The 56,601-nt window shown below is 57.5% G+C and carries 57 protein-coding genes and 2 pseudogenes (2 of these 59 running past the window's edge); 18 read left to right on the top strand and 41 right to left on the bottom strand.

The genetic code is table 11. The features are described 5' to 3' along the window. The 10 genes from AAEZ10_RS21515 to AAEZ10_RS21470 form a co-directional block, all read right to left on the bottom strand. Positions 1–349, bottom strand: partial view of an anthranilate synthase component II gene (locus AAEZ10_RS21515; protein WP_071173003.1) — the 5' portion only. It extends 257 nt beyond the left edge of the window; the window shows 349 of its 606 coding nt (coding positions 1–349); its start codon is at positions 347–349; its stop codon lies off the left edge, out of view. Next, positions 330–1,853, bottom strand: a complete 1,524-nt coding sequence (locus AAEZ10_RS21510) for an anthranilate synthase component I family protein (protein WP_110646936.1) — start codon at positions 1,851–1,853, stop codon at positions 330–332. Before AAEZ10_RS21510 ends, AAEZ10_RS21515 begins: the two co-directional genes overlap by 20 nt. Before the next feature lie 156 nt (positions 1,854–2,009). Then, positions 2,010–2,621 (bottom strand): glutathione S-transferase family protein, encoded by a 612-nt coding sequence (locus AAEZ10_RS21505; protein WP_350570911.1) that lies wholly within the window; start codon positions 2,619–2,621, stop codon positions 2,010–2,012. A gap of 91 nt (positions 2,622–2,712) precedes the next feature. Beyond that, entirely contained in the window at positions 2,713–3,525 is an 813-nt protein-coding gene (gene murI, locus AAEZ10_RS21500; protein WP_073471399.1) for a glutamate racemase, read from the bottom strand. A 31-nt stretch (positions 3,526–3,556) separates the two neighbouring features. Beyond that, positions 3,557–4,159, bottom strand: a complete 603-nt coding sequence (locus AAEZ10_RS21495) for a LysE family translocator (protein ID WP_071173041.1) — start codon at positions 4,157–4,159, stop codon at positions 3,557–3,559. An 87-nt stretch (positions 4,160–4,246) separates the two neighbouring features. Continuing rightward, positions 4,247–4,960, bottom strand: coding sequence for a glutamine amidotransferase-related protein (locus tag AAEZ10_RS21490; protein WP_071173006.1), 714 nt, complete (start codon positions 4,958–4,960; stop codon positions 4,247–4,249). Positions 4,961–5,005: 45 nt separating this feature from the next. Next, a complete protein-coding gene (locus AAEZ10_RS21485) occupies positions 5,006–6,184 on the bottom strand; it encodes a 4-hydroxybenzoate 3-monooxygenase (protein ID WP_071173007.1) in 1,179 nt (392 codons plus the stop codon). 82 nt (positions 6,185–6,266) lie between these two features. Then, positions 6,267–6,644, bottom strand: coding sequence for a c-type cytochrome (locus tag AAEZ10_RS21480; RefSeq protein WP_073471400.1), 378 nt, complete (start codon positions 6,642–6,644; stop codon positions 6,267–6,269). Positions 6,645–7,246: 602 nt separating this feature from the next. Beyond that, positions 7,247–7,432: a hypothetical protein gene (locus AAEZ10_RS21475; protein ID WP_130930139.1), complete on the bottom strand. Its 186-nt coding sequence runs from the start codon at positions 7,430–7,432 to the stop codon at positions 7,247–7,249. 113 nt (positions 7,433–7,545) lie between these two features. Next, positions 7,546–7,986: a carboxymuconolactone decarboxylase family protein gene (locus AAEZ10_RS21470; protein ID WP_016775423.1), complete on the bottom strand. Its 441-nt coding sequence runs from the start codon at positions 7,984–7,986 to the stop codon at positions 7,546–7,548. A gap of 189 nt (positions 7,987–8,175) precedes the next feature. Between AAEZ10_RS21470 and AAEZ10_RS21465 the strand changes: the two genes are divergently transcribed. Beyond that, the gene (locus tag AAEZ10_RS21465; protein WP_073471403.1) at positions 8,176–8,511 is read left to right on the top strand and encodes a hypothetical protein; all 336 of its coding nucleotides are present in this window, start codon (positions 8,176–8,178) and stop codon (positions 8,509–8,511) included. A gap of 153 nt (positions 8,512–8,664) precedes the next feature. Here the strand turns inward: AAEZ10_RS21465 and AAEZ10_RS21460 are convergent, their stop codons facing one another. The 3 genes from AAEZ10_RS21460 to AAEZ10_RS21450 all read right to left on the bottom strand — a co-directional run bounded on the left by AAEZ10_RS21460 (position 8,665) and on the right by AAEZ10_RS21450 (position 11,900). Beyond that, entirely contained in the window at positions 8,665–10,233 is a 1,569-nt protein-coding gene (locus tag AAEZ10_RS21460; protein ID WP_350570906.1) for a sensor domain-containing diguanylate cyclase, read from the bottom strand. A 174-nt stretch (positions 10,234–10,407) separates the two neighbouring features. Next, a complete protein-coding gene (locus tag AAEZ10_RS21455; RefSeq protein ID WP_350570904.1) occupies positions 10,408–11,181 on the bottom strand; it encodes an aldolase in 774 nt (257 codons plus the stop codon). 11 nt (positions 11,182–11,192) lie between these two features. Then, the gene (locus AAEZ10_RS21450; protein ID WP_350570902.1) at positions 11,193–11,900 is read right to left on the bottom strand and encodes a haloacid dehalogenase type II; all 708 of its coding nucleotides are present in this window, start codon (positions 11,898–11,900) and stop codon (positions 11,193–11,195) included. 109 nt (positions 11,901–12,009) lie between these two features. Here AAEZ10_RS21450 and AAEZ10_RS21445 point away from each other — a divergent pair, with 109 nt between their 5' ends. Continuing rightward, the gene (locus AAEZ10_RS21445; RefSeq protein WP_073471406.1) at positions 12,010–12,867 is read left to right on the top strand and encodes a LysR substrate-binding domain-containing protein; all 858 of its coding nucleotides are present in this window, start codon (positions 12,010–12,012) and stop codon (positions 12,865–12,867) included. A 15-nt stretch (positions 12,868–12,882) separates the two neighbouring features. On the opposite strand, the gene AAEZ10_RS21440 is transcribed toward AAEZ10_RS21445, so the two are convergent. The 4 genes from AAEZ10_RS21440 to AAEZ10_RS21425 all read right to left on the bottom strand — a co-directional run bounded on the left by AAEZ10_RS21440 (position 12,883) and on the right by AAEZ10_RS21425 (position 15,435). Further along, on the bottom strand, positions 12,883–13,404 hold the full coding sequence (locus AAEZ10_RS21440) for a hypothetical protein (RefSeq protein WP_038861910.1): 522 nt from the start codon (positions 13,402–13,404) through the stop codon (positions 12,883–12,885). After that, positions 13,404–14,132: an alpha/beta hydrolase gene (locus AAEZ10_RS21435; RefSeq protein WP_073471407.1), complete on the bottom strand. Its 729-nt coding sequence runs from the start codon at positions 14,130–14,132 to the stop codon at positions 13,404–13,406. Before AAEZ10_RS21435 ends, AAEZ10_RS21440 begins: the two co-directional genes overlap by 1 nt. Before the next feature lie 4 nt (positions 14,133–14,136). Then, the gene (locus tag AAEZ10_RS21430) at positions 14,137–14,664 is read right to left on the bottom strand and encodes a PAAR domain-containing protein (RefSeq protein WP_350570925.1); all 528 of its coding nucleotides are present in this window, start codon (positions 14,662–14,664) and stop codon (positions 14,137–14,139) included. Between the two features lie 102 nt (positions 14,665–14,766). Further along, positions 14,767–15,435 (bottom strand): ribonuclease T2 family protein, encoded by a 669-nt coding sequence (locus AAEZ10_RS21425; protein ID WP_130929014.1) that lies wholly within the window; start codon positions 15,433–15,435, stop codon positions 14,767–14,769. A 164-nt stretch (positions 15,436–15,599) separates the two neighbouring features. On the opposite strand from AAEZ10_RS21425, the gene AAEZ10_RS21420 reads away from it, so the two are divergent. The 7 genes and pseudogenes from AAEZ10_RS21420 to AAEZ10_RS21390 form a co-directional block, all read left to right on the top strand. After that, complete coding sequence (locus AAEZ10_RS21420; protein ID WP_071173016.1) at positions 15,600–16,070, top strand: hypothetical protein; 471 nt, start codon at positions 15,600–15,602, stop codon at positions 16,068–16,070. 102 nt (positions 16,071–16,172) lie between these two features. Then, on the top strand, positions 16,173–17,870 hold the full coding sequence (locus AAEZ10_RS21415) for a copper resistance system multicopper oxidase (protein ID WP_350570898.1): 1,698 nt from the start codon (positions 16,173–16,175) through the stop codon (positions 17,868–17,870). Positions 17,871–17,881: 11 nt separating this feature from the next. Then, positions 17,882–18,751 carry a copper resistance protein B gene (locus AAEZ10_RS21410; RefSeq protein WP_122746900.1) on the top strand — a complete coding sequence of 290 codons (870 nt, stop codon included), beginning with the start codon at positions 17,882–17,884 and terminating at the stop codon, positions 18,749–18,751. Between the two features lie 32 nt (positions 18,752–18,783). Next, a complete protein-coding gene (gene copC, locus AAEZ10_RS21405) occupies positions 18,784–19,158 on the top strand; it encodes a copper homeostasis periplasmic binding protein CopC (RefSeq protein ID WP_056791417.1) in 375 nt (124 codons plus the stop codon). A gap of 3 nt (positions 19,159–19,161) precedes the next feature. After that, entirely contained in the window at positions 19,162–20,031 is an 870-nt protein-coding gene (gene copD / locus AAEZ10_RS21400) for a copper homeostasis membrane protein CopD (RefSeq protein WP_122703599.1), read from the top strand. A 58-nt stretch (positions 20,032–20,089) separates the two neighbouring features. After that, the gene (locus AAEZ10_RS21395) at positions 20,090–20,875 is read left to right on the top strand and encodes a transporter substrate-binding domain-containing protein (protein WP_122752112.1); all 786 of its coding nucleotides are present in this window, start codon (positions 20,090–20,092) and stop codon (positions 20,873–20,875) included. Positions 20,876–20,981: 106 nt separating this feature from the next. Further along, positions 20,982–21,137, top strand: a pseudogene (locus AAEZ10_RS21390) (DUF6691 family protein); the annotation flags it as partial. Between the two features lie 58 nt (positions 21,138–21,195). Here the strand turns inward: AAEZ10_RS21390 and rimA are convergent. The 6 genes and pseudogenes from rimA to AAEZ10_RS21365 all read right to left on the bottom strand — a co-directional run bounded on the left by rimA (position 21,196) and on the right by AAEZ10_RS21365 (position 27,101). Next, positions 21,196–22,005, bottom strand: a complete 810-nt coding sequence (rimA, locus tag AAEZ10_RS21385) for a S6 modification regulatory phosphodiesterase RimA (protein WP_350570895.1) — start codon at positions 22,003–22,005, stop codon at positions 21,196–21,198. A 140-nt stretch (positions 22,006–22,145) separates the two neighbouring features. Continuing rightward, complete coding sequence (locus tag AAEZ10_RS28015) at positions 22,146–22,925, bottom strand: methyl-accepting chemotaxis protein (protein ID WP_372339877.1); 780 nt, start codon at positions 22,923–22,925, stop codon at positions 22,146–22,148. Positions 22,926–23,003: 78 nt separating this feature from the next. Beyond that, a pseudogene (locus AAEZ10_RS28010) lies at positions 23,004–24,080 on the bottom strand (methyl-accepting chemotaxis protein); the annotation flags it as partial. A 453-nt stretch (positions 24,081–24,533) separates the two neighbouring features. Continuing rightward, the gene (locus AAEZ10_RS21375; protein WP_110646784.1) at positions 24,534–24,896 is read right to left on the bottom strand and encodes a DUF6124 family protein; all 363 of its coding nucleotides are present in this window, start codon (positions 24,894–24,896) and stop codon (positions 24,534–24,536) included. Positions 24,897–25,508: 612 nt separating this feature from the next. Continuing rightward, positions 25,509–26,231, bottom strand: coding sequence for a hypothetical protein (locus AAEZ10_RS21370; protein ID WP_110646783.1), 723 nt, complete (start codon positions 26,229–26,231; stop codon positions 25,509–25,511). Between the two features lie 48 nt (positions 26,232–26,279). After that, positions 26,280–27,101 (bottom strand): DUF7946 domain-containing protein, encoded by an 822-nt coding sequence (locus AAEZ10_RS21365; RefSeq protein ID WP_350570891.1) that lies wholly within the window; start codon positions 27,099–27,101, stop codon positions 26,280–26,282. A 440-nt stretch (positions 27,102–27,541) separates the two neighbouring features. On the opposite strand from AAEZ10_RS21365, the gene dusA reads away from it, so the two are divergent. Both dusA and AAEZ10_RS21355 read left to right on the top strand, forming a co-directional pair. Next, positions 27,542–28,528 carry a tRNA dihydrouridine(20/20a) synthase DusA gene (dusA, locus tag AAEZ10_RS21360; RefSeq protein ID WP_350570889.1) on the top strand — a complete coding sequence of 329 codons (987 nt, stop codon included), beginning with the start codon at positions 27,542–27,544 and terminating at the stop codon, positions 28,526–28,528. A 27-nt stretch (positions 28,529–28,555) separates the two neighbouring features. Beyond that, the gene (locus AAEZ10_RS21355; RefSeq protein ID WP_240783227.1) at positions 28,556–28,975 is read left to right on the top strand and encodes a DUF2388 domain-containing protein; all 420 of its coding nucleotides are present in this window, start codon (positions 28,556–28,558) and stop codon (positions 28,973–28,975) included. Here AAEZ10_RS21355 and AAEZ10_RS21350 read toward each other — a convergent pair whose 3' ends face one another. Further along, positions 28,976–29,809 (bottom strand): undecaprenyl-diphosphate phosphatase, encoded by an 834-nt coding sequence (locus AAEZ10_RS21350; protein ID WP_016775449.1) that lies wholly within the window; start codon positions 29,807–29,809, stop codon positions 28,976–28,978. It abuts the gene before it with no gap. A gap of 491 nt (positions 29,810–30,300) precedes the next feature. Here AAEZ10_RS21350 and AAEZ10_RS21345 point away from each other — a divergent pair, with 491 nt between their 5' ends. The 3 genes from AAEZ10_RS21345 to AAEZ10_RS21335 all read left to right on the top strand — a co-directional run bounded on the left by AAEZ10_RS21345 (position 30,301) and on the right by AAEZ10_RS21335 (position 33,761). After that, the gene (locus AAEZ10_RS21345; RefSeq protein ID WP_122703593.1) at positions 30,301–31,041 is read left to right on the top strand and encodes a winged helix-turn-helix domain-containing protein; all 741 of its coding nucleotides are present in this window, start codon (positions 30,301–30,303) and stop codon (positions 31,039–31,041) included. 277 nt (positions 31,042–31,318) lie between these two features. Further along, positions 31,319–31,978: a winged helix-turn-helix domain-containing protein gene (locus AAEZ10_RS21340; RefSeq protein ID WP_350570886.1), complete on the top strand. Its 660-nt coding sequence runs from the start codon at positions 31,319–31,321 to the stop codon at positions 31,976–31,978. Positions 31,979–32,366: 388 nt separating this feature from the next. Further along, on the top strand, positions 32,367–33,761 hold the full coding sequence (locus AAEZ10_RS21335; protein WP_350570884.1) for an undecaprenyl-phosphate glucose phosphotransferase: 1,395 nt from the start codon (positions 32,367–32,369) through the stop codon (positions 33,759–33,761). A gap of 457 nt (positions 33,762–34,218) precedes the next feature. On the opposite strand, the gene AAEZ10_RS21330 is transcribed toward AAEZ10_RS21335, so the two are convergent. From AAEZ10_RS21330 to galE, 6 genes are all read right to left on the bottom strand, one after another. Next, entirely contained in the window at positions 34,219–36,297 is a 2,079-nt protein-coding gene (locus AAEZ10_RS21330) for a YjbH domain-containing protein (RefSeq protein WP_122703589.1), read from the bottom strand. Beyond that, a complete protein-coding gene (locus AAEZ10_RS21325) occupies positions 36,294–37,055 on the bottom strand; it encodes a capsule biosynthesis GfcC family protein (RefSeq protein ID WP_339101258.1) in 762 nt (253 codons plus the stop codon). The genes AAEZ10_RS21330 and AAEZ10_RS21325 overlap by 4 nt, the downstream gene beginning before the upstream one ends. Then, on the bottom strand, positions 37,052–37,717 hold the full coding sequence (locus tag AAEZ10_RS21320) for a YjbF family lipoprotein (RefSeq protein WP_110646775.1): 666 nt from the start codon (positions 37,715–37,717) through the stop codon (positions 37,052–37,054). Before AAEZ10_RS21320 ends, AAEZ10_RS21325 begins: the two co-directional genes overlap by 4 nt. A gap of 12 nt (positions 37,718–37,729) precedes the next feature. Further along, positions 37,730–38,845 (bottom strand): polysaccharide biosynthesis/export family protein, encoded by a 1,116-nt coding sequence (locus AAEZ10_RS21315; RefSeq protein ID WP_178116950.1) that lies wholly within the window; start codon positions 38,843–38,845, stop codon positions 37,730–37,732. Between the two features lie 91 nt (positions 38,846–38,936). After that, on the bottom strand, positions 38,937–39,173 hold the full coding sequence (locus tag AAEZ10_RS21310; RefSeq protein WP_016775457.1) for a hypothetical protein: 237 nt from the start codon (positions 39,171–39,173) through the stop codon (positions 38,937–38,939). A 230-nt stretch (positions 39,174–39,403) separates the two neighbouring features. Continuing rightward, entirely contained in the window at positions 39,404–40,420 is a 1,017-nt protein-coding gene (gene galE / locus AAEZ10_RS21305; RefSeq protein WP_016775458.1) for a UDP-glucose 4-epimerase GalE, read from the bottom strand. 387 nt (positions 40,421–40,807) lie between these two features. Here galE and galU point away from each other — a divergent pair, with 387 nt between their 5' ends. Both galU and AAEZ10_RS21295 read left to right on the top strand, forming a co-directional pair. Next, positions 40,808–41,641, top strand: a complete 834-nt coding sequence (gene galU, locus AAEZ10_RS21300; protein ID WP_122508330.1) for a UTP--glucose-1-phosphate uridylyltransferase GalU — start codon at positions 40,808–40,810, stop codon at positions 41,639–41,641. A 31-nt stretch (positions 41,642–41,672) separates the two neighbouring features. Continuing rightward, entirely contained in the window at positions 41,673–42,086 is a 414-nt protein-coding gene (locus AAEZ10_RS21295) for a mannose-1-phosphate guanylyltransferase (protein WP_263219495.1), read from the top strand. A 178-nt stretch (positions 42,087–42,264) separates the two neighbouring features. On the opposite strand, the gene AAEZ10_RS21290 is transcribed toward AAEZ10_RS21295, so the two are convergent. The 8 genes from AAEZ10_RS21290 to AAEZ10_RS21255 form a co-directional block, all read right to left on the bottom strand. Continuing rightward, positions 42,265–43,395, bottom strand: coding sequence for an SGNH/GDSL hydrolase family protein (locus tag AAEZ10_RS21290; RefSeq protein ID WP_350570879.1), 1,131 nt, complete (start codon positions 43,393–43,395; stop codon positions 42,265–42,267). 110 nt (positions 43,396–43,505) lie between these two features. After that, complete coding sequence (locus AAEZ10_RS21285; protein ID WP_350570877.1) at positions 43,506–44,552, bottom strand: acyltransferase family protein; 1,047 nt, start codon at positions 44,550–44,552, stop codon at positions 43,506–43,508. A gap of 12 nt (positions 44,553–44,564) precedes the next feature. Next, positions 44,565–45,668, bottom strand: a complete 1,104-nt coding sequence (locus AAEZ10_RS21280; RefSeq protein WP_016775461.1) for a hypothetical protein — start codon at positions 45,666–45,668, stop codon at positions 44,565–44,567. Continuing rightward, complete coding sequence (locus AAEZ10_RS21275; RefSeq protein ID WP_350570875.1) at positions 45,659–46,891, bottom strand: MATE family efflux transporter; 1,233 nt, start codon at positions 46,889–46,891, stop codon at positions 45,659–45,661. Before AAEZ10_RS21275 ends, AAEZ10_RS21280 begins: the two co-directional genes overlap by 10 nt. After that, complete coding sequence (locus AAEZ10_RS21270; RefSeq protein WP_122752121.1) at positions 46,888–48,000, bottom strand: polysaccharide pyruvyl transferase family protein; 1,113 nt, start codon at positions 47,998–48,000, stop codon at positions 46,888–46,890. Before AAEZ10_RS21270 ends, AAEZ10_RS21275 begins: the two co-directional genes overlap by 4 nt. A gap of 15 nt (positions 48,001–48,015) precedes the next feature. After that, positions 48,016–49,098 carry a glycosyltransferase gene (locus AAEZ10_RS21265; RefSeq protein WP_016775464.1) on the bottom strand — a complete coding sequence of 361 codons (1,083 nt, stop codon included), beginning with the start codon at positions 49,096–49,098 and terminating at the stop codon, positions 48,016–48,018. A gap of 40 nt (positions 49,099–49,138) precedes the next feature. Then, a complete protein-coding gene (locus AAEZ10_RS21260; protein WP_350570872.1) occupies positions 49,139–51,361 on the bottom strand; it encodes a polysaccharide biosynthesis tyrosine autokinase in 2,223 nt (740 codons plus the stop codon). A 39-nt stretch (positions 51,362–51,400) separates the two neighbouring features. Further along, complete coding sequence (locus tag AAEZ10_RS21255; RefSeq protein WP_073471426.1) at positions 51,401–51,841, bottom strand: low molecular weight protein-tyrosine-phosphatase; 441 nt, start codon at positions 51,839–51,841, stop codon at positions 51,401–51,403. A 289-nt stretch (positions 51,842–52,130) separates the two neighbouring features. Here AAEZ10_RS21255 and AAEZ10_RS21250 point away from each other — a divergent pair, with 289 nt between their 5' ends. Continuing rightward, the gene (locus tag AAEZ10_RS21250) at positions 52,131–53,087 is read left to right on the top strand and encodes a glycosyl hydrolase family 5 (RefSeq protein WP_073471427.1); all 957 of its coding nucleotides are present in this window, start codon (positions 52,131–52,133) and stop codon (positions 53,085–53,087) included. A gap of 202 nt (positions 53,088–53,289) precedes the next feature. Further along, on the top strand, positions 53,290–54,216 hold the full coding sequence (tal, locus tag AAEZ10_RS21245) for a transaldolase (protein ID WP_016775468.1): 927 nt from the start codon (positions 53,290–53,292) through the stop codon (positions 54,214–54,216). A gap of 128 nt (positions 54,217–54,344) precedes the next feature. Here tal and rssC read toward each other — a convergent pair whose 3' ends face one another. From rssC to AAEZ10_RS21230, 3 genes are all read right to left on the bottom strand, one after another. Continuing rightward, the gene (gene rssC / locus AAEZ10_RS21240; RefSeq protein ID WP_073471428.1) at positions 54,345–54,827 is read right to left on the bottom strand and encodes an anti-sigma factor antagonist RssC; all 483 of its coding nucleotides are present in this window, start codon (positions 54,825–54,827) and stop codon (positions 54,345–54,347) included. Then, positions 54,827–56,008, bottom strand: a complete 1,182-nt coding sequence (gene rssB, locus AAEZ10_RS21235; protein ID WP_024013622.1) for a two-component system response regulator RssB — start codon at positions 56,006–56,008, stop codon at positions 54,827–54,829. Before rssB ends, rssC begins: the two co-directional genes overlap by 1 nt. Positions 56,009–56,352: 344 nt before the next feature. After that, positions 56,353–56,601, bottom strand: the final stretch of a protein-coding gene (locus tag AAEZ10_RS21230; RefSeq protein ID WP_016775470.1) for an MlaA family lipoprotein. It continues 441 nt past the right edge of the window; the window shows 249 of its 690 coding nt (coding positions 442–690); the start codon falls outside the window, past its right edge — the gene reads right to left on this strand; the stop codon is at positions 56,353–56,355.

Below are 56,601 nucleotides of genomic sequence, written 5' to 3'. Positions count from 1 at the left end.
CGTCGAACAGGTCACGACTGTCGTGACTGATACGGGAAACCTTGCCGTGCAGCACCTGCCTCGCCCTGCGCACCTCGCCGCCGAAAGCAGCGGTAACGCATTGATGCCCCAGACAGATGCCCAATATCGGCAAACGGCCTGCGAAATGATGGATGGCCGCAAGGGAAATGCCCGCTTCTGTTGGAGAGCACGGCCCAGGCGAGACAATCAAAGACTCTGGCGCCAGCGCTTCGATGTCAGCCAAGGTCATTTCGTCATTACGACGCACTTCAACCTCAGCCCCGAGCATGCCCAGGTACTGCACGATGTTGTAGGTGAAGGAGTCGTAGTTATCGATCATTAAGTGCATATGGCAATTCCTGGCGTTGGGCGATCGATTGACAGCGGCCGGCGGCGACCCGCAGCAACTGGCTTTTCTCCAGCGTTTCCTGCCACTCACGATCGGCTACCGAATCCTGCACCACGCCGGCGCCGGCCTGAACGTAGAGACGGGCGTCTTGCAGCAGTGCGGTTCGAATGGCGATCGCCAGGTCGGCACGGCCGCTCCAGTCGAGATAACCGATCGCGCCGCCATACACCCCGCGAGAATGCGGTTCCAGTTCGGCAATGATCTCCAGCGCCCGCACCTTCGAGGCCCCGCTCAGCGTGCCTGCGGGGAAAATGCTTTTGAGCAGGTCCAGCCCGGTCACGTGGTCCGGCACATGCCCGGTCACGGTTGAGACGATGTGCATGACATGGGAGAAATATTCCACGTTCAGCAACTGCGTCACCTGCACACTGCCGACGCGAGCCAATCGGCCGAGGTCATTGCGCGACAGGTCAACGAGCATCATATGCTCGGCAATTTCCTTCGGATCAGCGAGCAGTTCATCCCTGAGTCGGTGGTCTTCGACTGCCCCACTGCCCCGCCGGCGTGTACCAGCCATTGGCCGGGTGGCCACCGTTTGTTGCTCCTGACGAAACAACATTTCCGGAGAGGCGCCAACCACCTGGCAGTCGCCCAGGTTCAACAAGTAGCGATAAGGCGTGTGGCCCAGATCGGACAGGGATCGGTACAGCGCGACGGCGTCCTCGTCGAAAGGCAGGCTCATGCGTTGGGATAAAACCACCTGCATCACATCGCCCGCAGCGATGTAGTCCTTGATCCTTGCTACGGCCTCAATGAACGCTGACTTCGGGAAGGCCGATTCGACGACCGGCGTTGTCACCTCGACCACATGCCCGCCAGGTGCGCGCGGTACGAGCAACGGGCGCACATTTGCGATCAGTCGGTTGAGCCGATCCTGCCCACACTGGTAATCGCCCAGCGCCTTCGGGGGTTCATGCACGATGCAATAAGCCAGATGCTCGCGGTGATCCAGCACGACGAGATCCATGCTGATCAATTGCAATACATCAGGCAGCTGAAACCCAGAGGGCTTGCGCGGCACTCGACGCAGACGCGACTCGATGAGCCGAGTCGTTTCGAAACCGAAATAGCCAAAGAACCCACCGCTGAAACATGGCAGGCCCGGGCATTGCGGTATACGAAAGCCCTTCTGCAACTTGCCCAGTTCTGCCAACGGATCAATACAGTCAATCGTCACCGAAATCTGTCCGTCACGGTACAGGCGCAAGACACCCTCATCGAGTTCGACGCGCTGACTGCAAGGCAGGCCAATCACCGAGTACGCCGGCGCGAACACACCCTCGTGCCAGTGGCCGGTTTCGAACAGATAGTCTTGCCCACAGTTGGCTAGAGCCTGGTACAGCGCAACGGCTTCCACCTCTGGCGGCAATGACAGGGTTTGCCAAAGCGGCACATGGGTATACCCCGCCTCGCCGTAGGCAAAAAAATCTTCTAGGCTCAACATCCTTGTGTCTCCGGTTGATCACGCAGTAACAGATCGGCCAACAGCGTCAAAGCCCTGCGATCAGATTTGCCATTGCGATTGAGAGGGATCTTGTAGGGTGCGGTGATGCGAATCGGACGGTTGCGGCCTGCCCCGATACCGGGGCAGGCACAGCGCTTATTTCAGCGGCGTAGCAACAAACTCGGGCAGTTGCTCCACCCGGTCAGCGTAAGCGGCAAGCGCTGTGTAGTTCTGGACCTCGACCAAGTGGGAGACCCTGAACTGGGTGAAGCGCCAGGCGGCGGCCACGGTTACATCGGCCTGAGACAACTGCACCGTTGCAAGCCAAGGATTGGCACTGGCTGCAGCCTTTTCCAGAAGCGCCAACGCGGCATGCAATTGCTCGGTGACGCGCGTTTGCCAAGGCTCATAGTGAAACGCGACCGGTTTGTTGTATTCATACTCGAGCTGGACCGCTTTTTCGCATACCGCGAGGCCGAGCCCGATGAGCGACAGCACCTCTTGATGCTCCGCCGAATCCTTCGGCATCAAACTGCGGTTCGGTGCGACCTGCGCCTCCAGATAATCAAGGATCATCGATGAGTCCATGATCATTTCGCCGTTTTCGCAAATCAGCGTCGGCGCCTTGACCACCGAATTGATGGTTCGAAATTCATCCGTATCGCGAAACACCGAGATCTGCCGATGTTCATGTTCCAGCCCCATCAGCCGCATAGAAACGGCCACGCGCCGAACATAGGGTGATCCCATCATGCCAACCAGTTTCATCGCTTTCTCCTGAAATATTGACTATCCGTTTCATCGCCCCTTCCACTCCGTGTGACACTGGTGAACAAAGGGCAAAACTTGTTGTAATCGGCTATGCATCAATTGGTGCAAACGCCACCCTCGCCCCGTAGAACAACGAGGCTCGTTGTGAAACCGTTGCACTATCGCCTGTCGTCAAGAACCTGTTGCCGCCTGCTCTTGCACTTGAGAGATGAGGATTACTTTTCAGGTACTCCACCAGACTTTCAGCGGCGGCGTCGGACTGGGAAATCAGCCGCATGGAATCCGGCAGCTCGCGGCGCCAGAGGTGTTCAATAATCGGATAATGCGTACAGCCCAGTATGCAAACATCTGGCACCTGTGGAGCAGCACTCAGGAGCGCATTGACATGTTTACGAATCTCAGTGCGCAGCATGTCCTCAGGCACACCTTGCTCAATGAGCAACGCCAGGCCCTGACAGGCTTGTTGGTACACCTTTATATCGGCACGCCGATTATTGATTTGCAACGCAAAGATATTTGACTGAACCGTGTGCTGAGTCGCGAAGACCGCGACGCTTTGCACTGGATAATCACAAGCAGAGTTCGCGATCCTGTCGGCGACAGGTGCAACAACGCCGATCACCCTGCGACCGGGATGAACCTCAGCAAGCCACGTCTGCTGCAATCTTTGCAGACTGGTGGCAACCGCCGTGTTACAGGCGATGACAACTAATGAGCAGCCATACTTGAAAAGGCGAGTAATGGCGGCCTGGGTAAGATCATGGATATCGTCGACTGCATCATTGCCATAAGGTGCGTTTCCATGATCACCCAAATAGACGAACTGCTCATCGGGCAGGACCGACTCAAACGCGCGCATTACCGTTAAACCACCGCTGCCGAAATCAAATACGCCAATCAATCCGAATCCCTCCTTGAATACCCGTAAGTTTTCAGATAGTTGTCGCAATGGCCGCAGCGACGCCGATATATAAAACCCCTGTTACCACACTCATTTGGCGTTTTGTGCGAAGAATCTTCGCCGCATGCCCCGCCATGAGCATATACAGTGCATATACTGTGGTAGAGATGAATATTGCCGTCGACACCAATGCAATGCACTGCGGAATATACGGCAAGGCGTTATCGATGAACGTTGGAAACAAGATAATGTTGGTCAATATCCCCTTGGGATTTGTAAACGAAACGATCATCGCTCCGGTAAACATTTGCAGAGGGGTTCGCTTGCGCGAAGTGGCAACCGCAACCTGGGTATGCGAACGCAGCGTTTTAAAAGCGAGGTAGAGCAGGTAAACAACGCCCACCCATTTCAGCCAGAACAAAATACCGGGGTTATCTCTTACCAATATCCCCAGACCGGACAAAACAATAACGGCGTGCCCGCCACTGGCCAGGCCGAAACCAATGGCAGCTGGAAACGATTCCTTGAAACCGTGATCCAGGGCTTGTGCCATGGAAAAGGCAACATTCGGCCCGGGAAGTATCGCGGCCGATAGAAATACTACGCAAAACAATATCCAAAGTTGAAAATCCATACCGCGCAATCCCCGCATAAGTCGCGAATTCAAGACAATATTTATTGAAGTTATTCAGTCAGGTTTTGATACTCGGACTTTCAGTTCTCAAGCAGGCGATCCGATCCATTTGGGAAGAAACGCTTTGATCCAGGTCGCCACCGCGCAATCATATTGATGCCAACCGGCAGTATGTTCGGCTGCAGGCCGGGTACCCGGCGCTTTGAGTCGTTCGCCACCGAGCATTGCCCAACGGTCGATCGTCTCGTAAGTCACTTCCGGGTGAAACTGCAGAGCGTAGGCGTTAGTTGCATATCGATAGGCTTGAACCGGAAAGGTCGAACCTTCGGCTAGCTGCGTAGCGCCTGGCGGCAGATCGAAGCCTTCGCTGTGCCATTGATAGACATGGTCTGGAAAAGGAGCGCAGGCGTCAGCCGTTATCTCGTGAGCAGCAGCCAGCGGTGTTATCGGATAATAACCGGCCTCGGTTATCCCACTATCCAGTCGGTAGACGCGCGATCCCAAGTGCCGAGTCAGCATTTGCCCGCCCAGACAAAGACCCAGCAACGGCTTGCCTTCCTTCAACGGCTTGGCCAACCAGTCGATCTCGTCGCGAATATAAGCGTCGTTATCATTAGCGCTCATCGGGCCGCCGTAAACGGCCACGCCCGCGTGCTCTGCCATGCACTGCGGAAGCGGATCACCGAATCGTGGTCGGCGGACATCCAGCTCAAATCCCATTTGATTCAGGAGGACGCCTACGCGGCCGGGCGTCGAGTGTCCCTGATGCAAAATAATCAAGACCTTGCGTGTTTGACCCATTGCACAACTCCATGTGTTCACTGATCAACTTGATCTAGGCCTGATTTAAATCGACGCGGTGAAGGGAGGACTGCCCACCCACAGTTCGGCGAAATTCTGCGCCGCCGGGCCAGTGCCGAGAATGCGATCGAGTTCAGCTATTTGAAGTCGTCTGTGGAATTGAGCATTGTCGTCGTAACGATGCAGCAACATCGCCATCGAATGGGAAAATTGCACATCCCGCCACACCTGTTTCAACGCAACGGCGGAATACGACAGCAACAGATCGTCCTTGTCGCTGGCATAAAAATGCTCGAAGCCACGAGCCAGAATATTGGCATCGGAGACAGCCAGGTTAAGCCCCTTGGCAGCAGTAGGCGGCACGATGTGCGCAGCATCACCCGCGAGGAACAACCTGCCCTTTTGCATTTTTTCGGCAACGAAACTTCTCAGTTGCACAATACTTTTTTCAATAATGGCCCCGCCGTCAACTTTCTCCGGCCGCCCTTCAATCCGCGATTGCAAGAGATCCCAGATGCGCGCGGCAGACCACTCATTGGGATCTTCGTCCGGAGAACATTGCAGATAAATTCTTGAAACCTTCGCCGAGCGCATGGTGAACAATGCCAGCCCGGTTTCGTGGCTGGAAAAGATGACATCCTTGGCAATTGGCGTCATTTCGGCGAGTACCGCCAGCCATGCAAACGGGTAAGCGTGAGAATAACAAGTGAGTGCGTCGGCGATTTGCGGCCGGCAAATGCCATGAAAGCCGTCGCAGCCGACAACAAAATCACATTCAACACTCTGTTGCCTGCCGTCATGTCGGAACGTCACCGAAGGCGAGTTACCATCAGTGCCATGCACTTGGACATCGGCAGCGCCAAACAGCAGCGGATACTCTGTCCGCAACCGCGCTGCGACGAGATCCTTGATGATTTCCTGTTGCCCGTAAATCATTACGGTTTGCCCGGTGAGTGCCTCGAAATCCAGTTCACGGGTAGATCCGTCGTAATGGAACTGCAGGGTGGAATGTTTCATCCCTTCAGCATGAACTCTTTCACCCACACCACTTTGTGTCAGGATGCGGACAGTCGCGGGTGTAATCTGGCCCGCACGACTGCGTCCCTCGACGTATTCCCTGGATCGGCTTTCAACAATGATATTGCTGATGTTCATCTGCGAAAGCAGTTGCCCCAACATTAATCCAGCCGGCCCTGCTCCAACGATTGCAACCTTTGTCCGCATGGGGTTGTCCCTCTGAGTAATAAGGCTTAAAGCAAACACAATTCAAATGGCCGGGACGCTGCCTTCGCCATCCATGTCGAAATCAGTTCTTCCTGAAAATCACACTGCTCATGTACTGATGCAAATCACGAAGGTCGTTAATACTCCACGCATGTGGCGGTATCTTTACGCCGTTTTCTCGCAATGTTTTCGGGATCAAATTCCCGCTGGGCCGAAGTATCACCGACGAAACGATAACCCCCGGATATTCATCAAGTCTTTTTCTGAAACCTGGCAGAGTAAGATCAGGAGTTGCCGGATTGCTTTTGTTCGCCAAGGGACCTGTCCCTCTGATGTCTGCTCCGTGGCAAACTGCGCATCGCTGCAGATACAGTTTTTTCCCGTTAGCGTTATCCGCGACTGACACGGATGTTTGCGCAGCCAATACCAAACTCAGCAACACAGTGATTTTCTTACTCATATTTTTGATGCTGCCTATTTGTACCGGTGGATATGAACGACCTTGTTCCAGCGTAATCAAGGCTTGTCAAAAACCAGACGAAAGACTTCATCCGACATGCAGGCGGCCCACGATAACTTGTTGGTCGCTTCTTTTATTCCGGTTACCAAAACGTATCGCGCGCTTCTAAAAAGAAACGAACGAGTTCCAGGATCTGGTTATTTTCCGGAATTACCGGTCGGTAAGAAATTTTCCCGCGCCGAGGGTTGAAGAATAACTATTGCTACAGCGCAGAAGAAAAACAGAGCAACGATTGACTGCCTTGACGGTAAAGGCATGCGGAGGCGAACAGATAAGTAATGCGATGAGATGAAACATGCCAATCCCTTGAGCCGTTCATAGTCTGATCTATAGCGATGAGTACATCCTTACTCACGGCGACTAATCTCACACTTGTTTCAGAATATGTCAACACCTGATAATCAAATTGACAACACTGAAAATATCCTGAAGCAATCAGAGTTCCGTGGTCTGAATGGTCAGCGCCAACGCCCAAGCGCTACAGACCATCAGTGTTTCTCCCAAACCCTGAAACCGGCCGGCGTGCATCAGACCCGTGCCTATCAACCTGGCATACATCGAGCCCAGCAACGCGCCTGCCGTACCCAAGCGATCGCCAAAGCGCAGCCGTGATGACTGACCGGTTCCAGGGCACCGGCGCCATGCTGGCCGGTGATGATCACGGTCTGCTTCATCATCGCCACAGCGATGGCGCCCTTGATGCGCAAGAGCGCCGAGCGCACGGGCATTGATGCCCCGCCTGCGGGAGCTGCCGCAGGCTGCGAGCTTTTGACTTTGCCTTTAAAAGACAAGATCAAATTATCGCAGCCTTCCGCAGCTCCTTCAGGGGATTGTGGGCAGCTTAGGCCTGCGGCAGTTTGCGGAAGCCCACAGCCAAGCGATTCCAGCCGTTGATGGTGTTGATCGCCACCGTCAGGTCAACCAGTTCCTTCGGCGAAAACTGTGCAGCGACGACTTCATAGTCTTCGTCCGGCGCGTGGGTCAGGCTCAGTTGTGTCAGCGACTCGGTCCACAGCAGCGCGGCGCGTTCACGCTCGCTGAAGAATGGCGCTTCCCGCCATGCCGTCACGGCGAACAGGCGGCGTGGGGTTTCGCCGTCCTTGATCGCGTCGGCGGTGTGCATGTCGATGCAGAATGCGCAGCCGTTGATCTGTGAAGAGCGCAGCTTGACCAGTTCGAGCAGGCTCTTTTCCAGCGACAGTTTCGAGACGGCATTTTCCAGCGCCATCATCGCTTTCATGGCATCAGGGGAAGCGGTGTAGAAATCGGCACGAGGTTGCATGGTGGGCTCCGGGGTAGCGATTGAATGTGTGGCTACGTTAGTCCCCGGGGGTGGTTCGGCAAATAGCCAATATTGCAGAAGAACGGTAGGCCACTTGGCGCGGCGACTGACCGCTCGTCACTCGACGGGCACCAAGGTTTCAGTGCGCCTGACCAATATCAGGTAATCCCCTTTATCAGGAGACGTACCATGATGACGCGCAAATTCACTTCGTTATTGTTGGCCGGCCTGCTCGCCACGGCATCCGCCGCCAGCTTCGCTGCCAATGACAGCACCGATGCGACGGGCACCAAGTCCGGCGGCGCCAGCAGCTCGACCATGCCGCCAGACAACACCCCGGGCTCGCCATCGGGTGGCAGCGGTTCTGGCGGAACCAATAACGGCACCGGCACCGGTACTGGCTCGGGCATGGGCACTGGCACGGGCACCAATGGCGGCGCCAGTGGTTCGGGTTCCGGCGCGGGCGGTGGCACCGGCTCGGCCGGCGGCGGCACGGGTGGTGCGGGCGGTGGCACGGGCAGCTGAACGAACAAGAGCCATCCCAGATAAAGCAACACTGAGTAACTGTGGGAGCGAACTTGCTCGCGAAGGCATTGTGTCAGTCGACTGATTTGGTCACCGGTGCGCCGCCTTCGCGAGCAAGCTCGCTCCCACATTTGCTCAACAGTGTGACTGAGATCAGCGATCCGAACGCATCAGTTCGGCAAAACCTTCTTCCGGCGCATACACCGCCGCGCGATTGCGTCCGGCATTTTTCGCCTGATACAACGCCGCGTCCGCGCGCTGGATAAACACTTGCGGGCTGTCGTTGCCATGCGGAATAAACGCATAACAGCCCAGGCTCACGGTGAGATAACCGGTCGGCGAGCCGCTGTGGATGATGTGCTTGTCGATCACGCTGCGGCGAATCTGCCCGGCTATCGCCAGCGCGCCGTTGATGTCGGTGTCCGGCAGCAGCACGGCAAATTCTTCGCCGCCGTAACGCACCGCCAGATCCGACTTGCGCTGGCAGCAGGCCTTCACCACTTGCGCCACCTGCGCCAGGCATTGATCGCCGGCGACATGGCCGTACGCGTCGTTGTAGCGCTTGAAGAAATCGATATCGAGCATGATCAGGCTGACCGGGCTGACCTGGCGCGCGCCCCGGGCAAATTCGATGTCCAGCGAGCGCTCGAACAAGCGCCGATTGGCCAACCCGGTCAGACTGTCGTGGGTGGCGATCTGCTCCAGCGCCAGTTGCGCCTTGCGCAGGTTTTTCTCGATACGTTCGCCATCGCGCACTTGATGAATGAACACCCAGCCGAACAGGCCAACCCCGAGAATCACCAGCGCGACAATCACGCTGGACTGAAATGCGCGGTCATACCAGCCCTGCAGAATCGTGTCTTGCGACGTCGCAGCAGAGACCACCAGCGGATACGAGGCGAGCTGTCGATAGCCATACAAGCGGGTCACGCCGTCGACCACGGAGTTGAGCATCGCGGTGCCAGCGTTAGCGTTCGGCAGCAGGGTTTGATAGATCTCGCCGTGGGCCACCGAGGTATTGATCAACGACTCATCAAAGGGCCGTCGCGCCAGCAAGGTGCCGTCGGTCAGCGCCAGAAACATGATGCCGCTGTCATCGAGGCTGAAGCTTTTGAAGAACTGATCGAAGTAGGACATGCGGATGCCCGCCATCAGCACGCCCTGAAAGTTGCCGAGCTGGTCGTTCACGCGTCTGGAAATCGGAATGATCCACTCGCCGTTTTCGCGGCTGCGAATCGCCGGGCCGATGTGCGCAACGGTCGAAGCATTCTGCTGATGGAACTTGAAATACTCGCGATCGGCCACGCCGTTGCCACGAGGCAGATCGGCGAACGAAGTAATGACCCACTGCCCTTCGCGATCGAAGAGAAAGATGCCATGCAACTGATCCAGTTGCTGCGCGCGGCGGGCAAAGATCCGCTGCAACCGAGGTCGCTGCGCCGCCCCGTAACCATCGTCCTGAATCCAGTCGACGAGGCTGGTCATCACCAGATCCGCCGCCCGCACAGTGTCCTCGGCCTGCTGCGCCATGGCCCGGGTCAGGTTGCCCGAAGCCATCTTCGCCACTGCCAGATCCTGACGCCGCGACTGCTCCAATTGCAGGTACAGCAGACCGCACAGGCACAGGCTCACCGCAACGATAAACAGCACCGCCGCTTTGCGAAGCGGCAACCGTTTGAGCGTGCCGGGGGCCTGATGAGGATCGTGAATGGGGATTGGCAAAAGCATGTCCTGGGCAGGTACGACAGGGGCGCGAGCCCGAAACCCTTGTATGTGTGAGCGTAGCCCACCGGGATGTACCGGGCAAACGCCCGCCTCCCGCCCAGTTATCGGCGCGTCGCGAGTTTGGATGATCGCTTTTCGTCGATTTATTTACGATTGCTTCTTTACGGTTAATCAGTTGTGCAGGGCCAGGCGTCGCATCGCGCTGGTCAAGTGTGCGCGGGCACTTTGTGCATCGCCTTCACGCATCTGTTCATAGGCGCGCTGCGCAATCGCATGAGGCACCGGTTTCAATTCACGTTGGGTTGCCATCGCCAGCAGCTGCACCTGCGCAGCGCGTTCCAGGTAATACAGATCGTCCCAGGCTTCGGCAATGGTCGGCGCGGCGACAATCACACCGTGGTTTTTCAGAAAGAGAATGTCGGCGTCGCCCATGACGCTGGCGATGCGGTCGCCTTCGGATGCGTCCAGTGCGAGGCCGTTGTAATCCTCGCCCACCGCCGTCCGTCCGTAGAACTTCAGCGCGGTCTGCCCCAGCCACAGCAGCGGCGGGCCTTGCAACAGGCACAACGCGGTGGCGTGGGGCATGTGCGTATGGAACGCGACTTTTACCCGTGGCAGTTGTTGGTGCAGGCGCGCGTGGATATAGAACGCGGTTGCTTCGGGCTCGCCATCGCCAGCGACCACATTGCCGGCGAAGTCACAGACCAGCAGATTCTGCGCGGTCACTTCCGAAAAAGCGTAGCCGTATGGATTGACCAGAAACAGATCATCATGCCCCGGCAGCATTGCCGAAAAGTGATTGCAGATGCCCTCCTCCAGCCCATGCAGCGCGGCCAGTTGAAAGCACGCAGCGAGTTCGTTGCGGGCGGTGATGATCGCTTCGGTTTCCAGGTTCAGCGTCGCGGTTGGTCTGGCTTTGCCAGTGCCGCTCAAGATATGAGCCATGGCAATCCTCCTTAGGTCCAGCCGAGGGATTTGAACAGCGGCAGCACTTGATCGAGGCTGGACAGGATCGCGTCGGGGCGATAGTCGGGCAACAACTGGCGCCCGGTGCCGCGATCGATCCACACGCAACGAAAACCCATGTCCCGCGCCGCCGTGTGATCGAGCGTCGGGCTGGCGCAGATGTGCACCACTTCATCCCGGGTCACGCCCAATTGCTCATGAGCGTAGTCGAACAGACGGGGCGCCGGCTTGTAGGCGCCAGCCTGTTGCGCGGTGATCACGCGGTCGATATGGCCGTCGAGCTGCGCAACGTTGCCGGCAATGATCTCGTCGTCGGTGTTGGAGACGATGCACAGCTTGAAGCCCATGGCTTTGAGCTGCGCGAGGGTGTCGACCACTTCGGCAAATGGCGGCATGTTCGGGATGGCCGCCGCCAGGCGTTGACTGTCTTCGGGCTGGCTCGGCAAGCCCAACTCTGCCAGCGCCAGTTGCAGGCCGAGGGTGCTCAGTTCGCGAAAGGAACGGTGCGGCGGTGTTTGTTCCAGACGATGCTCGTGACGGTCGTAGACTTCGATCAACTTAGCGGCGTCGACGGCGTGCTCGCCCTTGTCGCTGAGCAGTTTCTCGACCACGGCTTTCAGTCCTTCATCCCACTGAATCAGCGTGCCGTAGCAATCGAAGGTCAGCCATTGCGGGCGTGGCGTGTTGTTCAAGGTCATCGGTCGATTCCTCCAGAGTGAGGACTTCAGCTTATGAGCGTGCGGTGATAGTGTGAAATTAAATAAATTCGTCATCGTCATTCGCAAATCAACTATCAGGAATACCGCCATGCTGGATCTGGAATTGCTGAAAACCTTTGTCTGCGTGGTCGACGAAGGCAGCTTCACCCGCGCAGCCGAGCGTGTGCACCGCACGCAATCGACAGTCAGCCAGCAGGTGCGCAAACTCGAGGATCTGGTCGGCCACCCGCTACTCCTGCGCGACCGCACCGGAGTGAACGTCGCGGTCACCGAACACGGCGAACTGCTGATCCACTACGCGCGCCGATTGCTGGCGCTGTCCGCCGAAGCCACGCAAGCGCTGGCCAGTGACGTCGACCTGGAAGTGCTGCGCATCGGCATGCCGGAAGACTTCGACGCCCGGCGCATGGCACTGATCCTCGCCGGTTTCACCCGCAACCATCCGCAGGCGCGCCTGGAAACCATCAGTGGCATGAGCCTCGACCTGCGCCAACGCCTCGACGCCGGCGACATCGACATTGCCCTGATCAAACGCGAACCCGACAGCGGCCCGGCATGGGCCACCTGGCCGGAACGACTGGTATGGGTCAAAGGCACCGAATTCGACACCTCCAGCGGTGTGCTGCCGCTGGCGCTGTTTCCGCAGGGCTGCCTGTATCGACAACGGGCGATTCGCCTGCTCGATGTAGCGCAGCGACCGTGGCGAGTAGCGTTCGGCAGCCACAGCCTGACCGGGATCCAAGCGGCGGTGGCGTCCGGGTTGGGGATTTCGGTGCTGCCGGTTTCGGCGCTATTGCCAGAACATGAGGTGTGCACGGATTTGCCGGAGTTGGCGCCGACGGAACTGGCGCTGGTCAGCCGCGAGGGAGTGTTGAGTGGGATGCAGCGGGGGCTGGTGGAGTTTTTGCGTGGGGAATTGGGGGTGGATGCGGGGGGATTTGCCTGAGTCCCCCGGCGATCTTTATTCGGGTTTGTTGATTTCGCGGAGCAGGTCGGCGGTGGGGATGTTCATGGTGTTTGAGTAGTAGGTTTTGTAGCCAAAGGCGGTGATGACGACTTTGCAGGGGATTTGGGTTTTATTGTATAGGAGGTTATTTAGCTCCGTTTTTGACAGGTGACGTTGTGAACTACGGTCGCTGGAGGTTTCAACCAGAAACGCGCTGGTGAGATAGGAAGATTTCTCTTTCTCTCTCTTGCTCACGTCTGAATCAATCAAACCTACGGCAGAAAATTGCATTGCTTTATCAACCGAGAAATCATGGTCATCCGCCAAGGCACACTCAAGCGTCCCTGACGCCATACCGACTCCCTCTCCACGATTAAAAAGATCCAGAACATCAACGTCCGATTGATATCGGATAGCGTACAACCGAAAACTTTCTCTTTCGACCGACACATAATTCAAATTTGCTGGAGGCTTCGCATGGTCTTTCGCACAGCCGGAACAAACGGCTAACAATGCGCAAAGCAAAAATCTGCACATCACGAAAACTCCCTCATGACTGATTCGAACAACAAATCGCTTGCGGATTTAGCTCCAGAGATAGGTGCGACAAATAGACCTTTAGCGTCTGCATGATTGGTATCTACGTTAGCATTAAGGGAAGGACCGCAAGATATGAGCCATTTTTCGCCAAAATCCGCTACACCATCTGAAGGATCTCTTTGAGTAGGCATCGCTCTGACGTTTATCCAATCCTCCGCAATGGGCTCGGGACGCTCACGATAGATATCCGAGCCTACCCACACCAATGCGCCTTCACCGACAGGGTCTAAAGTAATCAGCATAGGCACTCTGTACCCCCACTCCGACATTATTCTCGTAAGGTGCGCCCCATTCCACCCCCCAAGACTATGTCCAATAATGTAGATAGGGCAGCTTTTGTACGGTATCAGACTCAAAACATGTCGCTGAATATCTGACTTGCCTCTGACCTCGTTGTAGCCCAGCCACTCCGACTTGTATTTCCCCTCATCTTGTAACGACTCAGCACGCTTATTAAAGTCCAGCCACGCCCGTTGTATATTTCGATACGGCCCAGAGAAGTAATAACTCTCCTTATCCCCGGCCCCACCAATAAAAAGCACGATCACCTTGGTACTTTCCACCGGCACAGGCTTGGCGCTGACATCCTTCTTGTCGGTCAGCGTATGCTCCTTGTGCAGCTTGTAAGTGTTGCCCTTCGCGCACGTTACCGTCTCCGCAGCCATTGCCTCACTCCTCCAGAAACAGCTTGATGGTTTCAGGCAGGTGCGAACTGACTTCGTGAGTAAACCCGTCGGCATCAGACACGCCATGCTCCATGCGCCCGTCGGCGCGCTGGATCATGTAGGGATGGTTGGGCATCGGTTCGCCAGTTACATCGTTGACCAGTTTCAACTTGTCGGTGAAGTGCACCGGCATCGGCAGCAGACCACTGAAAGGCGCCGCGACTACGGTGTCGCCAATGATCACCGTGCCTGAACCGCCGATGACGACATTGCCGTGGCCACCGGTGCTGTCCAGCGTCGCCGCGTTCAAGCCATTGATGAACACGGTGCCAGATACAGCGCCGCTGATCGCACTGCCGCAAGCGGACTTGTCGGTCATGCGCGCAGCCGCCAGTCCATCAAAATTGACATTTGGCGAGCCGCTGACGATCGGGTTGGTGCCGTGTCCCGGCAACGGGCAAGCGGTGGGGTCGGTGACGCGGGCAGCGGGTTTTCCGCTCATGAACAGATCCTTGCAATGTGTCGTGCAGATCCTTTGAGGCGCGCAGCATGCGCGAATTTGCCAAGCGCTACAAATCGTCAGGCAAAAAAGGCGCTCATGCAAGCGCCTCTTTTCATAGGCTGTTACTGATGCTCACCGTACCGGCGGTACCCGAATATCCCCCGCCCGGCACTGCGTCTTCACCCCTTTGCCACACGCGCCGAACTGCAAATCCCTGTCCATGCACACCCGCACTTCCGACAGCTGCGGGCCGCTGCAAACCACTGCAATTCCATCCTCGGGAATACCCGGATTGGCCTTGCGAAACAGATCGACAATTTCCTGCGCTTCGAAGTAATACGACGTCGAGCCGAACGGCTGTAACGCCTGCGGAATCTTCACCGCGCCGAGGGCCTGATCGGACTTGTCCAGATAGCCCTCCGCGCCGAGACCGCTGCAGGTGCCGTGCTTGGACCATTCGTGATCGAGGAGTTTTTTCGTCGGGTACATCGTCAGGCCCTTGCTGGTTTCTGCCGCCGATAGCCTGGTCAGCGGCGGACAGGATTCTGGCCAGCCGCCCTTGGCGTATTGCGGCCACAAACCGTGCAGGACAAAACCATAACCCTTGCCGGTGCACTGCGCGTCGTCCTTGTGCGACAGACAAAAAGTCGGCGACCAGGACAGCGCCAGCAGGTAGTAGTCGAACACCCCCGCCACCGATTCGGCCTGCGCTTTGTTCGACGCCGGCTGACGCGCCGAACTCATGCCGATGCTACCGGCCGTCAGCGCGATCAGCGCCAGAATTGTAAACAGCTTTTTCATTGACCCGTTCCTTGGGACGCCTGCGTCCGTGGTTTTCGTTGTTGGCCAGGCTTGGCCAGTGCTGATTTCGACACGCTTGTATTGCAAGCGCATGACGCAAGGCAAGGCCCTGCGCCGTGCAAAGGTCTACGCTGAACAGGCAGACATCCAACAAGGGAACCGACATGAGTAAAGCAGACGAACTCGCCGCCAGACTCAAGCAGACACGGCATACCCAGGCTGATGCGGCGCTGGAAATCGATTGCTGGCCTGCTCAGGTGTACGACTTGTACCACCGCATCGAAGCCTGGCTACAGCCAGTCACCGAAGTAGGATTGAAGATTCGGCGCAATCCTACGCACGTTTGCGAAAGTTCGCCGGACGGCGAAAGCCACGACTACGCCATCGACCAGTTGGTGATCGAAGCGAACAATCACAGTCTGATTTTCGATCCGATTGCGCGGTTCACCGAGGACGGTTGCGGACGTGTCGAGATCAAGGTGCCGGGGCGTGATCAGTCGTTGCTGCGCACGGTTGACGAGCATGGCGAAAGCCATTGGTGGTTGCAGACTATCGAGACCGGCCAGGAGCTGGATGCGATCGCGCTGACGGAAAACAATCTGCTGCAAGTGGTGCAGCAAGGGTTGAGCCTGTAAGCCGCCCGGGTTAACTGACAAAACTGTAATGTTTGCCTCAGCCAACTGAAAGCCGGGGCTGGCTAGTCTCTCTGTCATGAGCCAGACGGGGATTTCCAGCGCATGCCTTCCATTCTCACAAGACGCACTTTTGTCAAAGGCCTGGCCGCCGGTAGCTTGCTCGGTGGCCTCGGGCTCTGGCGGACACCGGTCTGGGCACTGAACGGCGCCGCCCCCGTCAACGAACTGAGCGGCAACGAATTCGAGTTGTTCATCGGCGAAACTCCGGTCAATTTCACGGGTTCGGCACGCACAGCGATGACCATCAACGGCAGCCTGCCCGGCCCGCTGTTGCGCTGGCGCGAGGGCGATACCGTGACGCTGCGGGTGCGTAACCGGCTCACCGCCGACACCTCGATTCACTGGCACGGCATTCTGCTGCCGGCGAACATGGACGGCGTACCGGGTCTGAGTTTCCATGGCATCGAACCGGGCGGCGTGTACGTTTACCAGTTCAAGGTTCGGCAACACGGCACCTACTGGTATCACAGCCATTCCGGCTTACAGGAGCAGGCCGGCGTCTATGGGCCGCTGGTCATTGAGGCCAAAGAGCCGGAGCCGTTCCAGTACGATCGCGACTACGTGGTGATGCTCAGCGACTGGACCGACGAAGACCCGGCCAGCCTGATGAAGACCCTGAAAAAACAGTCCGACTACTACAACTTTCACAAACGCACCGTTGGCGACTTTATCAACGACGTCAGTGAAAAAGGCTGGGGCGCCACGGTTGCCGATCGCACGATGTGGGCGCAAATGAACATGAACCCCACCGACATCGCCGACGTCAGTGGCGCCACGTATACCTTTTTGATCAACGGCCAGGCCCCCGATGACAACTTCACCTGGCTGTTCCGTCCCGGCGAAAAACTGCGCCTGCGCCTGATCAACGGCTCGGCCATGACCTATTTCGATGTGCGTATTCCGGGATTGAAAATGACGGTGGTGGCTGCCGATGGCCTGCACATCAAACCGGTCAGCGTCGATGAACTGCGCATTGCCGTGGCCGAGACCTATGACGTGATCGTTGAACCTGAAACCGAGGCCTATACCCTTTTCGCCCAGGCAATGGATCGCACTGGCTACGCCCGTGGCACTCTCGCCACACGCGCCGGCATGTCGGCAGCAGTGCCGACGCTGGATCCGCGTCCGTTGGTGAGCATGGACGACATGGGCATGGGCGGCATGGATCACGGCAGCATGGACATGAGCGCCATGGATCACTCCGCCATGGGCCCGATGCAAGCCCATCCCGACAGTGAAAACAACAATCCGCTGGTGGACATGCAGGCCATGATCACCGCGCCAAAGCTTGACGATCCGGGCCTTGGCCTGCGCAACAACGGCCGCCGAGTGCTGACCTACGCCGACCTGCGCAGCACCTTCGAAGACCCGGACGGCCGCGATCCGAGCCGCACGATAGAGCTGCACCTGACCGGCCACATGGAGAAATTCGCCTGGTCGTTCAACGGCATCAAATTCTCCGATGCCGAGCCTCTACGTCTGAAATACGGCGAGCGCATCCGCCTGGTGCTGGTCAACGACACCATGATGACCCACCCGATTCACCTGCACGGGATGTGGAGCGATCTGGAAGACGAAAACGGCAACTTTCAGGTGCGCAAACACACCATCGACATGCCGCCCGGCAGCCGCCGCAGCTACCGCGTCACCGCCGACGCCCTCGGCCGCTGGGCCTATCACTGTCATCTGCTTTATCACATGGAAACGGGCATGTTCCGCGAAGTGCGGGTGGAAGAATGAAGAGGCCGATCATGACTCGACTCAGCGTGTTCTCGCTGCTGCTCGCCGGCACCTCTGCCATGGCCGCCGACGATATGCAGGGCATGGACCACAGCCAGATGCCCGGGATGGATCATTCGGCGATGCAGAGCATGGACGACGGCATGATGCAGCCCGCCGCGCCCAGCGAAAGCCGCACGCCGATTCCGCCCGTGACCGACGCCGACCGCGCTGCGGTGTTCACCAGCCCCGTCGGTCATCAGGTGCATGACAGCGTTATAAACAGCTACTTTCTTGCCGACAAACTCGAATGGCAGAACGCCGATGACGGCAGCGCTTTGGCCTGGGATCTGTCCGGCTGGATCGGCGGGGATACCGATCGGCTGTGGCTGCGCTCTGAAGGCGAGCGCAACAACGGCAAGACTGAAGACGCGGAAATTCAAGCGCTATGGGGCCACGCGATTTCACCATGGTGGGACGTGGTCAGCGGCGTGCGTCAGGACTTCAAACCCGGCGCACCGCAAACCTGGGCCGCGTTCGGCGTGCAAGGCATGGCGCTGTACAACTTCGAGGCCGAAGCCACGGCTTTCCTCGGCGAGGGCGGCCAGAGTGCGGTACGTCTGGAGGGCGACTACGACATCCTGCTGACCAATCGACTGATCCTGCAGCCGACCGCAGAACTCAACATCTACGGCAAAAACGATCCGCAGCGAGGCATCGGCTCAGGGTTGTCCAATACCGAGGCGGGCCTGCGGTTGCGTTATGAAATCCGCCGCGAATTCGCGCCTTACATCGGCGTGACGTGGAATCGCACTTACGGCAACACCGCCGACTACGCCCGCGAAGAAGACGAGGATCGCAGTGAGGCGCGCCTGGTCCTCGGGGTCAGGCTGTGGTTCTGAATTCTTCTACAAAAACAAACCGGAGACCTTGCATGCGCACATTGACCCTGCCCCTGATATTCGCCAGCGGATTGCTCCTGAGCACCCTCGCCCAGGCCCATCCGAAACTGCTCTCGTCGACGCCAGCCGAAGGCGCGGAAGGCGCCGCGCCGGGCAGGATCGAGCTGCACTTTTCCGAGAACCTGGTCACGCAGTTCTCCGGGGCCAAACTGGTAATGACCGAAATGGGTGGCATGGCTCACTCGCCGATGCCGATGAAAGCCAAAGTCAGCGCCAGCAGTGATCCGAAAACCATGCTGATCACCCCGCTCGCCCCGCTGCCTGCCGGCACCTATCAGGTGCAGTGGCGCGCGGTGTCCGCCGACACGCACCCGATCACCGGTAACGTCACGTTCAAAGTGAAGTGAACAATGGCGGACCTGCTCAACATCATCCTGCGGTTCGCCTTGTATGTGGATTTGCTGCTGTTGTTCGGGCTGGCGTTGTTTGGCTTGTACAGCTTCAACGCGCTGCTGCGGTTCCGTCCGTTGTTGCGGGGCATGGCGGTGACAGGGGCATTGCTGTCAGTGGCCGGGCTGGTGCTGATGACCCGCGCCATGAGTGGCGAAACCCAGCTCGCGGCGTTGTGGCCGCACCTGCAGATGATGCTGCTGGAAACGGACGTTGGCCTGGCGTGGGCGCTGCGGATGACAGCGCTGGCCATCGTAGTGATCCGGCCGAGTCTGTGGCCAGCGTCGTTGGCAGGCGCCATTGCCCTCGCTTCGCTGGCATGGAGCGGGCACGGAGCGATGGACGAAGGATGGCTGCGGTTCTGGCACTTTCTCAGCGACATCTTGCACCTGCTTGCGGCGGGAGCCTGGTTGGGTGCCTTGCTGGCGCTGGTGGTGATGGTGAGCGGGCGGATCGGTGATACACGCCTTCGCTTGCTCGCCGGTGCAGTGAAACGCTTCGAATGGGTGGGCGCGTTGATCGTGCTGACGGTGTCGGTCACCGGGGTGATGAATTATCTTTTCATCGTCGGCCCAAGGCTCGACGGAGTGCTGTTCGGCACCTACGGGCTGCTGCTGGCGATCAAGGTGCTGGCGTTTGCCGTGATGTTGGTGCTGGCTGCGTTGAACCGCTTTCATCTTGGACCGTCACTGCAACGATCGCTGCGCGACGGCCAGCACCTCATCGCCGCGAACGCGCTGCGACGCAGTGTGGTGATGGAGCTGGCTCTTGCCCTGCTGATCGTGGCGCTGGTGGCGTGGCTCGGCACATTGAGTCCGGACCCGGGATGACACCTGTGGAAGGCTTTCACTAAACTGGGCCACCTTCCCTTTCAGAAGCCCGATCTCAATGACAACACTAAAAAGCACGATGATCCTCGGCGGCCTGCTGACCCTGGCGACTGGCGCTCACGCCGACCCCGCCACGTCCCACCTCGACAGCATTCAGCAACAAGGCCAGTTGCGCGTCTGCACCACCGGCGATTACAAGCCCTACACCTTCAAGCGCAGCGACGGCGACTTCGAAGGCATCGACATCAGCATGGCCCGCTCCCTGGCCGACAGCCTCGGCGTCAAGGTGCAATGGGTGCAGACCACCTGGAAAACCCTGATGCCCGACATGCAGGCCGGCAAATGCGACATCGGCATGGGCGGCATCTCGGTCACACTGGAACGGCAGAAAAAAGCCTACTTCAGCAACACCCTCGACACCGACGGCAAGATCCCGCTGGTGCGCTGCGCCGACCAGTCCAAATACCAGACCATCGACCAGATCAACCAGCCCAACGTGCGCCTGGTGGAACCTGCCGGCGGCACCAACGAAGCTTTCGTTCACGCCTTCCTGCCCAGAGCGCAACTGGCCCTGCACGACAACGTGACGATCTTCCAGCAACTGCTCGACAACAAAGCCGACGTGATGATCACCGACGCCTCGGAAGCGCTGTATCAGCAGAAACTCAAACCGGGGTTGTGCGCTGTGAATCCGCATAAGTACATGCAGTACGGGGAGAAGGCTTACCTGCTGCCACGCGACGACATCAGCTGGAAACTGTATGTCGATCAGTGGCTGCATTTGAGCAAGGTCACTGGCAAGTATCAGCAGACGTTGGGTGAGTGGATTGCGGTGCCGCAGTAAGCCACTGCCCCCCGCCGGCCACCGCGCGCGTTGAGGGAACGGTTCGCTCAATGCACGCGGTGTCGGGAATCTGAACATGCTCAAACTGAATGCATTCCTGGCCGGCCTGCTGTTCGGCGTCGGTTGGGGGATAGCCGGCATCTGCCCTGGCCCGGCAGTGACCATCCTGTCGACCGGCCACTGGCAGGCAATGGTTTTCGTATTGGCGATGCTCGCAGGCATGGGGTTATTTACGCTGCTGGAAACCCGACGCAACCCGTGACCGCAGAACAACCGGCATTCAGGCGCATGGCACCGACGGCGGCCAGTGTCGGTGGGGGTCAATGTTTTGCATAAGAGCGCGGATTGGATGATCTCCCCAGCCACGCACTCGTCGAGATCTGCGCCAACGATTTGAACGAGGGCCTGGCGAACCAGTAGCCCTGCATAAGATAAATGCCGCAATCGGCGAGAAAGTCTCTTTCCTCGGCACTTTCTATGCCCTCAGCGATCACTTCCACGCCCAGTTCTCTGCACATGTTCACCACGTTGCGCATGATCGTCTGGCGTACGCGGTCACGGTGAATATTGCGGATCAGCGCCATATCCAGCTTGATCAGGTCCGGTTGAAAATCCGCCAACAAGTTAAGGCCGGAATAGCCTGCGCCAAAGTCGTCGATCGCCGTCTTGAAACCAAACTCGCGATACTCACGCAAGATATTCATCAAATGCTTGTTGCTTTCGACGTGCTCGCCTTCCACAGCCTCGAAGATCAGCCGCTCCAGCGGAAAGCCGTATGTGCGCGCCGCTTCCAGCGTGCTGCGAATACACATCTCCGGCCGGTAAACGGCATTCGGCAGAAAGTTGATCGACAGGTACTGCGTCATGCCCAAGTCAGCCGCCGTGGAAATCGCCCGCACTCGACACAGTTGATCGAATCGGTAACGGTTCTGATCGTCCACCTGCTCGAGGACAGACAAGGCGCCTTCGCCGTTCACGCCGCGAACCAACGCTTCATGGGCAAACGTCGTTTGATCGCGCAGATCCACAATGGGCTGGAAAGCGAAGGCGAAATCCATCTCTGGCACACCTTTGTTCCTACAGCCCTGACAGCCTCCGGGAGACGCGAATGATTTTGGAAAGTCGGTCATGACACCCCTGATAACGGGTTGTAACCTTCCATGGTGATTAATGATCAGTTGCAGGATTGCGTCATCTGCCAACCAGGCAACAACTGCAGCCCTGCGGCACCTGAATATTCAAAGGCGCCGCGCGCTCGACGTTAAAATGATCAGGTGCGGAAATGCGCGGTCATTCGCTGCAGGTCCTGCCCCAGTGACGCCAACTCAATCGTCGCCGCCGCACTTTCTTCGCTGGCGACAGCCGACTGGTCAGCCACATCACGCACACTGACAATGCTGCGGTTGATTTCGTCGGCCACGGCACTTTGCTGCTCGGCGGCGGCCGATATCTGCAGACTCATCTCCTGGATCGTCCCGATGGACTGATTGATCTCGGTAATCGCCAATTCGGCCTTCTGCGCCAGTACCACCGTATCGAGGGTGCGCTCGCGGCTTGAGGTCATCAGCGTCGCGGCCGCTTGCGTGCCTTGTTGCAGGGTGACGATCAGCGCTTCGATTTCCTTGGTCGAGTCCTGCGTGCGCTGTGCCAGCGAGCGCACTTCGTCTGCTACCACAGCAAAACCACGACCCTGCTCACCCGCCCGCGCGGCTTCGATAGCGGCGTTCAACGCGAGCAGATTGGTCTGCTCGGCGACGGCTTTGATCACATCGATGACTTTGCCGATCTGCTCGCTGTCCTGAGTCAGCACATTCATCGCACCGCCCAACTCTTCAATGGCCATGGCAAGTTCGCTGATCTGCACCGTCGCCTGCTTGACCACCGTGCTGCCGTGGCGCGCCTGCTGATCGGCGAGGGTCGCGGCAGCGGAGGCATCGGTGGTGTTACGCGCAACTTCCTGCACCGTCGAAGCCATTTCGTGCATCGCCGTGGCAACTTGATCCACTTCGCTTTTTTGCTGACGTACACCTGCGCTGGTCTGCTCGCTCATGGCCGAGAGCTTTTCCGCAGAGGTGGAAATCTGCGTGACGCCATTGCCGATACCTTGCACCAGCGTATTCAGGTTCTGCGCCATCTCCTGCATCGCATTTTGCAAATCGCCCAACTCATCTCTGCGCGCAGACCTGGCCTGGACCGTCAGGTCGCCTTTGGCAATCCGTCGCGCCAGATCAACCGTCAGCGCCAGCGGCGCAGTAATCTGGCGCGAGATGACCACCGAAGCCAACAGCCCGATCACCAGCGCCAGCGCAGTCAATACCGCCATCTGAATAAAAGCCGAATGCTGATCCTCATGTGCAAGGCGCTGCTGGGTGTCCATCAGGCCACTCATGATCTTGTCCATCGCCTTGCTTTCCTGGTCGACCTGCTCGCGCATGTTCTGCTTCTGCTCAAACAGCCCGGCCACTTCCACCAGTACTTCGCGATAACGCCGCATGCCGGCGTGGGCTTCTTCCAGTTGGCTCGACAGCGCCGTCGGCAGGCTGGTGCGCGCCTTGCTGATATCACTCAAGAAGGTATCGATGGTTTCCATCAGCAGTTTTTTGTTCACGTCGTTGGGCACCGCAATGTAACGACGCAACATCAGGCGAAAAGTGGTCATGCCATTGCGCAAATCGGCCACCGTGCGCAGCTCCCGAACGCGTTCACCATCGGCAGACGCCAGTGCACTGGTTGTGGTGCCTTCAAGCATGCCGGCAAAAGTTTGCGCGTACTTGTCCGACAGCGCCGTCAGCGGTTTCAGCGCATCAGTGGTCGATTGATCGGCAGCGATCAGCCGTTTGACCTTCTGGTCGTAGGCAACAATCGTGGCTTGCAAAGCCTTCAGGGCTTGCTGGTTTTCAGCGCGGGTCAAGGTATCCAGCGCCTTGCCCACAAGACCCTGCAAGACATTCAACTGCGCGTTATAGGACTCGGCGAACGCTGCGTCAGCGGCGGCTTCGTACTGTTTCTCGGACAGACGCATATTTTGCGTAGCGTCATTCAACGTGCCGATCAGACGCGTCGTACTCAAGCGATCAACCAGCACGCTGTTGCTGTTATAGCCAATGAAGGCAACCGCCAAAACGGCCAGCAGAAGAATGCCGAAGCCGGTTCCCAGCTTGCGGGAAACTTTGATGTCACCGAGGAAATTCGATGCTACTGCCATATTCAGCCTCAAACGTCCTGACGCGAAACGCCAGGCGCAAAAAATTGATCTCCGGTAACCACAGTCACCGTCCAGACATTCGGGGGGTCGTCATCCAGGGCGAAATACGGGACGCTCCAGCTGTCCCGGGAATGCAAATGCCAATGCTGTTGAAGCGTCGAAAAGAGACCCGACGCGAGCACCGGCAGACAAACCATCACGTCGCAACAGAGCATATGCAGGCTGGATTTATCGTTTCAGCAAAGGTGTCTGGAGGGATGCTATTAATTTTGGGAAAACTTGTACAACTTTATATTTTTGTATAATCGTTGAACTTTTTGAGTGGCGTGATGACGCATTGCCATCATTATTTGTGGCACATCGCTATCAGCGTGAAAAGACGATGAAAATGTCAATGCAGAACCCCGCCCCTCTGCAGCAACGGCGTGCCGCATGCCACAGAGGGACACGGGTTTACGGCTTGATTTCAACCTTATCCAACGCCTGATTCACCGCCAACTCCGCCAACATCACCACCTGCGCAATGCCTAGCGCAGATTTGCGGCGCGAGTTATCCAGCGTCGCGGCAAAGTTGTTGAGCATTTCGGAGGCAGAACCCAGGGTTTCGCAGGCATTGGCCAACAGGGATTCCATGTCGTACTTCGGATTGGCGAGGTACATGCGTTCGGGCGCATCGGTGCTGGCCCTGATTAGGCTGGCGGGAAGGAGATAGTGATCAAGCGCGCGCTCGGCGGCTTCGTGGAGTTTTTTGGAATTGGCGGATTCGTAGGGGGATGCGGGGTCGGTTTCTGGCGGGTTGGGTGTTACTTTGCACATAGATGGAACCTCTAGCGCGATTACTAAAAGAAGCCATCACCCACGCTACCAAACGATGGGTGGCGGCAATACGCGGGTTGGTAGACCGGTCGCACTAGAACCCGGCGCCCACGAATGGGCCCCACGCATGACCACCATGAAATCCGAGTCTTGGGAAAGCGACTGAATTTGGTGATGCGATGCATCTAGACACGAAGCGGGCTACCAAACCCGATCACTGGTTTTCAGTGATGTGGGGACGATAGAACCTGCGGGCTAGAGGCACAAGCCGGGGGATTCTGTCTTAGGTGTAGGGGGAGGCGCAAGGTGGTGTAGGGCATGGATGGTGGCACCGATACGTTTTTAAACAAACGTAGAATCATTGAAAGATTTGCATCGGTAATCTGAAAAAACTGAGCCCGTTCCGGGTAAATAGATCTGCCCCCTTCGCTGCAACTTAATCAAACCATTGTTAAAGGTGAAAAAGATATTAGTTTTATCTCTATATGTAAAATGCCGACCTAAAAAATCATCCAAGTCATATAGCAGCGCTTTACTACCCAATAATTACGGCACCGACATTGCATTACCCACCCAAAATAAGCCCCCCCAAATTACAATAGATACAATCAGTCATTTTCGTTCAAAAGCAATATCCTTCCCCACCTCCACCAATTGAATGCGCCCAACTTTATTCCCGCTCACACACCCAATCAGATATTTAGAATTCACACTGCCAAATAAATAGCACGACTCATTTTTATACTGCTCCCCCACTGCTTTGGAAAAATTCATATCACCGCTCACGATGGAGTTCGCCCAAACCTTTCCCAAATATACGGGAGTCACATACAAAGAAAATAATGCACCCACAAAAAAACACATCAAAACCTTAACACCGAACGCTTTACCTACAACAACCTCAAACACGGAATACGAAATAAATATACCAGACACCAAATAAAGAAAATAAGAAATAAACGTTGAAAACTTATAGCTCTCAAACCAGCCGACCACCAACACATTCGACGGCATAAATTTTAAATATATTAATAACAACGAAAAAATCGAAAAGGTCAGCATTTTCAAGACAATCCAACTCTTGGTCGACAAGATGTAAGCACTGGCAGCACCAGTTACCCCAACCATTGCCAAAGGCTCAAGACCAGCACGGAGAATATCTTGGGTTACCACGAAGTCAATCAGCCAGCCAGCATTTATGGAGCTATACATCGACATCAACTTTGCATAACCAGCTATATAAGCGAATACAGACAGTCCGACGATAGCGCTACCGAGCTTACTCAAAACTTCAAGGAGGTTCCCTGGGGCGGGGGCAACACTCACACTATTCATGACAACTCCAAAAAAAAGCGCCGACCACACTTGATCAGCGCGTAAAAACTACATATTACCAATCCATTCGACACCATAAACCTTAAAGCGTTTCAACTCGCCTCTTCCCGTCAGAACTTTAGCCGCATTTAAGGATATCTTGCCATCCAACCCTCTATTCCTGTCATGACTAGACTTGGTCAGAAACTCTTTTTCACCCGGACTGACCTCAGCATCTAAATCAAATGGAATAGTACGATCTAACTCATCTACATACACTCGACCGTACCCACTTAAAATATTATATTTCGTGACGTTTCCAATAATGCCTTCTTCAGCCTCGCCTTCTTCTCGGATATTCACATACGCCATAGTTGTATGGTCCAACCTTAGCATTTCCCCGACCCTAGGCCGTGAAATAGAGATTTCCATATCAACCGCATTCTGAATCGGGCGATGCAATGAGGCCATTGGCGACTCAAGGGCTACACCTATTTCGCCGATAAGAGGCTCAACCCGATCTTCAAGACGCTTTACAAACGGCGTTTCAGGCTCATGCGTTCCTCCTAATGCCTCCGACCACGTCCACTTAAGAAAATCCCAAAATGCTGCAGTTATTACGCTTGCGCCAATAAACTGGACAACTGGATCAGTGAAAACAATAGTCACCAGTTCTTCGAAACTGCCGTTTTTTGGTGGATGCAAGAAAACTTTAGCACCTGCAACGCGTTCAGCTCGTTTGCGGATTTGACCCTCATTAATGAATGCATGGGTGGTGACAGAGAGAGCCCTCGCCAAGCCGTGCGTTGAAACGCTTGCATCATAGATATCAAGAAGTCCTTGATCAGCGCTTGCGCCACTGTATGAAATTTTGAAATTAAGCTCTTTCATATTACCTCACATCCTTGAGTGTTAAACTGGCAGTGGGCCACTATGCCCGCCGGCGCCTACTGTAGCCTCGAAAAGGATAAAGGCCTAGCGCTTCCATCACCTAAATCATAACGTTACCACTTAGCCCTTCGTACTTCCCATAGAACGGCTGTGTATCAAAAACGGCCAACGAAGGTCGATACCCTTCATCGGCTTCATTATTTTCAAAGACTTAAGCGATAACGAGGTAAAAACGCAAGACGGGCGGCTATATAATCTTTGGTTATGGCGATGGGTAGCGCCCCTTCAAGAGTAGTGACGTATTTAGGAAATTGGAGGCGTTCACTTTAATCCCTCCGTGGCGTTGCCGCCTCGAATCTGCCAAATGAATCACAGCGAGTAAGGCTACCACCAATCCTGATAAACTCGGATGCTTGTGCCTCTCTGATCCAGATTCTGAAATGACTTGTCAACCCGCCACACTCTCCCGCCGCTTCTCCATCGCTCCAATGATGGATTGGACGGACCGCCATTGCCGGTACTTCCTCCGCCTCCTGTCCAAGCACGCCCTGCTCTACACCGAAATGGTCACCACCGGCGCACTGCTCAACGGCGATCACGAACGTTTCCTGCGTCACAACGAAGCCGAGCACCCGCTCGCGTTGCAGCTCGGTGGTAGTGTTCCGCTCGATCTCGCCGCCTGCGCGCGCATGGCTCAGGAGCACGGTTACGACGAGGTGAACCTGAACGTCGGCTGCCCGAGTGATCGTGTGCAGAACAACATGATCGGCGCGTGCCTGATGGGGCATCCGCATCTGGTGGCGGATTGTGTGAAGGCGATGCGTGATGCGGTGTCGATTCCGGTGACGGTGAAGCACCGGATCGGCATTAACGGGCGCGACAGTTATGCCGAGCTGTGTGATTTCGTCGGCACTGTTCGCGATGCCGGCTGCACCAGTTTTACCGTGCATGCGCGGATTGCGATTCTGGAGGGGTTGTCGCCGAAGGAGAATCGCGACATTCCGCCGTTGCGCTATGACGTGGCGGCGCAGTTGAAGGCGGATTTTCCGGAGCTGGAGATTGTGCTGAACGGCGGGATCAAGACCATGGAGGCCTGCCATGAGCATCTGCAGACGTTCGATGGCGTGATGTTGGGGCGTGAGGCTTATCACAATCCTTATCTGCTAGCGGAGGTCGATCAGCAACTGTTCGGCAGTACCGCTCCGGTGATCAGTCGGGCTGAGGCGTTGGCGCAGTTGCGGCCTTATATAGCTGAGCATTTGCTGGCCGGTGGTGCGATGCATCACATCACGCGGCACGTGCTGGGTTTGGGCACGGGGTTCCCCGGGGCGCGCAAGTTTCGTCAGTTGTTGTCGGTGGATATTCACAAGGCCAAGGATCCGTTGGCGTTGCTGGATCAGGCGGCTGAGTTGCTTGAAGGTCGTTGATTGATGGTTTGAGTGTGCGGGCGGCGCATGAGCGTTGCCCGGTATTTTGATGTACTGACAGGATGTCTTTTGTTTATGCCCGCGTTTACTTTTTCAGGTTTCAAGCGTTTCACCCTCCTCGCCTTGTTCAGCTTCACTTCCGACGTTTATGCGCACTGCGATGGCTTTTGCATGGGCCGTACCGATACGCCGTGGGAGGTGACGCAGCTTTCCGGCTTCACTTTGGTGTCTTTGATCCTCGCACCTATTTCGTCTAGCCAGGAAACGACCGACAGTCACAAGCGTGTTTACTCTGCCGAGGAGCAAGAAGACGCGCGACTCTATCTGGCCAGCGACGGCATGCTGCAAGCCGCGTATTTCACCTCAGCCTTGCAGCGCTTTCGTCAGGAGTCGTCGGATTCGACGTTAAACGATCTCGCCGTGGCGGCGTTGATCAGCGCGCAGTGATCAGGCGGCTGCTGCGGCGGTCCAGTTCACCCAGCCGAACAGCCAGGTTGCCAGAATCAACAAACCAAAACCGATCCGGTACCACGCGAACGCGGCATAGCTGTGGTTGGCGATAAATTTCAGCAGGCCACGCACGGCGATCATGGCGAAGATGAACGCGGTGACGAAGCCGAGGGCGAAGACTGGCAGGTCGTTGGGCTGGAACAGGTCGCGGTATTTGTAGCCGGAATAAACGGCGGCGCCGACCATGGTCGGCATGGCGAGGAAGAACGAGAACTCGGTGGCGGCTTTGCGCGAAAGGCCGAAGAGCAGCCCGCCGATGATCGTCGAGCCGGAGCGCGAGGTGCCGGGAATCATCGCCAGGCATTGTACGAAACCGACCTTCAACGCGTGGGACCAGCGCATGTCGTCGACATGTTCGACGCTGACTACATGGCTGCGCTGTTCGGCCCACAACATGACGATGCCGCCAACAACCAGGGCCACCGCAACGGTGATCGGGTTGAACAGGTATTCATGAATCGCGTCGGCGAATAACACGCCGAGGATAACGGCCGGGAAAAACGCGATCAGCAGATTAAGGGTGAAACGTTGCGCGTTGCGCTCGGTGGGCAGGCCTTTGACGATTTCGAAGATCTTCGGACGAAACTCCCAGACCACAGCAAGAATGGCCCCCAGTTGAATAATGATGTTGAACGCCATGGCGCGTTCGCCGCCAAACTCGAGCAGGTCGGCGACAATAATCTGGTGGCCGGTACTTGAAATGGGCAAGAACTCGGTCAAGCCTTCTACCGCGCCTAATATCAACACCTGGAAAAGGGTCCAGAAATCCATTAATCCTCCGTCAGAGCACTCAGGGTGAGCGACCGGTTCAATAACACTCAGGGGTTGAGTATCTGAAGTAATGCATACAGCGATTCGCCGATCCGGAAGAATAGGGTTTATGCAGAGTTAGACTCAAGAGCTGTTAGTAATCGTCGGCCGACGAACTAAACGGAAAAAATTTACATCTATTACAACAAATATTTCAGTTCAGATATGAAGTGTGATCAACATCACACATTGTTGACATGGCCAATCAGTGGCAAAAGGACATAGACAAAGCCATCGTCACAAGCTCAAAATAGTGGCACCATTGCATATAGCCATCATCTACGCGCTAGTTCACAACCCCGAGAAAATCAACTAAAAGCCTGAAAAGCTTAGTTATTGTTAGAAATCTCGGGAGACACGTCTAAAATCCGCGCAAATGTTACCAATTGTCAGTCACAGATAAGAACCGGTGCTTTAACATCCCGATGTCAGCACCTAATTCGAGTCAACGCATGATGCTCTCAGGGAACTTGGCGACGAGAAGTCCGCGCCCGACAAATGATGAATCCGGTGTTCTTGCTCTGGGTCGTACACTGGGTGTGGCTGATCATTTCAGATCGCTGATCGCAAAGCACGTGCAGCCCGATATGATCCTGGAAACAGGTGCTTTCACTAGTTCATATAAGCAGCACGGTTACATCGGTTCCTACCGCGCCATTTTCGTCATCATCGATAGTCCACAAGCCATCGAAGAAAATCTGGCCCTGGTGCAAAACCTGCGCGATGACAACTTGAAGCCGCTTATTTGCGCAATTGTCACCGGCCGCGGTGCCGTCAACAAGATCAAGTATTTTCTCGCCGGAGCGGATGCCTGTATCAAGCTCAACACATTGAGCGATGACAGCGAAGACTTGCTGGCGGAGTTCTTCAACAGCGAAGACTGGCAACGAGATATCAATCTGACGCTTGATCCGACGCGGATCTGCCTGATGGACAGTCGGCGCAAACTGGATATCTCTTTCGCCGAAATGAAGATCCTCGAGGCCTTTGCGCACACCGGCAATCACATTCTGAGTCATGATGAAATCGCCAGCATCATGGGCCTCAACGCCAATTTCTACGACCCTCGGGCACTGGAAAAATCAATCAGTCGCTTGCGTGGAAAAATCAAGGACATGTATGGTACAAACGCGATTCAGAGCATCCGCGGCTACGGCTATCGCCTGATGCGGGGCCTGATATCGACTGCCTGAGTCTCGGGCAGTCTTCCCTTTTGCATACGAACGAAGGATCGTCTGATGCAGCCATATCGTCTCAATTGCGCTTCATACTTATTAAAACTCAAGCACTTGAATGAGCACGGCATCACGCCACATAACAATAAAACTCCATAACATAGCAGCAGATCGAGTGGAATTTATCGATGGCCATTTTCGGCCAGAACCCTGCCTACGATTACTTCCGAGGAAGTCATTGCTCGCCTGCCGATTTATCTTTTAGCCAATTTTGGTGTGTATTTAGGAGAGAGACATGGAAACGAGTACAACCCTCCCCAGAAAATATTTTGTTGTTGTGACGCACAGCACAACGTCGCAACGTGAACTGGAAAGCATCTTGTCCAGTGAGCGTTTCAATTCGTTCGGCACGTCGCAGGCACAAATGTTTGTTGAAGGTGTTGCTTCGCCCTCTTCCGCCCCGATGGTCATGGAGTTCAGTTACCCAAGCCTCAGCCGAAAGAATGTTGCGCGCAGTATCGAACATGATACTCAACGCATACTGGCCACTCTTGAAAATGAATGGCGAGCCGCGCAAACACACAATCCGTTTCAAAGCTTCCCGACCCGCAGTGCAGAACGCGCTCATATCTCCAATGTCAGCGAGAGCACTGAGCCTTGCAGCGACACTTGGCATCTTGACGATGAACAAGGCGTGTTGCTCAAGGACGATGTTGCGATCAGCCTCACTGGCCTGGAAACCGCGCTGGTGCGGAAAATGCTGAGCCATGAAGAGCGCGTGGTCAGTCGTGATGACCTGATCATCAGCATTGGTCGGGAACCCGAGCAATACCGTGGCCTGGAAATGTGCCTGAGCCGATTGCAGGACAAGTTCAAGAGTGCGAGTAATGGCGAGCGATTGTTCCGAGCCGTAAGAAATCGCGGATATTGCCTGATCCAGGAAGTCGTTGCTTAATCACAAGCGACGCGCAAACCAAGACAAACAGATAAAGTGCGACTACAACAACAAGAAGAGCACTCTGTTTGGTTCACCCTCCCTGATTCGATAAAAGCTTCCCTGCCTCCACCCTTCAACAGTAACAAATACACCCTCGCTTTTTCATCCCCCGCTCTACGACCTTTTCTAACAACCTTCTATTTAAATATTAAAAAGTTGGCATTGTGCCATCTTGTTAGAACTCGTCAGACACCATTCCCGACAATAACTTAGTCTATTGGCTGACGACAGTTCGGCTCTCGATGTTGTTACCTCAAGACACTCGCTAAAACAAAAACAATAAGTCTGCATAACAACTCGGCTTTCAACTGTTGAAACCTGAATGGACGTCTTTTGGGGATATCGTATGGATCTTTCTCTCAGTATTAATCGAAGCACGGGCCTCAAGGGACTGACCTTTTGGGGCCAATGGGCGCTGGCACAGGCTTTCGTTGTGACGCTGCTGTTCATCCTCGCTGAACAGCACACCGGCACCGTCGCGTTCTACTACCGAATGTGCGCCACCCTCGCCGTCCTGGCGTCGGTGCCGGCTTACACATTCAGCGGCGTTTATCGCAAACGCGACAACTACCTGACCGGCCTCGGCCGCTTGTTCATGGGCTGGTCGATGACCATGGCCGCGCTGGCGTGCATCGCGTTTGTCTGCCAGGCCGATGAGCTGTTTTCCCGTCAGGTGATTCTCAGCTGGGCGGTGTATGGCTTCCTCGGTCAGGCGTTCCTCTACGCGCCGCTGCATGCGTTTTCCAAGTACTACCAGCGTTCGCGTAAAAGCGAACACCGGACGTTGATCGTCGGTACTGGCGAACTGGCGTTGGGCCTGGCGAAGAAACTCAGCCAACTGGAAAACCTGCCGCTGATTGGTCTGGTCAGCAACGGTGACAAACCGGTCCTCGCTTCCGACGCACCGCGTGTCGTTGGCGCTCAGGACGAGTTGCTGGAGTTGATCGAAGCTCACGACATCCGTCGTTTGTACATCACCCTGCCGCTGTGCGAAGCCGCGAAAATCGAAGCGATGTATATCGATTTGCTCGGCGCCAACGTCGATGTGGTGTGGGTGCCGGACTTGAACAGCCTGACCCTGCTCAACCACTCCGTGAAAGTCGTGGACGGCCTGCCGGCGATTTACCTCAACGAAAGCCCGCTGACCAGCCGCCCCACCGCTGCTCTGAGCAAGAGTCTGGTTGAGAAAACCGTGGCATTCCTGGCAATCATCGCGCTCAGTCCGCTGCTGTTGATCATCGCTCTGGCGGTGAAAATCAACTCGCCCGGCCCGGTATTTTTCAAGCAGGACCGCCATGGCTGGAACGGCAAGGTGATCAAGGTCTGGAAATTCCGCTCGATGCGTGTCCACGATGACCGCGAAGTGAAACAGGCCAGCCGCAATGACTCTCGCATCACCGCAGTAGGTCGTTTTATCCGCCGCACTTCCCTGGATGAGTTGCCGCAACTGTTCAACGTGTTGCAGGGGCATATGGCGCTGGTAGGTCCACGGCCGCATGCGGTGGCGCACAACAATTACTACTCGGGCAAGATCCTCGCTTACATGGCGCGTCACCGAATCAAACCGGGGATCACTGGCCTGGCACAGATCAGCGGCTGCCGCGGTGAGACCGACACCATCGACAAGATGCAGAAGCGTGTCGAGATCGACCTGCAGTACATCAACAGCTGGTCGTTGTGGCTGGATCTGAAGATCCTGGTGAAGACGCCGTTTACGTTGTTGTCGAAGGATATTTACTGAGGCTTAGCACTGCAGATCACAAGGGGACGAAAGTCCCCTTTTTTGTGGGCGGGATTTGGGTAACCGGTATCGAATGCAGTCACAAAGCCTGTGGCAGCGAGCCTGCTCGTGAAAGCGGTGTGTCAGGCACTGGAGATATTGGATGTGCCGGACCATTCGCGAGCAAGCTCGCTCCCACAGGGATTCGGGTGATGACCAGGATGTGTGGCGTGACGCCGATCAAGTGTAGGAGTGAGCCTGCTCGCGAAAGCGGTGTGTCAGGCGATGGCGATGTTGAATGTGTCGGCGCCTTCGCGAGCAGGCTCGCTCCCACAGGGATCAGGGTTAGGGTCGAAAACTGTGCTGTAACACAACACCCTGTGGGAGCGAGCCTGCTCGCGAAAGCGTTGTGTCAGGCACTGGAGATGTTGGATGTGCCGGACCATTCGCGAGCAGGCTCGCTCCCACAGACCAGCGCTTACTCGGTAATCTTCTCGAAGTTGCGATAGAACATGTCCCCTTCCCGGCTATCCGTCATCGAGTGCAGTTGATAGCTGCGGCTCAGTCTGGCGCCGCCATCTCGGGTCAGTGGTGCCCAGACCAGGTTGGCGCGGCGCATGGTCGACATGCTCATCATTTCGTCGAACGGGATCGACAGGTACAGGCCCTTGTCGAAACTACCTTCGCCATATTCGGCGCTACTGGCCGTGGTGATGGTTGCCCAGGCACCGACGCGCACGCCGTTAAAAAACTCGCGCGAGATGTCCACGGTGGTGCCCCAGTCTCCGGCCAGATAGCGACCAACACTGACCGCCGCCAGCGTGTCGAACGGCAGGTCGGTATAGCCGGTGATATGCCCGGTCACTACCGAGTAATCGCGCAAGGCAAAGCCCTGATCGAAATCACGCTGGCGCACCCAGTTCAGATCCGCGCCCAGCGACCAGCGCTCACCGGTCGGGCGGAACAACACTTCCGCACCGACGCCGGCAAACATCGATTCCAGATAGCCGCCGTACACCATGCCGTACAGATCCTTGTCCAACTGCTCGGCATGGCTGAGCTGAAACAACGGCATGGTCGTGTTTGACGTCGTCAGGTACTGGCGCAAATCCGTGCGCACGCGGGGCAATCCGCTCGGCGCGTCGTAGACGAATTTGTCGAAGTTGTTGACCAGGTTGGCGCTGAGCAAACCGCTCCACCAGGTGTTGCGGTTGAAGCGATATTCCGCGTCCGCATCGGCACTGAATTGATAGAGCAAACCATCCGGGCCGCCGACGTTCTGCTTGAAGCCCAGCCCCACGCCATAGCTGAAATGCTGCGGCGCTTCGGTGTAGAGGGTTTTCTCGTTGTGCGGCATCGCCGGGTTGATTTCGGTAGTGCGGTGCAGCGACTCCAACGGTTCTTCATTGTTGATCACTTCGCGGAAGGTCTGGCGCGGCAGGCTGGTTTCTTCCAGCGGCAGGTCGTAGCGCTTGTTGACCACGGTGAACCAGTCGATGTCGTCGTTGACGCTGTTGTCGAGAATCCGGCTCGCGCGGCCAACGGCTTTGGACGAATGGAAATAACGCTGCTGCTCGCCATAGACGATCAGTTCGGAATCGCGCTGGCTGATGCGCTCGACCTTGTACCCGGCATTCTGCTGCAAACGCCGCGACACATCGGCCCAGTTGACCTGTTCCATCGAGGTCGTCGGCGCCTTCGCCGGCAGCGGTTCGGGGGTCGGATCGTAAGTCTTGGCCGGCGCCTTGCGGCTGACGAAATTGGTGTGAAACGTCACGCCGAACATCGCCGTGTTGCCCCGCTCCCACGCGGCGCTCAGGTCGATCGAATCGGTCACCTTGAACACCGCGCCAAGGTTGATCGGCGAGTCCTGTTTGATCTCGTTGTCCTTCGGCTCGTTCTTGTAGTCGTTGCCTTCGAATTCCAGCTTCAGGCTCAGCCGATCCCACGGCGTTTGGTAGCTCACGCCACCGAACAGTGAAGGCTTGCCGCGAAAGTACGAGCCGGAGTTGACGTCGCCGGTGCCTTCCAGCGCCGGGCGCGTATCGAAGCGATTGCTGACGTAGCCCAGCGGGTTGTCGAAGTCGCCGCGATTACCGATGTAGCCCCAGGCGATGCCGGCGCTGAAGTCGAAATTGTCGAAGCGCTTGTTGGCGACGAAGAATTCGCTGGAGAACAAACCGGTACCACCGATATCTCGAAAGCCCAGCGCCACTTCCGGTGCCCAGTGGCTTTCCTGCCACAGGCGCACTTTGGCGTCGACCGCCTTGTCCTTGTAGCTTTGACTGCCGCTGAGGGCCTCCGAGCCGTAGGGCCGGTTGGTGATCGCGGTGTAGCGAAACGAACCTTCGAGCCAGTCCAGCGGTTGCAACGACACGCTGTAGCGGCTGTAGGGGTCGGTGCGGTTGGCGTTGACGCTCAACTCCCCCGCCGGAGCCATGCGCGCCGTCGGCGTCTGCAACAGACCGGCGCCACCGAAGTCATTCTGGGTGATGCGCGGCTCGGCGTGGGCCAGACCGCAGGGCAATAACAACACAGCTGCAAAACGTAACTTCAACGAACCACCTCGGCCAGCTGCGTGGCAATGAATTCGGCCAACTGCTGATTCAGTTCAGGAAGAGGCGGATCAAGATCATCATTTTTTATCGGCACCAGAATCCTGCTGCCGGCCACCGGAAACTGCCCGGACTCGCGATTCCAGTGCGCGATGCCGACGCGCCGCGAGACGCCGTTGGGCTGGATCAACCACAGGTAATCGGCCTCGGCATCGTCGAGAATCGAGCAGCCTTCGAGATATTCGCGGGCCTCCTGCAATGGCTGGTACGGCAAGTGACATGGCTCGGTGACCGCGCCCAACACCTGCACTTCATCAACCCGTTTCGGATAGATCAGCCGATCGCCGTCATCCAGACGAATGTTGCGCGCGAAGCCGACTTCCACCGCCACCGGATCGAGGTCAGCGATCTGCCGTCCGGTCACTGGCATTTGTCGGACTTCTTCGGCAATGCGCTGCGCCAGTGCCGCGCGGCTTGGCCGATCAAACAGCGTCGCCATGCGCTGCAGCACCTCGAGATCGAACAGCACACCAACCTTGAGCCGTGTCTGTTCCTCGACCAGCGACTGGCGCAACAAGCCGCCCGCCAGCCAATAGCCTTCGGCATTGGGTACGGCCTCGCTGATCACATCGAACAGGCGTCCACCCGGCGGCAATGCAATCGGACCGGGATTGGCGACGTCGCCGGACACAGTGACGGCGGCCTGACTCGCCCCTGCGACCAGCAAAAAACCCGCCGCGATTAGGCTTAAGCGCTTCACGGCAGATGCCTGCGATCAGGAGTCAATTGCACCAGCTTCACGCGCAATTGCGAGGTCAGTTGCTGCTCGCTCTGCAGAATGAAACCGTCTCGCGGGTCGACCCAGTAACGGTTGGTCGCGCTGAGGCCGATGGCTGGGGCGTCGATCTGTTCATCGATGCGCAGCACCGAGTAAGCCTTGTCGAGAATTTCCAGAGTCTCGGTGGCGCGGCGCGAGAAGCGGCTGTTGACGATCACGCCGACTTCCTGGCCTTTGTACAGATCGATCCAGCGCCGTGTGGTGAAACCGTCGGCGACGTGATGCAGGCCTTGCTTGAACGGCGAGTCATCGGCCAGCCGCGTGCCATCCAGGTCGCCTTGCAGACCGAGGCCGATGCTGCGCACGGCGAGGCCATCGCGCAGCAGCAAAACCTGCTTGCCGGAGGCGACCCAGAATTGCAGGTCTTCACGCTCGCGCACCAGCGCCAGCACGCCTGAGCCGGATGGCGTGGTCAGTTTCAGTTGCGGGTAGTTGACCCCGGCGACTTCGGCCGCTGTCACATCAACCTCGTCGGGGCCGACGACGGCGGCTTTGAGGTTGTTCAGCGATGCGCTCATCAGCGGGTTACAGCCGCACAGCAACGAGGCCGCCATCAGGCAGACGCCCACTTTCAATAGGTTCACAGTCGGGCGGCCTTATTTGCTGTTGTTGCTGTATTCGCTCCAGTTCTTCGCTGCCGAAGCCCCGGTGCCGACAATCGACGCCGACGGCACCAACTGGCTGATGAAACGGTTCCAACGCGTAACGTTGGCCGGGCCGACGTAGACGACATCCTGCGGCCGCACCTGAAAGTGCGAGGCCAGCGCCATGGCGGTCGGCGATTCGGCTTCGAGCTGATAGATCTTCGCCGGCTCGACGTCGAGATTTTCCACGCCGCGAATCACGTACACCGCGTTGCCGTTGGAACTGGTCTGACTCAGGCCACCGACCGAACCGAGCACGTCGGAAAGATTCATGGTCGCGGTCTTGAAGCTCAGCGCGCGCGGCTGGTTGACCTCGCCCATGACGTAGATGCGCTTGTTGTCGTTGTACGGCAGATACAGCTGATCGCCGCCCTTGAGGTAGACGTTCTGCAGTTCGGAATCCTGCTGATTGAGCGTGTCGAGATTGAGTGGATAGACCCGCCCGTTGCGCGTCAGCAGCAGGCCCGACAAGTCGGCATTATTGGTGTCGATGCCAGCGGAACCGAGGGCTTCGACCACGCTCAGCGGATTGGTCGAAATCGCTTGCGGGCCGGCCTTCGTCACGGCGCCGGTGACCACGACTTTCTGGCTGGCGAAGCGCAACACCGCGACGTCGACCTGCGGCTCGGCGATGAATGCCGACAAGCGCTGTTCGATGTCCGCGCGCAGTTGCTGGATAGTCCGGCCGGCGGCCTGGACTTCCTTGATGAACGGGTAATACAGCGTGCCATCGGAGCGCACCAGACGGCCGTTGGCATCGATCTGTTGTTGCGCGCCGGAGGGGGCGGTCAGCTCCGGGTGATCCCAGACGGTGATGTACAGCACGTCATTGTTGCCGATGCGATATTCCGCCGGCGTTACCAGCAGCTCCGTCGGCAGCGACTCACGCTTCTGGGTGGCGCGGTTCATGGCGATCAGCTTCGGGGTGATCGGAATCAGCTCGACCCGACTGCTTTCGCTGGCACCCTGGCGGGTGATATCGCTGGTGCTCAGGTACTGGCCGGGGGAAAACATGCAACCTTGCAAAGCGAGACTTGCCAACATTAAAAGATAAACACTACGAGTCATAATGGCACTACGCTATTCAAGGGCGAATCCAAAAAACAAAGTCACCCGACTTGCGTCGGGCGACTCTGTACTGCACTAACAAATGTTCCTGTTAGTTATGCGTGCCGGTTGTACCGGTGGTACCCGTCGTACCGGTGGTACCGCCGTTGGCACTGCCACCGCTGTTGGACGCCGCTACAGCACTGGCAACCATTGCAGTACTGGCCGCGGGCGCTTGCGAAGCCGCCACACTGCCACCTACATTGGTTACCGCTGTCAACGGCGCTTCAGCGGCGGCAGCCCAGTTGCTCAACATCGTCAACAGGGCAACTGCCATCACTTTTTTCATAACAACTCCTTTCTAACATTCGAACTGTTAAAAAACAGATCTGTGTCAGAGCTGGTAGCTTTCAAGTCCGCAAAGAGCGCGAACAAGATCCGTTGTTCTTTCACAGTCCTGTGCAACTGCTAAAGTCGAACGGCAGGTTTATATCTACGGATTTGCAAATGGCATTGCCAGTGTAATTTCCCGACGTTATCTAACAACCTGACTGAAACTAACATCGGACTAAATGGCCATCATCGCGAATAACCATTGGGATGATTCGATTGCCAGCGCCAAGTGTCGGCAACCATGTCCTGCAAGTTGCGCGTGGCTTTCCAGCCGAGCTCTTTCGCCGCTTTCGAAGCATCGGCAAAACTCTCGGCAATATCACCGGCGCGGCGCGGCATCATCCGGTACGGCACCGGCCGCCCGCAGGCCTGTTCGAAGGCATGCAGCACTTGCAGCACGCTGTAGCCATCGCCGGTGCCGAGGTTCCAGGTGTGAATGCCGGTGCGCTCGCTGATCGACTGCAACGCTTTCAAATGCCCGTCCGCCAGATCGACGACATGAATGTAATCGCGCACGCCGGTGCCATCGGCGGTCGGGTAATCGTTACCGAAGATCGACAGCTCGCGCAGGCTGCCGACCGCGACCTGGCTGATATACGGCACCAGATTGTTCGGGATGCCGTTGGGGTCTTCGCCCATGTGCCCGCTTGCGTGGGCGCCGATCGGGTTGAAATAGCGCAGCAGCGCGATGCTCCAGCGCGGCTCGGCGAGGCTCAGATCGCGCAGCACGTTCTCGACGATCAGCTTGGACTGGCCGTAGGGATTGGTCGGATTGCCCGTAGGAAAATCCTCGCGAATCGGCATTTCTTCAGGCTCGCCGTACACCGTCGCCGAGGAACTGAACACCAGCCGGAACACCCCCGCCGCTGCCATCGCCTGACACAGGGTGATGCTGCCGCCGACGTTGGTTTCGTAGTATTCGAGCGGCTTGCGCACACTCTCGCCCACGGCTTTGAGCCCGGCGAAATGCAGCACGGCGTCGATCTGATGCTCGCGGAAAATCCGGTCGAGCAGCGGCCGATCGCAAACATCGCCGCGAATCATCCATGCACTTTTGCCGCAAATGGCTTCAACGGCGTGAAGTGCTGCGTCGCTGCTGTTACAAAGATTATCCAGAACGACAACTTCATAACCCGCTTCAAGCAATGCAAGTGTGGTATGCGAGCCGATATAGCCGGCACCACCCGTTACCAGAATCTTCATAGCGCGGTCCGTCATTGAATAAATACCCGGTAGCGTGTCAAGCCATGCCTGGTGGATATGCGGAGCAATTCACACAAACAGGGCGACAACAACCTCAAACAAATTTAGTTCAACCACTGGCAATAATTATTTTTGCCGGTCAAACTGTTTGACGGGTACTTATTAGCACTCCCTGGACACTTATCACTATCGACAGATACCGACTAAAAATAACTAATAACCAAGTAGTCGACATCTCATAACATTAGCGCTTTTTAACAGCGCAACTAATTGCCAGCAACAACCTGACTCGGGTATTAAAGTAAGCCTTCAATAATCATTGAAACTTGCCGCCACTTTGTGGTGCGCAACCGTCGCCTGTGTTCCATGACTGTCCAGGATACTTTTATGATTCGTAAATGTTTGTTCCCCGCTGCCGGCTACGGCACGCGTTTCTTGCCGGCGACCAAAGCCATGCCGAAAGAGATGCTGCCGATCGTCAACAAGCCGTTGATCGAATATGCCGTTGAAGAAGCACGGGACGCTGGCCTGCAACACATGGCCATCGTCACCGGCCGGGGCAAGCGCGCGCTGGAAGACCACTTCGACATCAGCTACGAACTCGAGCACCAGATCCGTGGCACCGAGAAAGAGAAATTCCTCGCCGGCACCCGCGAGCTGATCGACACCTGCACCTTCTCCTACACCCGTCAGGTGGAAATGAAAGGCTTGGGCCACGCCATTCTCAGCGGCCGCCCATTGATCGGCGACGAGCCGTTTGCCGTGGTGCTGGCCGACGACCTGTGCCTGAACCTCGACGGCGATGGCGTGTTGTCGCAGATGATCCAGCTGTACAGGAAATTCCGCTGCTCGATCGTCGCCATCCAGGAAGTCCCGGCCGACCAGACTCACAAGTACGGCGTGATTGCCGGTGAGCTGATTTCCGAGGGCATCTACCGGGTCAACAACATGGTGGAAAAACCGGCGCCGCAGGACGCGCCGTCGAACCTGGCGATCATCGGGCGCTACATCCTCACCCCGGACATCTTCGACCTGATTGCCGACACCGAACCGGGCAAGGGCGGCGAAATCCAGATCACCGACGCACTGATGAAACAGGCGCAGAACGGCTGCGTGCTGGCCTACAAATTCAAAGGCCTGCGCTTCGATTGCGGCGATGCCGAGGGTTACTTGCAGGCGACCAATTTCTGCTACGACAACGTGTACCTCAAGGGCCGCTGAGACGGCTCCCCACCACCAGAGGCAGGCAACCATGAACATTGCACAACATTCGACAGAGATTGAACGTGAGGTGGGCAACCTCGGGGTGATGAGCTGGTTGTCGCGCCATCAACCGCTGCCCAGCGCCAACGAAACCTGGCTGGGAACGATTCTGCTGGTGGAGCGAATCGGCGTGTTCCCTGCGTCCGGCGATATTCGCCGGACGCTGCGCGATCCCTATCCGCTGCTCGCGCACCTGAAAGCGTTGTATGGCGAACAGGCGCTGGAAATGGATGACCGCGATGGCCTGAAAGTGATATTCAGCGACTGGCGTTTTCGCGTGCGCATCTGCTGCAACGATCCGGCGATCATCATCAACGTCGAGACGCGCTGTGATGCGCGGTTGATGCCGCGCAAGCTTGACGAACTGCTGGGGCTCATCGACGCCTTCAAGCGCGACGCCTGATCACCCGGGCGTCACACCGATCCATTGTGGGAGCGAGCCTGCTCGCGAAAGCGGCGGCACAGTCAGCATTGATCGTTCCCACGCTCCGCGTGGGAATGCATCCAGTGACGCTCTGCGTCACGCTGCGGAGGGACGCGGAGCGTCCCGGGCGGCGTTCCCACGCGGAGCGTGGGAACGATCATGGTGGCGAGTCGTCGCAACCGGTACTCGTACCCGTTATCCAGCGATAAAAATAATCGGCAATCACCTTCCCGCCCGTGGCCGGCAACGGATGAATCTTGTCCGGGCCGATCATCGCGCTGGCGTAGCGTTTGACGTCGGGGCCAAACGCGCATTGCAGGTTGGCAAAACCGAGCTGCTGTTCACGCGCCCACGGCTCAAGCACCTGCGCATAGGCCGACATCGGATAAGCGCTGGAGCGTGTGGTGTCCTGGCGCATGATCAGGTTGATGCTCGCCGCCGGCTGAATCTCGCGCAGCATGCTCACCAGGCCCTGAACGTTTTGCAGGTACTGCGCAGGTTTGACGCCGAAGCCCTGATCGTTGCCGCCGAGCATGATCAGGTAAACGTCGGCCGGGATCTTCGACACCACCGCTTTCCATTGCGCCTGCCACTGTCGATCGGCGTGATAGAAATCCGCCGATGCCGCGCCGGAGGCCGCCAGTTTCGACACCCGAATGCCCTTCTCATCATTCGTCATCCAAAGGCCGAACAACGTGGGCGCGCCCTTCACCACTTCCAGTCTGAATGACCAGTCTGCGGCCGATGGAATGCCCGCTAGCGCGACTTCCTGAACGCCTGAGCCTGCGAGTTTCAACGGTTGCCAGGCTTGCGCGGGCGACCAGCGATAGCGCAACTCATCGGATTCGCCATTGCCCAGATACAACAGTTTCGCCTGAGTGACCGTGGTATCGATGCGCGGCGAAGGGCTGGCATCGACTTGCAACCAGGCGCCGGGTTTGCCGCTGATCGTGCGACTGTCCGGACTGGCCTGGCCCAGCTCGGAAACCTTCCAGCCGCCGCCGAAGTATTTGTCGCTGCTGCGGGTGTATTTGAAGTGCGTGCCGCCCAGCGCCGCGCCGTGGTTGAAACCGACGTAACCGGGGCCGGCGAAACCCACCTCGGCGGCCACTCGCTGCACCAGTTTGTTCAGGTAGAAATCCTGCCCGGCGGTGTAGCTGTCGCCGATCACCGAAACCGCCAGCACCTTGCCGGCCTTGCCCTCGCGCCACTGCGCAAAGCGCTGGCGAGCATCGTCTATCGTGATGGCCGAAGTGGCGACTGGTTGAGGGGCGTCTACTGGCATCATTGAATATTTTCCTTTGTCCGGGATGGCCCCTTCGCGAGCAGGCTCGCTCCCACAAAAGACCTTGTGCAATTCACACAACCTCTGTGGGAGCGAGCCTGCTCGCGAAGCTTTCAGCTGTTCTGCGTCTGCACCACCGGAGCGACAATCACCGGTGCTTTCCTCTTCGCCGCACGCTCGCCAAGGAACAACACCGAGGTGAAATTGAACCGGCTGAACACCATCGCCAACAGCACCGGCCCGAGCAATCCACAACTCAGACCACCAAGCACCAGCAAGCTCTCATCCTTCACGCCGAGGCGCCCGAGGACAAACCGCGAGGTCGCTGCGAACAGCACATGGAAAAGGAAAATCGCATAGGAATATCCGCCGAGCCAGGTCAGCGCTTTCGAGCGCATGTCACTCGACAGCAACGCGATGCAAGACACACAACCCACCGTCAAACCAATCAGGCTGCGGCGATCGACAATCAGCTCACGATCGATCGCCGCGACGTACAACAGCGTCAGTGAAATCAACACAAACAGCAGCGGCCCGATCACTTTGAAACGCTGTTTCAAAACATCGACATTTTCTTGACCGATCATCCCTGCAACAAAAAACGGCAGCAGGTAAATCGCACCGTTGATACCGAACGCATCCAGCGGCAACGGCGGCAGCAGGAACAACACCGCCGCAAATGCAAACAAGCCATACAGCCGCGTCGCCGAACGCAGCAGGCCGCGCCATTCCAGCAAGCCGACGAAGATGAAAATGCTGAACACCGCCTGCAGGAACCAGAAGTGGTTGATCGGCACCCAGAACGACAACAACGCGTCGATCACGCCGACGTCCTTGTTCACCCCCGGCCCCACCGCTTGCAGCACCGAGAACGGCACGCCGACGCAGAACAGCGGCACGTTCAACCGGCGCACCTTGCCGACGAAGAAGGCGGAAAAGTCATTGCCGCGAATCTTGTAGATCGAATAGATGTAGCCGGAGATGAACGTGAACAGCGGCATGCGCACGTACACCATCGAGTCGGCGATGACCCGGAACGGCGAGCCGATGTCGATCTTCAAGCCGCCTCCCAGCGGGCCAATGACGTGATAGAGCACCAGCAGCAGGCACGCCAGGCCGCGCAGGGTTTCGATCTCCAGGGATTTTTTCTTGCTCGACATAGAGCACCTGCCTTAAGTGAGAATTCTTGATTCGACCTGCACCGGTTTGTTCGCGCGCAGCATCAAGCCCAGGCCGACGAACAACACCGGCACGACCATCGAGAAGTGGCGGGCGAAGGAGCCGAAGTCCGGCTCGAACAAGCCTTGCACCAACAGAAACGCCAGCGGAATCGCGATCAGTTCCTTGGGTTTGGTCTGGATCGGCGCGCCCTTGTAGTCGGTCGAAGTGATGACTTTGAACAGCAGCAGCGCGGTCATGATCATCAGCGCAACGAAGATCACCTGCCCCGGCCCGGACAGCAGAATCAGCTCAACCGGGAACGACAGGCGGAAGAAAATGATCATCGAATCCAGTGCTTGGGAGACGAAGTCACTGCCGCTGAGCCACGAGACGATCAGCGACTTCGAGCCTTCCTCGCCCGCCGTGCGCAGCTCGTTGTTGCTCGCCCGAATCGACGACACCGGAAAGCCCAGCGCCAGCTGAATGGCCATGGCCACCGCCAGATAAAACAGGAACAGCATCAGAAAAAAGGTAAATCGCGAGACGTACTTTTTCATGACGCAGACGCCGACCCACGACAGCGAAAACAGAATCCAGTACGGCCGGATCAACACGCCGTAAATCACCGCCGAAAGAAAAAAACCGCCGCGATATTTGCGCGTCAATGCGCTGAGCAGAATGCTCAACACCGCCACCGACACGATGATTTCTTTGGTCAGGTTCTCGAGGAAAAACGAACGCACGATGCCCCACAGGCACAGGGTGCCGAAGATGGTCAGCGGCATGCGCCGGAACACCACCACCGGAATTGCGGTGAGGAAGAAATTGCAGAACATGCCGTAGGCCCAGGCGTTGGTCAGGTTGATCCCTGTGGGCCGCAGCAGGAACGCCGAACACTCGTAGGACGAGCGATCCGGCGAGAACGGATTCCAGAAATTGCAGTTGTCGGCACGCGCATACGACGACCACAAGGTCATCGCATCCGGCCCCGGATCACGCGGCACCAGCAACGGCATCGCCACTGACAGAAACAGCCCAGTGAACAGGATCAGAAAGGAAATCGACGAATCGAATTTGCGCCCACGAAACTCGATGCGCGGCAGTTTCAGGCCCATGACAGCGCAGCCTTTTTCGCGCCGGTGACACGGGTCAACACTGCAATCACACTGAGCTGCACGACGATGGCGAAAACGTTGCCCCACGCCGCGCCGTAGATCGAGTAATGCTTGATCAGCACATAGCTGACCGGCACCGAAATCAGCAGGCAGAGCGCCGCACTGGCCAGCGACACCCGGCTGTTTTTCGAGGCAATCAAACCGCCCCAGACAATGTCGCCAATCGCCCGCAAGGCGAAGGAAAAAATCAGCACCGCGAGGAGCGCGTTATCCGGACGCGGCACGCTGGCGGCGACGTAATCGAGCAGCACATTGAAAAACACATAGATCGCCACGGCCACAACGGCGGAAAACACCAGCGAGCGCATCACCCATTTGTTGACGAACAGTTGCCTGACCGTGAACGCCTGCTGATCGGTCTGGAAACGCTTGGCCAACACCGGAATGCCGACCACCGCCACCACCGCATACGACAACGCCTGCAAGGTGTTGGCCGCCGACCACGCATACACATATTTACCGAGGCTGGCGTAGGGCTCGAGGTCGATGATCAGAAAGCGCTCGGCGTACTGACTCAGGGCGATCAGGCCGGTGCCGAGATAGAACGGCAACCCGGCCTTCCACACCGTCGCGGTGTCCAGCGGCGCGGCTTCGCGGCCCTTGTGCACGTTCACTACGATCAAATAACCGGCGATGATCACCAGCACGTTGGCGGCGACCCACAGCCACAACACACTGGCGATGCCCGCGACCCAGCCGAGCACCATGCCGCCCACCGCCAACACCGCCCACAGGCCGGTCTTGATGAAGAACAGCAAAGCGCCGGCGGTGGCTTTCTGCGCGGAAAACACGAAGGAATTGATTTCGAACGACAGGTGCTCGGTGAGCAACACAAGGGTCACGCACAGGATCAGCGTGGCGGTTGCTTCCACCGACTGGAACAGCGAATAGATCAGCACGGTCAGCACCGACAGCAACAGCCCCACCGCCAGATACAGCAGCAGGACTCTGTCGACCACCCGCCGCGAGCTGCCGCCGACGCTGATCAGCCGGTTGATCTCGGAACTGAAGCCGACGCTGTAGAACTTCGAAGCGATCAGCGACGCCGCGACCACCACACCGTAAAAACCCAGCGCCTCGTAACCGAGGTAATGGGTGATGGCCAACACCAGCAAGAACTTCGCGCCCAAGGCTCCGCCGCGAAGCAACAGCCGAAATATCATCGAACGACACCCTTGATGATTTCGTCCATGGCCACGGTTTTCGCTTCGATCTCGCGGCAGGTGTCGGTCAGGCGCTTGCCGAAATCCGCCAAGGCATTGGGCGCGTAAACGGTGTTGATGATGGTGTCGACGTCGATATCGCCGCCGTTGATCACCCAGTCCTCGACGCCCATGTCCTGATAGGCGCCAAAGCCTTTGCGCTCGTAGCTGATGTGATACGCCGGCACGCCGGAGAGCAGCGATTCGATGGCGCCGTGCAGACGCACCGAGATCACCAGGTCCGGTTGGTACTTGGCAATGGTTGCCTTCAGGGGCAGCAGATCTTCGTTGATGCCCAGCTCGCGGTAGAACGCGCCGTCATCGTTGCCACGTACGGCGCTTTGCACGGCGCAGACCACTTTGCTTTTGTTCTTCAGGCGCTGCAGCAGCAGTTTCAGATTGGCCACGTAGGCGACCTTCTTCTCTTTGCTCCACTCCGGCGGCTTGCGCAGCACCACGCAGACTGTCGCCGGCGAGGCGGCGCAGCGGGTGAATTTCGGTTGCTGCAGAATCTTGCTCGCCAGCGACTGCACCGCCAGATCCGGCGCGCGGTAGACGTTTTCGCAAGCATCAAAGATGGCCGAGGAACGGTTGTCACGCACGAACACCGCATCGGCGCTGGCGTAGTGCTCGACAATCTTGCTGCTCTCGCCATGAAACGGGCCGATGCTCTGCGGCAGGTACACCGAAGGCACCTTGCTGAGGATCGCGGTTTCCAGTTGCTTGGCGTGGCCAAGCTTCAGCTTGATGTGCTCGAAGGCGCTTTTCGAACGCATGTAGCCGCCGCCGACACCGACGATCAGATCGGTCTTCTTCAGCAGATCGGCGAGCCCGGCGTAGGACTGATTGAGAAACACCGCTTGCTTGACCCGCCCCAGACCCTTGGCCGCCATTACCGGCGCATCGAAACGCGGGTGCGGCAAGTAGTTGAATGACTCGGGATCGGACGCCACGACACTGATCGCGGTGTCGTCACCGAAGTTACGCTGCACCAGAGCAATGGCCAGATCGACGAGCAGACCGTCACCGGAGTTGGACGCACTGTAGCCATGCAAAATCGTTACGTTCATAAGCTTGAGTTCTACTTAATAAGTGGGAGCGTGATACAGGTCGTAGGTCTGGCGGATCATCAACGCGGCGCTGAAGCGTTCGCGGACAATGCTCCGGCCTTCATTGCCAAGGTCGAGCAGGCGCGGCTTCTGGATGATCGTCAACACGTCGGCCAGCGCCTGGTGATCGCCGGACGGAAAGACGTAGCCGGACACTTCGTTGGTGACCAGTTCCGGCAGCGAGGTGCAGTTGCTGGCGATCACCGGCAGTCCCATGGCCATGCCTTCCAGCGGCACCATGGCAAAGCCTTCCCAGCGACTCGGCACGATCAGCGCATCGGCTTTCTGATACAGCGCCTGTACTTCACTAGGCGTCACCCACGGCAGGTACTCGACCGAATCCATCGGCGGGCACTCGACAGAGTCTTCGTTGACCGCACTGCCAACCACCGTCAGTTTGAGGTCGTTGCGATTGACCTTGGCGTAGGCCTTGAGCAGCACGTCGAAGCCTTTCTGGTAATCCAGACGCCCGACGAACAGCAGATGAATCGGCTCGGCGCCAGCGCTTTTCGGCGCGTCATCCTTGTGATGAATGCCGTTGTAGATCAGCTTCATGCGCTTGCGCTCGATGCCGAAACGCGCGGCTTTATCCAGCTCGTACTGGCTGACGCAAATGATCACGTCGGTGACTTTCTGCAGCACCCGCTCGATCCACGCATAGACCTTCTGCTTGGTCGGAGAGCTTTCCATCAGGAACGAAAACGCGTGCGGGCAGTAGACGATTTTCGGCTTGCGCCATGGTCGCAACAGCACACACACCACACGGCCGATCACCCCGGAAAAGGTGCTGTGCAAATGCACGACGTCGGGCTTTTCCTTGAGCAGCACCTGGCTCAGGCGCCAGGCGAAACGCAGCAGCGATGGCACGTTGCGACCGCTGCGCGGGAAGGTGCGCACTTGTTGCGGGGCGATGCCGTGCAGCTCCTTGGCCTGATCCTCGGGTACCAGATAGACCAGTTGATAATTCGCTGCGTCATCTTCGGGGGATGCCGAGATCGTGCGGATCACCGTCGCCACGCCACCTTTGATCGTCTCTGCCACGTGCAGTATTTTTTTCACAACTCACCCACTTCAAACAGGAAAGAACAATCGGCAACCATCAGGATTTGTCGGACGCGTATTCGTAGTTGTAATAGCCAGTGCCGCCGTAATAGCTGGCCGCGCGCTTCTCGACGCCGTTGAACACCGCGCCTTTCAACTCGATGCCGTTCTGGGCGAAGCGGCGAATGGTCAGTTCGATCTCTTTGGCCGGGTTCACCCCGAAGCGAGTAACGATCAGACTGATGCCGGCTTCGCGACCGACGATGGCGGCATCGGTCACTGCCAACAGCGGCGGCGTGTCGATGATCACCAGGTCGTAGCGCTCGCTGAGTTGCGCCAGCAGTTCGCGGAAGTTGGCGTGCATCAGCAGCTCGGAAGGATTGGGCGGCACTTGCCCCCGGCTGATGAAATGCAGGTTGTCGACTTCGACTTTGTTGATCGCCTGCTCAAGGGTGCAGCGCTTGACCAGCAGGTCGGACAGACCGTTGCTGATCGGCGTGTTGAGGGTTTTGTGCAGGTGCCCTTTGCGCATGTCGGCATCGATCAGCACCACGCGCTGGCCGCTCAGGGCCATGACCGCCGCAAGGTTGGACGAAACGAAGGTCTTGCCGACCTGCGGGCTCGGCCCGGAAATCATGATGCGGTTGTTGGTCGAATCGAGCCCGGCAAAGTGCAGGCAGGTGCGTAGGCTGCGGATCGATTCGATCGACAGATCGGTCGGGTTGCGCAGCGCCAGCAGGTACGCAGGCTTGTCGACGCCGTCGCGGGCGCGGCCCTTTCTGTTGTCCTCTTCTTCCTGCAAGGCGCTGTAGGGAATCGACGCGTAAACCGGCAGGCCCAACTGCTCGATGCCTTCCGGGCCTTCAAGGCCTCGGCTGAGGGATTTGCGCAGCAGCACCAGCGCCACGCCGACAAACGCGCCGAGCAATGTCGCGATCAGCACGATCAGTGGTTTCTTCGGTTTGATCGGATTGGTCATGTCGACATCGGCAGTGTCGATCAGGCGCACGTTGCCGACGGCCCCGGCGCGGACGATGTCGAGCTCTTGGGATTTGTTCAGCAACTGCGTGTAGATCTGCGAAGCCACCTCGACGTCGCGGGTCAGGTTGAGCAGTTCCTGCTGGGTGGCCGGCAAGTCCTGAACCTTGCCTTCGAGGGATTTCTGCTGCTGGGTCAGCTCGCCGATCTGCGTCATCAAGGCGCGATAGGCCGGGTGCTGTTTGGTGAACTTGCGATCAAGTTCGGCCTGCTGCATTTTCAGCTCGGAGATGCGCGTTTCCAGCGCCACCGACTGACCCAGCACCGACTGGGTTTCCAGCGAGATGTTCACGGTCTTGCCGTGGGTCTGGTAGGCATTCAAGGCGTCGCTGGCCTTGGCCAGATCACGCTTGACCTGGGGCAACTGGCTTTGCAGAAATGCGAGGCTCTGCGCGGCTTCCGCCGAAGTGCGCCGTACGTTTTGCTCGACGTAGAGCGAGGCGATCTTGTTGAGGATCTTCACCGCCTCGGCCGCGTCCGAGCTGGCCAGCGCCAGACGAATGATCCCCGACTCTTTGCCCTGTTCGGAGATATCCAGCGCGTCCTGATAGCCCTGGATAGTCACGATGCGTGGATTGCGCACCACCTGAAAACGCGTGCCGGGGTTGGCCGACAAGTGCGCGATCTGCCCTTCTACACCGTCATTGGCAAACGCTTCGCCGGCGACGCCTTCGGCGAGCAGATTGTCGTTTTCATCGAACAGCTCAAAGCGCTGCTGCTCGCCGGCGATCAGGGTGAGTTTCTTGCCGAGCAAATCTTTCGGCAATTGCAGCCGAGTGAATTCCAGACGTTCGCCGCCCCAGGCATAACTGTTCAAACCGAAACGCGGCGGCGCGACGCTGGTCTCGCTGTCTCCGCGATAACGCCGCGAAAGAAAGCCGCCGATCAACGGGAACGTGTTGGGGGTGACGTCGATATCCAGGCGCAGGTCGTCAACGGTTTTGCCGATCACCGCGCGGGATTTGATGATGCCGATTTCGGTCACCGACGGCGATTGCCCGCCGAGCATGCTGTTGAGGTCGGAGAAACCGAGCATGTCGTTCTTTTTCGGTTCGACCTGCACCAGCGCGTTCGCCAGGTACACGGGCGTTGCCAGAACCGCATAGGCGACGCCGGTGACCATGAAGGCACCGGTCAGCGCGCCGATCAGCCACTTCTGGTCGATCAGGCTGCCGAAGATGCCGAGCAGATCAATACTGTCTTGATCATTGTCGCGGGTGCCGATTACGGACGGTAACTGCATAAGTCTGTTCTTACCATTTACTGTTCTGAAGAATATTCATCAATGCCCGAGACGTTTCGCCCATGAACTAACAGCATCTTCAATCAATGCGTGGGCATGAATAAACGCGGCTTTGCCTTGACGATACGGATCATGTATTTCGCGCTCGCTCTGCCATTTACCGAGCAGAAACACTTTGCCTCGGGCGTGCGAGGCAATCTTCAGCACTTGATTGACGTGAGCTTTTTCCATGACCAGGATCAGGTCCGAGTCATTGACGATGTCCGAGGTCAGTTGCCGCGCCTTGAAAGCCTCCGCGCAATGCCCGTGCTCTTCGAGAACCTGCCGCGCCGAGGCTTCCACGCCCTCGCCCACGCGGGCGGACAGGCCGGCTGAGGACACGGTGATAGCGGACTGGCCCAGAGCGTTGCGCAGCAGCAGTTCAGCCGTCGGACTTCGGCATATATTGCCCACGCAGACAACGAGGATCTTTTTGAACAAGTCTTGCTTTCCTGTGTAATATCAAACAGCCAACATGCCGTGAAAGTTAATGAACCCTCACGACTTTCCTGCACTCAGAAATAGCTTCGCCCTGTTAGTACAGGAACATTAAGTACCACAGCGTTTTAATCCGCCCCAACCACAATTAGCGGACTAAAAATAACTGTGATTTTCAGTTGCTGTTTTCCTGACAAAAAATAACATTCGCGCACTTAGTGCCACCACCGTTATCGGAAATTGAGTAACGGGACAAATATTCGTAGTTGTCATTCTCTTCAGGAGAGCAGACATGAAAACAGCACAGCGCAATAAACTCGCCGCCCTCGCCCTGATGGCGCTCGGCGCCACCAGCCAGGTTCACGCCAGTGAGCTGTTCCCCAACCTTCCAGCAAAAACCATCGGCGTGCAGGTGAAAATCCAGAGCTTCACCGCCGCCGATGCCGCACAAATCAAGGCCGCCGGCTTCAGCTTTGTGCGCTTCGGTGTGTGGAGCGACAGCCTCACCGCCAAGACGTATCAGAAACAGGTCAGCGACGCCTTCGCCGCCGCCGCTTCCGCCGGCCTGCCAGTGCTGCTGACGGTGCGCGCGATCAAGGCATTGCCGGCCACGTCGCCGGAGGAGCTGAACGCCGCCGGCGGTAAGTTCGCCAACACCGTGACCGGGCTGGAAAAAACCTGGAGTTCGCAATTGGTGGCGATCGAAATCTGGAACGAGCCGGACCTGGAAACCTATTGGCCGACGCGCAATTTCGATACCACCTTCGTGCCGTTCATGGCCGGCATGTGCAAGGCCTTCGAAGGTCAGCCGCAGACGACGCCACGGGTCGGTTTCGGCTTCGCCCGGCCGCCAAGCGCGGGCTCGGCGTCGACGGTGGCGATGAAAAGTATCGTCAGCGATTACCCCAAATGCTTGAACGCCGTGTCCTATCACCCTTACGGCATGACCGCCACGCAGATCAGCAACGCGCAGACGTTCATCCAGCAGAACTTCAATCTGCCGGGGGTCATCAGTGAATGGGGGGTTTCGGCCCTCGCCTCCAACGGTGGCCCTGAAGGACAAGCGACCAAGATCAACGCGTTTATTACCGACGTTAAACGCCTCAATATTCCCCTGACCTCTATCTATGAATGGCGGAACAGTGATTCGGGCAGCAACGATCGCGAAAAGAACTTCGGCTTTCTCACCTCTGACGGCCAGCCAAAACCGGCACGCTTGTCGGTAGAAGGTCTGTTGAACGCTGAGTAAACCTTGGACAACCGGTCTGTTCACAGGTCGGTTGCTTTGAACCTGTGGGCTGTTTTGGCATCGTATTCAGCGACACCGCGCCCCACCTTTCAAACAATCGTTTTCAGGTTGTTGCCGCAGGGGCCATCGATCCACGAATGCACCCTTGAGTGCCCGTCAGCGCTCGGGTAATGTCTTCAGACCCATAGGATAGAGCACGCCCATGACTTCCAAGCTGGAACAACTCAAACAGTTCACCACCGTGGTTGCCGACACCGGCGACTTCGAAGCGATCGCCCGAGTCAAACCGACCGATGCCACCACCAACCCTTCCCTGCTGCTCAAGGCTTCGGCCATTCACGGTTACGCCGAACTGCTGAACGATTGCGTTCGCGACTGCAAGGGCGATGTCGGCCTGGCCAGCGACCGTTTCGGCGTCGCAGTGGGCAAGGAAATTCTCAACGTGGTTCCGGGCCGCATCTCCACCGAAGTGGATGCGCGCCTGTCCTTCGACCAGGATGCGATCCTCAAGCGTGCGCATCGTCTGATCGAGCTGTACGACAAGGCCGGCGTCGGCCGCGACCGCGTGCTGATCAAGATCGCCTCGACCTGGGAAGGCATCCGCGCCGCCGAGATCCTCGAGAAGGAAGGCATCCAGACCAACCTGACCCTGCTGTTCTCCTTCGCCCAGGCGGCCGCCTGCGCTGACGCCGGGGTGTTCCTGATTTCGCCGTTCGTGGGCCGTATCTACGACTGGTACAAGAAAGCCAACGGCAACGACTACACCGGCGCTGATGATCCGGGCGTGCAGTCGGTGACGCGCATATACAACTACTACAAGGCCAACGACTACAAGACCGTGGTCATGGGCGCCAGCTTCCGTAACATCAACCAGATCGAGCAACTGGCTGGCTGTGATCGCCTGACCATCAGCCCGGAACTGCTGGAGAAGCTCGCCGCCGACACCGGCAAGCTGGAACGCAAACTGGCGCCGGGCAATGCCGGTGAAGCGCGTCTGAGCCTCAACGAAGCGCAATTCCGCTGGTTGTCCAACGAAGACGCGATGGCCACCGAGAAACTGGCTGAAGGCATCCGTCAGTTCGCCCGCGATCAGGAAAAACTGGAAGCATTGCTGCAGGCCAAGCTGTGATTTGATTTGTAGAATGCAAAAAGGGCGAACCTGTGAGGGTTCGCCCTTTTTTATGGTAACTGCTGATCAAAATGTGGGAGCGAGCCTGCTCGCGAAGAGGCCGGCCCATGCATCCTCAATTCACTGGATCAATGCCGCTCCAGCGCATTGACCAGATCATGAAACGCTTCACGATTGGAATCGTTCAGGCCCATGAGAATCTTGTGCGCTTCCAACACCTTGATTCGCACCGCGTCTTCGGATTGGTCCTGATCCGGCAGGTCGTCCAGGCACTCCGGGCACGGCACCGGGTGATTGACGATGTTGAACACCTGCTCGAAGCCCATCGATTGCAGCAGACGGGTGATGTCTTCGTGGGTGGTGACAACCGTCGGCAACAGGCCGACCTTCTGCCGCGACAGGATCGACAGTTTGGCCAGCAAGCCCAGGGTGGTGCTGTCGATGCTGCGGGTTTCGGTCAAATCGATCACGATCGCGTTGAAATTCAGCGCGGTGAAGATTTTCTCAATAGTCGCATCCAACGCCGAACACAGGGTCAGGCGAACTTCACCGACGAACTTCAGGACGAAGGTGCCGTCCTGCTCGGCGAACTGGATTCTACCGGTACTCATTAAAGATTCCTGCTCAACACCAACAGGGCGATATCATCCGGCATCTCCCCTAGCGTGGCCAAACCAAACACTTGCCGCAGACCATCCAGGCTGCCGCCCGCTGACTTCACCCGTTCGGGCAAAGCAGCCTCTTTTTCTTTGAGCGTTGCTTCCGGCAAAAGGTCCAGAATGCCATCAGACATCAGCGTCAGGCTGAACGTCGGCGGCAGCTCAAGCACGTGGTCTTCGTAAGTGGCTTCATTGAAAAGCCCCACCGGCAGGCCACGGCCTTCGAGATAACGAACACTGTCAGGCGTGTACAACACAGGCAAAGGCAGATGGCCGCCGATGCTATAGGTCAACAAACCGGTCTCCTCGTCGATGACTCCACCGACCATTGTGACGTGTTTACCCAGCTTACAACTGATCAGCCCCCGGTTGATATGACCGAGCACTTCCGAAGGCTTGAACTCCGGCAAGGTACCGCTGCGTTTCGATTCGAAAAGCAACCGCGTGGTCATGAACTTCAACAGCACAGTGACAAAGGCTGATGACGCGCCATGCCCGGAAACATCCGCCAGATAAAACGCGACCCGGCGCTCGTCAACGCGGAAATAGTCGACAAAATCACCCGACAGGTACAGCGACGGAATGATCTGGTGGGCAAAATTGAATTCGTCGATGCTCCACGGGCTTTCCGGCAGCATGTTCATCTGCACCTGGCGACCGGCGTTCTGGTCTTCCTGGAGCAGGTTCAGGCTGGCTTCAAGCTCGCGGTTGGCCTTTTCCAGCTTCTCGCTGTAGCGCTGGTTTTCCAGCAGCAGCCGCGCACGATCCAGGGCCCGGCGCACGGAGTGCTCGAGCACAGCCAGATCTTCGAGAGGCTTGATCAGGTAATCCGCCGCGCCCAGGCGCAGGGCCTCGACCGCGTCGTTCATCACCCCGGCACCCGAGACCACGATCACCGGCGTATCGGGTGAGCGCTCGGTGACCTGACGGATCAGTTCGAGACCGCCCATCTGCGGCATGCGCAGATCGCAGATGACCAGATCGGGCTCGTCTTGCTCGAATACCTGAAGACCCTGTTGACCGTTGCCGGCCTGCAGGACGCTGAAACCACTGTCTTCCAGATAGGCCGCGAGGCTCGCGCGCACTACCTCGTCATCATCGATTATCAGCAGCGTGGCACTGGTTTTTGGCATGTGGGCAAACGGCGCCAGAATTAGGTTGGCGTAGTGAGCGGGGCATCGGCCCTGCGCAGACTACTGGATTCGCTTTCTAGCCTCTCTGTTGCAGCGCTTTCAAGCATTCGCCTGGCGCGCGGTTTTAAACAGAGGTGCCCTTCTAAGGCGCAGACGGTACTCCCATCCGCAGAGCGTTTCAAGCATGCGCCGATTGTCGCTTGACGTCTTTGTTTGTCAAATCACCGGGAGTTATAAGAACCGCTCCAACGGTAACCCGATGGAAGGTAGCGGCAGTCGCCGGTGACGCTCTGGCGCGGACAAAAAAGGCGACCCGAGGGTCGCCTTTCTGTCGCCGGTCGAAATCAGAAATCGTCTTCGACCTGACCGTCCTTCACCTTGAACTCGCGGTTTTGCAGGTAAGCATTGCGGATGAAGGTGTATTTGTCGCCGCTGATCAGCTTCTCGCTCGACAGCAGGCTGGCGCGGGTGTCGACGATGTTCAGGCCGAAGATCGAGTTACGCGTCGGCACGTGGTCGATGTAGCGGTACGCGCCGGTGAAGCTGTCGACGTATTTCGACGGTGCGTCACGCAGGGTGCTCGGCCCCATCAG

The sequence above is a fragment of the Pseudomonas sp. H26/SER47-MNA-CIBAN-0231 genome (genome assembly GCF_040310465.1).
Lineage (GTDB): Bacteria > Pseudomonadota > Gammaproteobacteria > Pseudomonadales > Pseudomonadaceae > Aquipseudomonas > Aquipseudomonas atacamensis.
This window is presented reverse-complemented; position numbering and strand designations above follow the sequence as displayed.

Bases quoted from the DNA above. Each gene is read 5' to 3' on its own strand.
- AAEZ10_RS21510 (WP_110646936.1), bottom strand. From the start codon at position 1,853: ATGTTGAGCCTAGAAGATTTTTTTGCCTACGGCGAGGCGGGGTATACC.
- AAEZ10_RS21505 (WP_350570911.1), bottom strand. From the start codon at position 2,621: ATGAAACTGGTTGGCATGATGGGATCACCCTATGTTCGGCGCGTGGCC.
- AAEZ10_RS21495 (WP_071173041.1), bottom strand. From the start codon at position 4,159: ATGGATTTTCAACTTTGGATATTGTTTTGCGTAGTATTTCTATCGGCC.
- AAEZ10_RS21490 (WP_071173006.1), bottom strand. From the start codon at position 4,960: ATGGGTCAAACACGCAAGGTCTTGATTATTTTGCATCAGGGACACTCG.
- AAEZ10_RS21485 (WP_071173007.1), bottom strand. From the start codon at position 6,184: ATGCGGACAAAGGTTGCAATCGTTGGAGCAGGGCCGGCTGGATTAATG.
- AAEZ10_RS21480 (WP_073471400.1), bottom strand. From the start codon at position 6,644: ATGAGTAAGAAAATCACTGTGTTGCTGAGTTTGGTATTGGCTGCGCAA.
- AAEZ10_RS21475 (WP_130930139.1), bottom strand. From the start codon at position 7,432: ATGCCCGTGCGCTCGGCGCTCTTGCGCATCAAGGGCGCCATCGCTGTG.
- AAEZ10_RS21470 (WP_016775423.1), bottom strand. From the start codon at position 7,986: ATGCAACCTCGTGCCGATTTCTACACCGCTTCCCCTGATGCCATGAAA.
- AAEZ10_RS21465 (WP_073471403.1), top strand. From the start codon at position 8,176: ATGATGACGCGCAAATTCACTTCGTTATTGTTGGCCGGCCTGCTCGCC.
- AAEZ10_RS21455 (WP_350570904.1), bottom strand. From the start codon at position 11,181: ATGGCTCATATCTTGAGCGGCACTGGCAAAGCCAGACCAACCGCGACG.
- AAEZ10_RS21450 (WP_350570902.1), bottom strand. From the start codon at position 11,900: ATGACCTTGAACAACACGCCACGCCCGCAATGGCTGACCTTCGATTGC.
- AAEZ10_RS21445 (WP_073471406.1), top strand. From the start codon at position 12,010: ATGCTGGATCTGGAATTGCTGAAAACCTTTGTCTGCGTGGTCGACGAA.
- AAEZ10_RS21440 (WP_038861910.1), bottom strand. From the start codon at position 13,404: ATGTGCAGATTTTTGCTTTGCGCATTGTTAGCCGTTTGTTCCGGCTGT.
- AAEZ10_RS21435 (WP_073471407.1), bottom strand. From the start codon at position 14,132: ATGGCTGCGGAGACGGTAACGTGCGCGAAGGGCAACACTTACAAGCTG.
- AAEZ10_RS21425 (WP_130929014.1), bottom strand. From the start codon at position 15,435: ATGAAAAAGCTGTTTACAATTCTGGCGCTGATCGCGCTGACGGCCGGT.
- AAEZ10_RS21420 (WP_071173016.1), top strand. From the start codon at position 15,600: ATGAGTAAAGCAGACGAACTCGCCGCCAGACTCAAGCAGACACGGCAT.
- AAEZ10_RS21415 (WP_350570898.1), top strand. From the start codon at position 16,173: ATGCCTTCCATTCTCACAAGACGCACTTTTGTCAAAGGCCTGGCCGCC.
- AAEZ10_RS21410 (WP_122746900.1), top strand. From the start codon at position 17,882: ATGACTCGACTCAGCGTGTTCTCGCTGCTGCTCGCCGGCACCTCTGCC.
- copC (WP_056791417.1), top strand. From the start codon at position 18,784: ATGCGCACATTGACCCTGCCCCTGATATTCGCCAGCGGATTGCTCCTG.
- copD (WP_122703599.1), top strand. From the start codon at position 19,162: ATGGCGGACCTGCTCAACATCATCCTGCGGTTCGCCTTGTATGTGGAT.
- AAEZ10_RS21395 (WP_122752112.1), top strand. From the start codon at position 20,090: ATGACAACACTAAAAAGCACGATGATCCTCGGCGGCCTGCTGACCCTG.
- rimA (WP_350570895.1), bottom strand. From the start codon at position 22,005: ATGACCGACTTTCCAAAATCATTCGCGTCTCCCGGAGGCTGTCAGGGC.
- AAEZ10_RS28015 (WP_372339877.1), bottom strand. From the start codon at position 22,925: ATGAGCGAGCAGACCAGCGCAGGTGTACGTCAGCAAAAAAGCGAAGTG.
- AAEZ10_RS21375 (WP_110646784.1), bottom strand. From the start codon at position 24,896: ATGTGCAAAGTAACACCCAACCCGCCAGAAACCGACCCCGCATCCCCC.
- AAEZ10_RS21370 (WP_110646783.1), bottom strand. From the start codon at position 26,231: ATGAATAGTGTGAGTGTTGCCCCCGCCCCAGGGAACCTCCTTGAAGTT.
- AAEZ10_RS21365 (WP_350570891.1), bottom strand. From the start codon at position 27,101: ATGAAAGAGCTTAATTTCAAAATTTCATACAGTGGCGCAAGCGCTGAT.
- dusA (WP_350570889.1), top strand. From the start codon at position 27,542: ATGACTTGTCAACCCGCCACACTCTCCCGCCGCTTCTCCATCGCTCCA.
- AAEZ10_RS21355 (WP_240783227.1), top strand. From the start codon at position 28,556: ATGAGCGTTGCCCGGTATTTTGATGTACTGACAGGATGTCTTTTGTTT.
- AAEZ10_RS21350 (WP_016775449.1), bottom strand. From the start codon at position 29,809: ATGGATTTCTGGACCCTTTTCCAGGTGTTGATATTAGGCGCGGTAGAA.
- AAEZ10_RS21345 (WP_122703593.1), top strand. From the start codon at position 30,301: ATGATGCTCTCAGGGAACTTGGCGACGAGAAGTCCGCGCCCGACAAAT.
- AAEZ10_RS21340 (WP_350570886.1), top strand. From the start codon at position 31,319: ATGGAAACGAGTACAACCCTCCCCAGAAAATATTTTGTTGTTGTGACG.
- AAEZ10_RS21335 (WP_350570884.1), top strand. From the start codon at position 32,367: ATGGATCTTTCTCTCAGTATTAATCGAAGCACGGGCCTCAAGGGACTG.
- AAEZ10_RS21315 (WP_178116950.1), bottom strand. From the start codon at position 38,845: ATGACTCGTAGTGTTTATCTTTTAATGTTGGCAAGTCTCGCTTTGCAA.
- AAEZ10_RS21310 (WP_016775457.1), bottom strand. From the start codon at position 39,173: ATGAAAAAAGTGATGGCAGTTGCCCTGTTGACGATGTTGAGCAACTGG.
- galE (WP_016775458.1), bottom strand. From the start codon at position 40,420: ATGAAGATTCTGGTAACGGGTGGTGCCGGCTATATCGGCTCGCATACC.
- galU (WP_122508330.1), top strand. From the start codon at position 40,808: ATGATTCGTAAATGTTTGTTCCCCGCTGCCGGCTACGGCACGCGTTTC.
- AAEZ10_RS21295 (WP_263219495.1), top strand. From the start codon at position 41,673: ATGAACATTGCACAACATTCGACAGAGATTGAACGTGAGGTGGGCAAC.
- AAEZ10_RS21290 (WP_350570879.1), bottom strand. From the start codon at position 43,395: ATGATGCCAGTAGACGCCCCTCAACCAGTCGCCACTTCGGCCATCACG.
- AAEZ10_RS21285 (WP_350570877.1), bottom strand. From the start codon at position 44,552: ATGTCGAGCAAGAAAAAATCCCTGGAGATCGAAACCCTGCGCGGCCTG.
- AAEZ10_RS21280 (WP_016775461.1), bottom strand. From the start codon at position 45,668: ATGGGCCTGAAACTGCCGCGCATCGAGTTTCGTGGGCGCAAATTCGAT.
- AAEZ10_RS21275 (WP_350570875.1), bottom strand. From the start codon at position 46,891: ATGATATTTCGGCTGTTGCTTCGCGGCGGAGCCTTGGGCGCGAAGTTC.
- AAEZ10_RS21270 (WP_122752121.1), bottom strand. From the start codon at position 48,000: ATGAACGTAACGATTTTGCATGGCTACAGTGCGTCCAACTCCGGTGAC.
- AAEZ10_RS21260 (WP_350570872.1), bottom strand. From the start codon at position 51,361: ATGCAGTTACCGTCCGTAATCGGCACCCGCGACAATGATCAAGACAGT.
- AAEZ10_RS21250 (WP_073471427.1), top strand. From the start codon at position 52,131: ATGAAAACAGCACAGCGCAATAAACTCGCCGCCCTCGCCCTGATGGCG.
- tal (WP_016775468.1), top strand. From the start codon at position 53,290: ATGACTTCCAAGCTGGAACAACTCAAACAGTTCACCACCGTGGTTGCC.
- rssC (WP_073471428.1), bottom strand. From the start codon at position 54,827: ATGAGTACCGGTAGAATCCAGTTCGCCGAGCAGGACGGCACCTTCGTC.
- rssB (WP_024013622.1), bottom strand. From the start codon at position 56,008: ATGCCAAAAACCAGTGCCACGCTGCTGATAATCGATGATGACGAGGTA.